Raw genomic sequence first — 57,310 nt, 5'->3', positions numbered from 1 at the left:
CCGAACTTGCGGGACAGGGCCTCACGGTCGGGGTCGTCAAGGTCGAAGTCGTCAGCGAACTCGTCGAACTCGGCCTGCAAAGCCTGGTCGTCCATCTCGAAGGAGACCGGGTGCGGATGCAAGATGACCGGGACGGTTGCCTCGTCTAGCAGAGAGCGGGATACCGAATATCGGTGCAGCACCCTGCCTGGGTCGGCCTCCTCTCCGAAGAGATCAAAGGTGTCGGTGGCGAGGTTCCTGATAGGGGTGCCGGTCATGCCGAAGAACCTCGCGTTGGGCAACGCTGCGCGCATCTGCCCGGCCAGGGATTCTTCATCGGAGGACTGGGTGCGGTGTGCCTCGTCGACGAGCACGATGATGTTGTTCCGGACCGACAGGTCCTTGCCAGCCTCGGCGAACTTGTGGACGGTCGTGGAGATGACGCCACGCACGTCGTCGACCAGCAGGTCGCGCAGCTTTTGGCTGTTCGAAGGTTTATGGAAGTACGCGTCTCCCATGGCGGAGGTGAACACCCCTGAGGTCTGCCGGACGAGGTGAGTCCGGTCCGAGAGCAGGATGATCGTGGGCGACTCGGTGCGAGTATCGGCTAGTAGCAGCGCGGCGGCGAACACCATCAGCAGGGTCTTCCCGGACCCTTGGTGGTGCCAGACCAGCCCCTTCGAGCCGCCTTGCAGAACGCGCTCGTGGATTAGGTGCGCAGCTTCCATCTGCGGGTAGCGGGGGAGGTACTTCTTGTCGGTCCCTCCCCCGGCGGTGTCGAAGAGGACGAAGTTGGCGAGCATGTCCAGGACCGTGGCTGGGTTCATCAACAACTCGACGGAGCGCTTCACGTCAGCGTGACCGGACAGGTTCTCGTCATCGTCGGTGGACCGGAACGGCTGCCACAGGTTGGTGGGCGCGCCAGCGGCACCGAACCGCAGCTTCAGCCCGTCCGTGGCGACGGCGAAGACGTTGGGCGTGAAGAACCACGGGTACTCCGTGGCGTACACGTTGTTGATCTCGCGGGCGGCATCCGCCCACGCGGACTTCGCGGTCGGGGACTTCACCTCGACCACGACAAGGGGCAGGCCGTTGATCCAGTAAACGAGGTCGAACCGCCGGGAGGTCTTGCCCGGCACGCTGATGGTCACCTCGTCCGAGACGACCATCGTGTTGGCGGTCAACGTCTCGAAGTCGACCAACTTCAGCGTGTGCCACACGCCGTCGTTGTCCCGGAACTCCTTCCGCCCTCGCAACAGACGCAGCACCTGCTCGTTGGCTCGGACCAGTCCGCCTTCGACGGCGGTGACCGTGGCCACGACTTCATCGACCACCACGTCCAGGTCGAACCCGTCGATCACCCCGGGGTTCAACCTGACGATGGCCTCCCGCAAGTGGGAGACGACCACCGTCTGTATGGTTTCCCGCGGCAGAGCTCGCCCTGCGGTGTACTCCCAACCCATTGGCAAGGACCACTGGATCATCTGATTCTGGAACTCGCGCTCCCGAATACCCTTCGCCACGCCTCAGACCCCCCTAGTCGGGCTAAACGTCGATTGTGATGCTCTGGTCCAATAGGCCCGACACAAGGCTTGCGCGGGTTGCTCGGAGACTTTCTTCCTGGTCTCGGAGCGAGTCCATCGTCTTTACGACAACCCCGAGACGCCCTGCCCAGTCCCGCTGGACCGACAAGGGGACATCCGGGACAGGGAATCGGCTAAGGGTCGCACGGTTGATGGAGGCGATCCCTGTCGTCTGAGTGCCAAATGTCTCAAACCAGATTCGGCCGAAGGTGTTGCCCCAAGCTGACACGAAATACGAATCGAAGCTCTGATCGGTGACCCGAACCCTGAAGACGTGGTTCTGGTGGATACAATCTGGAATCTGACCCTCCCAAACATGTCCCCTACCAAGCTTGTCCCTGTCTCCGCCCTCGTTCATCAAAACGTCGCCCCGGCGCAGTCGCAGTTTTGCTGCTTTAGCCTGGGTGGTCTGGATCGTCGCTACCTCAGACAAATTCAGGTGGTGCCGATGAACATTCGCCACGCGCAGATACGGCACCTCCACAAGGTCAGGCTGCTCAAGGTCTTTCTTGTTTTTCGTGAGGCCACCCGAGATGTCACAGAACGATGCCAGTGCGACCGTTCTCTCACCCTTGACCGCTACGACCATCTCTCGCCCCAGCGCCCACCAAAGCTCATCGAGCGCGTCCGCCTCGGCGTCGAGGGCGCTGATCTGCTCGTCGACCGCACCGATGACCTCGACAATCTGCCTCTGCACTGGCAGTGGCGGAATTGCCATACTGATGTTGAGGAAGTCGACAGGCTTCACCCGCTCACGCCTGCCCCCCATTCCCTTCGACGCCCCCTGCAGGGCGTTCCACATGAGCTGCGTCGTGGTGAGAATTCGAAAGAATTCCGGGTCCGCGGTTGGCGTGAAGGAGAAGGTCGGGAACTCCTGCGAGGCGAACGATTCCGGCAGGTCGTCAGGCGTAATGGTAATCGCGCCCTCGAACGCCTTGAGTCGGCTGTAGACGAGCACGCCCGGGCCGATCCGGTTGAACTTCTTGTAGGACGTCGAGCTTCCCGCGACGGGTTCTCGATAGAGCAGCCCTCGGCCCCTGTTCAGCACCCCCACGGTGGGGTACTTCTGCTCTGGGTCCACGTCCACGGTTTCTACATTGGGCGTGAGGAAGCGCGCCAGTGGCCCCCGGACCCAGCCCTCTTGCACCCGGGCGACAGAGTCATTGCCGGTCGGATTACTCATCGTCGAAGCCCTCGATCCCGGCGGCGGCGAGCACCTCGAGCATGCGAGCCTCGGTCTTCTGTCGCTCGGCACGGGCCATGTTGTAGATGTCGATGAGGGTCCCGAGGTCTTCGCTCTCGGCGGTGGCCTGTTTGATGTACCGGCCGATGTTCAGGTCGTACTCGTTCGCCGCGATCTCCGTGAGGGGCACGAAGCGTGTTGCCAGATTGCCACCGCCGTGGATTACAGGGTTGCCGTCTGTATCGGAGTCCGAGTGGTAGGCAGCCACCGTGTCGGCGATGTCGGCGATGGTGAGGACATTGCGCTTCTTGACCTTGGCAAACTTCTTGGAGGCATCAATGAACAGCACCTTGCCCTGACGGTCCGGGGCCTTGGTGCCGAGCGCTCGGAACACCAGGATCGCCGTGGGGATGGCCGTCGAATAGAAGAGGTTCGCCGGCAACCCGATCACAGCTTCGAGGAGGTCGTCCTTGAGGACCCGCTGCCGGATAGCTGCTTCCTGGCCGCCGCGGAAGAGGACGCCGTGGGGCAGGACGACGCCGGCACGGCCCTTCTGGGGGTCCATGCTGGCGATCATGTGCTGTACGAACGCCCAGTCAGCCGAAGGCTGCGGAGCGACCCCACCGATGGCACGGGGGTCGTTGGTCCAGGGCTTCCACTTCAGGCCGTAAGGAGGGTTGGCGAGGATCACGTCGAACTGCGCGACGGAGCCGTCCGGCTTCTTGAACCGGGGGTCCTTCAGCGTGTCGCCCACCTCAACCTGGAACTGGTCCAGGTTGTGCATGAAGAGGTTCATGCGAGCCACACCCGCGGTGTCCGGGACGGCCTCCTGCCCGTACAACTTGAGCGTGTAGCCACGCTTGCTGTGGGCCTTGAGAAGGTTCGCGGAGGCAATGAGCATGCCGCCCGACCCGCAGGTCGGGTCGTACACCGACTCGTAGCCCTTGGGGTCGAGGATCTCGACGATCAGCTCGACGACCTCGCGCGGGGTGAAGAACTGGCCAGCGCGGGTCCCGGAGCCGTCGGAGAACCGCTTCAGGAGGTACTCGTACGCTCCGCCGAGCACGTCGTGGGACATGTTGCCCTCGTGCATCTTCGGAGTGCGGTCCATCGCCTGCATGACCGCCGCCAACACCTCCCCCGACAAGACCTCTTCGGCTGTCCAGGTCATGGACCCGAACAAGCGGGAGAACTTGGCAGGGTTAGCCGTCTCGATTGCCTGAAGGGCGGTGCGGACCCGCTGACCGAGACCAGGGTGGGCGATAGTGGTGAGGATGGACGACCAAGAGGCGCGGCGCTGCTGGACGGTGCCGGGATAGATGAACGGGATCTCGAACGACTGGTAGTCGCGGTACTCGATCTCGTGGGCTTCCTCAACGGAGAGGTTGTCCAGGCTCTCGTTCTCGGCCAGGAACTCCTGGTGGTGGTGCTCCCAGGTGTCTGACAGGTACTTCCAGAACATCAGCGGGAAGACGACCGAGGAGTACTGCGCTTCGGGCATCGCCACACGCAACTCGTCAGCGGCATCCCACAGCCGACTCTCGATCTCCAGCTGGGTCACTGCCATCAGTCGGGGGTGTCCTTGCTCGTCAAAGGGCGGCGGCCCGAAGGCCGTGTGTTGCTGCAGGTAACCTGACGGGGGGGGGTGCTCGACATAGCTGAGCATGTCCTGTCAGGCGCGCCCGCCCCGGCGTCGTATTACCCCGTGCGAGCGACTCATCAACGATATCGCTCGCCTATGACAAGCAAGGACTGCGGCCAGCAGCGGGACGGCCCGCTTGGTGATCTTCTTGCCTCTCCAGTGCACTGCCGGTCCGGGCCGCGATGCGTGCGCATGGTCGGGCGTGCGTCCAGGCGGCTGTTCCATCCAGGAGCCGCTCAACCTTGACTCGTCCGCCCGGCATCCTGAGCTGGCTGGCCTGCCGCGAGATGCCGAAGCCAGCTGGATTGCTAGAGCTCCCGTAGTGAAGTGGGGACCTGCCCAGAAGGAGCGGGGTGGTCTGGCTTCGGCCATCGGGTACTTCGCTGATGGCGACCGAGGGCCGGGCCGGCACCTCGGCCCAGACGAATTTGCCAAGGTGTGGACGATGGAAGTGGTAGCCCCAGCGCGTGGCCATGGTGGCGGTGAGCAGGCCGGCCGCAGCCGCCCAGGGCGCGGACCTCTGCCGCTGCATGCCCGCTCAGGTAAAGGGCATGAGAAAGCCCCAGGTCACGGCGAGTGAGTCCTGGGGCTGATCCGAGCCGCCTTCGGGATTCGAACCCGAGACCTACGCATTACGAGACCGTGAGCGTTCGTGTTGCGTGGTGACCGCTCATGCCGCTGAATGACGTTCTGCCTGATCAGAGCACGTGCTGCTGCTTGGCCTGTGACGCCTCGCATTACGTAGTCTAAAGGCGTCCGGCCACCGGCTGGCCACCGAGACCGGCACCACAGGTGACAAGGAACCGGATCACCGGGATTGTCGGCCTCCCACAGACCTCCGGGCGGGCGCTTTCTCCCAGCGAATCTCTCCGGAGGAAGCTGTTCCGGCGTAGCTGGTGCCGACCACCCCGGCTGGCTGTTCACTCGACCGATCAGTCAGCCGGCGGGAACCCATCACTGCTTCCGCCCCTGCCCACTCGTCCATCGTCGACCTCTGGTCACTCGTCTGCCGCCCGGTACCGGCCGCCGTACCGACCGCGTACCCCCGGCAAGGTCCTGCTGAGAATGGAAACCCACCACCGACGGGCGCATGGACGTCACCGCGCACCCTCGGCCTGCCTGGCGCCGAGGTGCTGCTGGCCGTCTGGCCCGACCTTGACCGACGGCTGGACCGACTTCGTGCACCCCACGGTGTACGAGGTATCAGGCCTCCACTCCGCGCTCACCCGCCGATTGGCACGGGCCTTGTCATCCAGCCCCCAGACGACACGGCACTTCCGCGCTGCACGCCCATGGCCACAGGGGGATAGCCAACGCAGGGAGCCCGGAGAAGGTCTGCGCACGGTCACCGGGGCCGGCAGCACTCCTGCGCCACCGAGACGAAGGCCAGCTTCGCGCGCGTGAGTTCATCGGGTGTCTCATGGCGTCGCAGGCAGTCGACGAGGTGTTGCGCTGCGGCGACGGCATCCGGCGGGCCTTCCAGGAGTACTCCGCCCAGGGTGCGTTGCAGCAGGACGTCGTCTTCGGCTTGGCCCCGCCCGTTCCGTTCGGTGAGGATCTTGGCGTCCGCGGCTCCGAGGAAGTCCGCGTAGGTCTGGCGGCGGAGGGCGAACTCGCGGTGGCCGGACTCGGCGCGGAGCGTCATACGAACCGATTCGAGCAGCGCGTCCGCCTGGCGGTCGCCCGCGTGCCGTGCCGCAGTGGCCTGCCGGATACCGGCGCTGCGGGCGTACCAGCCGGTGACGACGCTGCCCGCGATCGCCGATCCCGCGGCAATCAATGCGATTCCCCAGTCACTCATGCCGCCATCCTCGCGATCAGCCAGGGCCTGCCACACCACCCTTGCCGAAGTGCGACGTGGATCACTCCCGACAACCTTCGAACTCCGAGCGATACGATCAGGCCATGTCGCCCGACGACGCGGAAAAAACCGCCCCGACCTGCGGATACAGCTGTTGCCACACGCCAGTTTCCGATAGAATGGATACTTTCGGGCGACGGGCGACGGGCGACGGGCGACGGGCGACGGGCGACGGGCGACGGGCGACGGGCGACGGGCGACGGGCGACGGGCGACGGGCGACGGGCGACGGTTCTGTTCGCGGCGCGGTCGGCTGTGGCCCTCTATCGTCTGCTTGACGTTCTCCCCGTCTTCTCCGGTGACGACCGAATCACCCGCCTGTTCACCCTCGTTCCCGGATCCGACTTCGGAGCGGACGCTCTCTCCGCGATCGACGCCCTCGGAGGCCGCACGGTGCCTTGGAGCGAAGCGCTCGCTCGCACGTACGACCTGGTCGTCGCCGCGAGCCCGAAGGGCGACCTCGGGCTGCTGCGCGGCCCGCACGTCCTCCTGCCGCACGGCGCGGGCTTCAACAAGTCGATCCCCGGCGAAGGTTCGGCCGACTCGGCATCCGGACTGGACCCGACGTATCTGCGACGAACCGATCACGACGCTCCAATAGCACTGCACGCCCTGGCCCATCCCAATCAGGTCGCCAGGGTGACCGCCACGGACCCGCAGGACTCCCAGCACGCGAAGGTCATCGGCGATCTCACTCTGGAACGCGTCCTCGCCTCAACGCCGCTACGCGACCGCTACCGGGCCACGTTGGGCACCGGGGCCCGCAAGCTACTGGTCCTGGTCTCCACCTGGGGGCCCGAGTCCCTCATCCAGCGACACCCTGGACTACCGGCCTTGCTCGCGGCCCAACTACCGCATGACGAAAACCAGTTGGCACTCGTAGTCCACCCCAACGAGCGCAGCCTGCTCGGCACGTACGAGCTGACCGAACGCCTCACACCGGCCCTCGACGCGGGGATGATCCTGCCCGATTCGCACGAAGAGTGGGCCTCCGTCCTGATAGCCGCCGACGCCCTGATAACCGACCACGGATCGGCCGCCCTGTACTACTGCGCCGCTCAGGACCGCCCCGTCGTGAGCGTCTACCGAGGAGGCGGCGAACTGATCCCCGACAGCCCGATGGGCGTACTCCTCGACCGGATACCGCAGTTGGAGCGCGCCGAGGACATCATCGACGCGCTGCGGGCGTACCGGCCGGGCCCCGGGCAAACCGCCGCCCAGGCCGCGTTCGCGCCCCCCGGAGATGCCGTGAACCGCCTGCGCACCGAAATCTACGCCCTGCTCGGCCTCGCGCCCCCCGCCCACGACATCACCCCCCGGCTACTGCCCTCGCCCGCACCCGCACCCCGTGTCCCCGCAGCGTTCGACGTCCACGTGGAGACCACCGCGGCGGGCGTGCGGATCACCCGCCACCCGGCTGGCTCCGGGCTGCCCGGCCACCACCTGGCCGTGGAGCACGGCGCGGCTGGCGAGCAACTCGCCCGTTCTGCAGGCCTGTTGTACCGGCGCCCGCTCCCGGTGTCCGCCGCCCCCGTGGACCTGGCCTGGACCGCCGACGGATGGACCCGGCACGCCCTGTCCGCCTACCCGGGCTGCCGCTCAGCCGCGGCTCTACTACCGTCCGGCGAGTGCCTCCTCAGATTCCGCGATCATGAACAGACGTACGCCGTCCAGGCCGAACCGCGCTCCGAGGGAGGCCGGGTCGTGCGGATCGACCCGGCCGTCGCGCTGTCGGCCGTTCACGCCTGGCTGGTCTCCCTCCGGCCCGCCCCGGACAGCGCTGCCGTGCTGGACTGCCTCATCGGAGAGCGGACTTTCCGCATCGTCCTTCGCCCGGCCACGGACATCGAGGCAGCCCAGGTGGTCCAGATGATCTAGACGAGGCCGTTGCGCCGGCGGAGGGTCCGGGCCGTCGTGCGGTGTGCCTCGGCCTCCATCAGGCGCCCCTCGGCTGTGTCCAGGTCCGCGAGCGCATCGTGGACGCGGGCCAGGTCGAAGCCGGAGCGCCGCCTGTCGGCCCGCCCGAGCGACTCCTCGTACAGCGCACGGGCCTCGTCCGCCCGGCCGAGCTGGTGGAGGACACCGGCGAGGGCGAACGCCGAGCGTCCGATCAGCCTCTCGCGCTTCTTCGCCACGAACCCGGCGTGCGCCTCGGACAGCAGACCACGCGCCAGCTCAAGGTCACCCAGCTTCGCGCTCGCCTCGCCCATCCGATAGGTCTGGAGCAGGATGCCGTACGGGTTGGGGATCGCCCGGTGCAGTTCGCGGGCGCCGGCGAAGTCGTCCAGGGCGGAACTCCACTCACCCCGCGCGCCCTTGAGCATGCCGCGGTGCTCCACGGCCGACGCGGCGAGCTTACGGTCCTGTTTCGAGTCGCCCAGCAGCTCGGCGGCGGACATCGCAGCGACGATCTGCACCCCGGCCTCGCTCAGCGCCCCCGACTCCCACAGCGGTCTGGCCAGCTGACAGCGCGTGCGCACCAGCCATCCCGCGTTCCCTCCGTGCCGGACCGCCGAGTCGACGGTGCGCCGAAGGACCTCGACGACCTCGGACTGGTGGGGGTGGTCCAGGGCATGCGTCCACACGGGCTCGGACAGGGCCACGACCTCGGTGTCCATCCTGCGGGCGTGGGCCAGGCGCGAGCACGCGAACACCACGTGACGTTCCTCGTACAGCCAGTGGGCCGCACGTACGGCGCGTACAGCCCCGACCCGCTCGTCCTCGGTCGCTTCCGGATCCTCCAACGGAACGTCCGGCACACCGGGAACAGGATCGAAAAGTCCCACGACGGTCAGCCGGGGGCCGGCGGTAAACAGGTCGGCCAGCTGAGCCTGCCGTACGAACCAGCGCAATAGCCTGACCTGAGCCTCGGCCACCTCACCGTCCGTCGTCTCCCGGCGCGACCTGCGCAGGGCGTGTGCACGCAGCGGACCCAGCAGTCTCATCTGACCGGCCTCCGTCAGCGACAGCAGACGCAGGTCGAGTAATCCGGCGCGGCGCAACTCGTCCAGCGCGTCCTGGCAGACCTCCGGTCCCAGTCCCGAGAGGGCGGTGGCCGAGTGGAGCGTGAACGTCCCGCCGGGATGGTGCGGAAGCAACCGGTAGAGCAGGGCCGCCGACCCGGACAGATCAGCGTAGGCGGTGTCCCAGACATGCTCCACACCATCCACTCCCTGCTCGTCCAACTCCGCCCGGAGATCGGCAAGAAGACGGGAAAGTGGACGCAGCTGGTGCGCACGCACCAGCTGACCCGCCACATGCAGCGCCGCGGGCAGACCCTCGCACAACTCGACCACCGCCCGCGCCGCCTCGGGGTCGGCGGCCAGCCGGTTGTCAGGAACGATCAGCTCCAGCAGTTCTGTCGCCGCCCGCTCGTCCAGCGGCGGCAGCGGCAGATCCTCCACGGCACCGGCTTCGAACTCGTGGAGCGGACCATGGCTCGTGACGATCACCACGCTGTCGCCCGACGCCGGCAGCAGGGTGACGACATCCGGGGCGTGGCGCACGTTGTCCAGCAGGAGGACCAGTTTCGCGCCGGATGTTTTGTTCCAGTACTGCGCACACCGGGCCGCGTACTGCGCCTCTACCTTGTCCTGCTCCACACCGAGGGATTTCAACAACCGGAGGAGCACATCACCGGGGTCCAGCTTCCCGTCCACCCGGAAGTCGTCAAGGTCGACGGACAACACATCGGTGAAAGGGAAACGGTCGCACAGAGTACGGGCGATCCGGTTGGCCAGCTCCGTCTTCCCCAAGCCCGTCGGCGCGCGCAGCCCGATGACCAGCGGGCGGGACCGGCTCCGCCATTCCGTCACGGCACGCACGGCACGTTCCTGCTCCTCGTCACGGTTGACGAAGTTCAGCAGCTCCGGCGGAAGTTCGACTCTCACACAGCCCCCTCGGTCATCCGCAGTGCCCTGCACACACTGCCCGACGATCACGCACTCTAGAGACTTTCACCGCCCGGTGTCCGGTATCCCCAAAGACCCGGGAGCCCCGAACCTTCACACAGGCGGCGGGTCCAGGGCTGGTAGAGAGGGGAGACTCAGGACTGGCCAGCACGCGACACGCCTCGTCGTCCCTGCTATCGCCCGACGTGATCATCTTCCGGCTTCGCTTCCCGTTCGTTTCAGTCTCCGTCGGGTAGATCTCCGCAAAAGCAGCATTGGCGTACGGTTCAATGCTGCTGTACGTCGATCCGCCCCTCGACACACGGGAAGCGCCGATGACACTGCAGTCCTGGAGCAGCCAGCGGCAATCGGACTGCCACCGGAAGGGTGGCACTCTCCGCCCCCGCCCGCCAGGGTTGTACCCGCTCCCGCCGCCGGCTTTGGGCCGTTCCCGGTGGGCGTGCTACCCGTACCTCCGCCGCCGAGCCGTCGTCCTCCAAGCGGCCGGATGCGGGCCCGGCCGACGAGCACACCGCCTAGCAACCGTTGTCACCGTACGAGTCCCGGTCAGCGGGTATCTGACCAGGTACTCCAGGCCCTCCCGCGCTGGCAGGAGGGCCCTTCGGCTTCATCCATGAGTGATTAAGCCTAGTACCTGCGGCATGAACTCCTCCTGCTCCACTTCGTACCCACGGGCATCGACCTGTTCGGCGAAGCGTCTCACCTGTGGCGCCGTGGCGGGGTTGTCGATGATCGTCCGAAGCGTTCGGGTTCCTTCGTAGCTACGCTCCCGGCGGGGCTTCGCGCCACTCATCGAGCCCACGTCCACGACGATCGCGTGGGGGACGCAGCGCACCACCAGGTTGGCGATGTGCACGCCGTCGGTGTCTGCGTCGCACACCACCCAGGCTCTCGGGCACACGGGGGCGAGTTCGCTCAGAACCTGCTGGAACTCGGCTCCGTTGAAGCCGCTGGACCAGACGACGGCGTGTCCTGGCAAAGTCCGGGCCAGGTATCCGGCGGCCTCCTTGTTCTCCACGACCACCAGTTCGTTGGCGGTGGTGCTCACCGTCATGGGTGTCGCGGTGAAAGGTACGGTGACCAGTGAGCCCAGCCCCTGCGTGGTCAGCCGTCCGCTGCCCTGGCTGATGGCCACGGGACCGGAGATCGACAGCTCCGGATACTTCAGTACGCCCAGCCGTTGCCGAAGCTGCTTGCTCATCCCGATGTCGGTCAGTGCCTTGTCAGCGTCTACGGCCTTGGTGTCATCGCGCAGGCGGCTGGAGAAGTCACGCACCCCGAGGTAGGTCTCCCCGGCCAGCAGGGCCTGCGCTGCCGCCACGTAGACGTCGAGCCTTCCCGTGTCCCGTGGAAGTTCCAGGGCTGCCGCCAGCGCCTTGGCCTCTGGCACGTCCGAGTGGATCCGCTGCGCGAGCGACAGCGCTTCGCCTTGGAGCTGGCTGCCCCGGTCGAGGGCATCGCCCTTCACCCGGGCGGCATAGGCGAGAGTGGCCGTGGTCAACTCCCATCCGAGGACAGCTCCGGGCTGGCCATCGACGCCCGGTGGTTGGGTGGTAACCGTCACCACCCCGGCGAGGATGAGTGGGGCGAGCTGCTCCAGCACGGGGTATCTCCTGGTGACCGTGCCGCCCCTCCTGGTGGACGATGCGAGGATGAAGCGCTGGTTGCTGTCGTCCAAGGCTTGGAGCGCCTGCTCTGCGGAACCGAGAGCTGGTGGCTGGGCGGGTTCGATGCGGAGCGCCAGGAGGCGGGAGCTGCCCTTCTGGACGCCCTCCTCGTACCGCTCGCGGTAGACCGGATAGGCACACAGCCCCACCGGCAGCCCTTCGACCGGCGCAGGTTTGCTGCTGGTGACGGTGTGGGTGCCGTCGACGGGCACTGCTGCGTTGCTCACCGGGCGTCCTCCATCGGGATGCTGTCCCATACGTCGAGGAGATCGGGATCCGAATCGTTCATGACCTGTGGCTCGGCGTTGAGGACGTCATCCTTGTAGCGAGACAGGTTGATCAGCGTCGCACAGTGGGGGCGTAGCGAGTTGATGTCCTGGCTCTGCACTGCGAGGACCACAGTGATGCCGTACTCGCGGGCAATGCGCCGGAGGGCCTTGGCCACCTCGCCGACGTTTCGGGAGTCGAGGTTATTGCCGGCCTCATCGATGATCAGCATGCGCCCTGCTGGGGTGCCGCCGGAGGCCAGGGTGGAGGCGGCGAGGAAAGCGTGGAAGATGACGTACTCGGCGGTGTTCCGTTCCCCTCCGTGGTACGGGATGGGGTCTGCGCCGGGCTTGACCCAGTGAGGGCGGACTTCCCACCGCAACGGGTCTTCCGGGTCGGTGGCCGCCCGGTGTCGCACGTTCAGCCGTACCCGGCTCTGGCCGGCCGATTCCAGCAGCGTGTTCATCCGCTCTTCAGCTTCGGTGAACACTGCCTCGATGTTCTTGATCAGCGTCTCCCTGTTGCCTTCACTCCATTTGATCGAGTCGGCCACGTTGGCCTCGGAGGCTTCCAGGGCCTTCTGGCTTCGTTCGCGTCGGGCGAGGATCGCCTGCTGCTCCTCCGCACCGCCTCCGCTGTAGAAGTCGATCCAGCGGGTGGCGGGTTCGGAGACCTTTTGGAAGGAGCGGGGCTGCTCGTTCGGATCGGGTTCTTCCTCCAGCCAGGCGAGGGTGGATGCGACCGCGCCACGGATCTGCGCGACCGTGTCGGAGATAACCTCGTCCTGGTGGTCGGGGAAGCCGATGTGCCGCCACTGGGTCGATGAGCACCCGGCCAGTTCCAGCCCACGGCTGATCTGTTTCCGCGCCTGCCACAGCGTGGTCTGCGGCGTCGGCTGTTGCGGCTGGGAGATCACCAGGGCTTCGGCAGCGGCGATACCTGCGGGGAAGACTCGCGCGAGAAGGGCCAGGGACTCTGTGCACGCTTGCACGAGAGCGAGCTGTGTTTTCCGCTCTTCGTCCTTGCCCGCGGCTTCTCTGCCAGCAGCGGAGAGCTCACTCTTGATGCGCTGTGCGTTCTGCTCCGCCGACCCGTATGCGGTCTCGGCTTCGGCGCTGCGGGTCCTGGCCTGTGCCTCAGCCCCTTCCGCGGCCTTGACTTCCCCCTCCGCCCGGTCGATCCGACCGTTCAGTTCCGTCAGCTGAAGGCGCAGCTCACCGGCATCGAGCGCCGCCTGGCAGCATGCCAGCCACGCATCGGCGTCGTCCCGGTCCCGGTTCGCCCGCCGAGCTCGCCCTTCTACGTCCTCACGCTGTTCCGTCGCCCCCTCCATGCGTTCCCGGGCCGCCGCGATCCTCGCCAAGCGATCAGTGATGGGCACCTCGAAACCGCCGTACATCCGCAGGCCGAGCGCTTCATCTTCCACGATGTCCGCATCGTCCGTGGCCTGGGTCCGCGTCTCCAGCGCGCTCAGGAAGGCTTCCACCGGCGGGAAGCCCGCTCCCTCGGTGGGGAGTTCCTTCACCGGGAACAACACGCAGCCCGGGAGCAGCCGCGTGGCCCTGAGCGCCTGCTCTGCTTCTGGAAGATCCTCCTGACGGACGAGGACCGTCTGGGCGTGGCCGGCGAGCCGGGCCTCCCAGCGGCGGCGATCCGGTTCCGTGAGGTCTCCGATCCTGACGGCATCCACCAGCGGGGCAGCCCGAAGGCCAGCACTGTCGAGAGCTACGATGATCTCCCCGGCCTTGCCGCCCTGCCCCCTGGCTTCCCGCTCGTAGGCAATCCGGCACCGCTTCGCTTCAGCGCTGGCATCGCGAACGGCGTCACGGGCGACTTCGACTGCGGTGTGTGCCTCTGCGAGATCCGCTTGGGCCTGTTCCAGGGCGTTGGCATCGCCTCGGGCTGACTTGTCCGCGAGGGCTGCGATCTTCCCTTCGAGCGCCTGGTGTTCGGACTGAAGCCGACCGACGCTGAGCGTCACGTTTCGCTTGGCGGTCTCTGCCTCCTGAAGACGCTGCGCCGCCTCGACCGCGACGAGCCGGAGACCTTCGGTGTCCTGGCAAGCACGGAGCCGTTCCTGGAGAACATCGATGTTCTGCCTGCACTCTTCCAGCTGCGTCTTGGCCTCCTCCGCAGTTCCGGCGGCGGACTCGCTGACCCTCCGCTGCTCGACGATCCGGGCGGCCAGGTACAGGTTCCAGTCGGTCTCGGCACCGGCGAGGGCGGCTCGCGCCTGGAGCATCCTGGAGATCGCCTTCAAGGTGATCTCGTCCCGCTCATATTGTTCCTGCGCGGCCTGCCGGTCTGCCTCCAGGCCGAGCTTGTGTTCGTAGATGCCCTTCCGTGCCTTCTGCTCGTCAGCGAGGAGCCGATTCTTGCCAGCCAGGTTGATGAGCATGTCCGCCAGGGCGTCCGGCCTGTGCGGCTTGCCGGCGGAGGACAGAATGCCGTCGTCGATGTTCTTCTCGCCCCGCTTGCGCAGGTAGGCGAGACAGCGGGTGCCGTTGCCGAATAGCTTCTCGGCGTATTTTCCGGAGGTCAGGGCGGGACCAGGGAGGTCGTTCCACACTTCCGCTGCGTGGGTGGCGCACTCCAACTCCGTGGCTCCGAGCGCCAAACGGATACCGGGGGCGAACTTGACCTGGACGAAGGGCTCGGTTCGCTGGATGCGCATCCACACGGTGACCGCGCTGGTGCGGGGCTCGCTCTCCTTCCAGTACACGCTGGCGATGTAGCCACTGGGGGCATCGACGAGTTGCTTGGTCTCGGCGGCGTTCTGATTGAACAGAAGGTTCCTGGCGTGGTGTCCGATGCCGCCACGCAGCCAATCCGCGTCGGCGTTCGCCAGGGCAATGGCACTGGCCATCATGGACTTCCCTGCGCCATTGGAGCCGCCCTCAGGACCGGTGCCGGTGAGGAGAGTGACATCAGCGTGGCTGACGGGGATGATGCTGCTGGTGTGGCGCCCGATGCGGACGAGCTGGAACAGGCGTAAGGGCTTAGCCCCTACGACCCCCAACGCCTGCAGAGGCATAGCGAGTTGCGGTTTTTCGTTCACGCGGCAGCTCCTGCTTCATTGGTGCGTCGGCGACGCAGCTCGTCGGCAACGAGACTGCCCGGGTCGGTGAGCATGAGGACGTTCTCCCGCAGTCTCTGATCTTGCTCGGGGGTAAGGCGTTGCAGGAGTGATTCCTGGATGCGGTTGCGGGAATCGATCAGTCCGAGGGCCTTGAGCCGGGACAGCGCCTCGGCGATGTCTTTCCCCTTGAGGCAGTCTCGCCCGTCGGGCCCCTTGTGATCCCGCAGGCGGCTCTCGATCGTTCGGCGCTCAGGGGCTCCGCCGGACTCGGGAATCAGTCGGTCGTAGAGGTAGACCAGGGCCAGCGCCGCGAGGTTGGTGGCCGTCAGCCCGCCCAAAGGCGCCTTGAGGACTGGCGTGACGGTGGGGTGCCAGCCGCTGATGTATCCGGTCACTTCCCTGCGCCCGCTGTCGCTGACCGAGGTTGCCTCGATGAGTGTGCGGCCGATGCCGGCCAGGAGACGTTCGACTTCTCTCCTCGTGGCGGGCTCCTCGAACTGCTGCCAGTCGCGGGCGGGCAGTGGGGCATCTGCCGCTTCCAGGGCGCGGACACAGTCCACCGCGTCGTTCTCGTACCAGGACCCCTTGGCGGTGGTGATTTCCGCTGTAGGCGCTGGCGGTGCGCTGTGGCTCTCGTCCCCGTGATGGGGGTAGGCGCGGTGGCGCCGCAACCGCACTACGGCGCTGTTCAGCACGGCGTGGGTGGACGGGTCGAGGGTGCTGGCTCCAGGACCGAGACGCACCGTGCGATCGGGATGGAGACGCAGCAGGCCGGCTTGAGGGAGGGCACGTTCCAGCGCGGGCACGGCCCAGGTATGGGCGTTCTTGTCCGTACAGGCGCGCAGCAGGGCGACGACATCGGCGAAAGGGATCACCGATAGTTGTTGCCGCTGGGTGAGAAGGGCGTAGGCGGCGACGAAGGTGACCACTTCCTTGGGGTTGAGCCGGTTCCTGGGAAGGCGGGGGCTCTCGGCGGAGGCCGCCGGTTCCCCTCCGGACCAGCCGAGTACCGCAAGCGATCCGCTGACTGGGTCGTCGACGAGGTGGACACGCAACCCAGCGGCTGCGGCGGCCTGTTCCATATCGGTGAGAGGCAGTCCGAGGGTGGGCAGTGCCCCGCCGGAGTGGCGCAGTAGTGCCATGGCTCGCGTGGCCTCGTCCTCGGTCACGGGGCATCCTTCCGGTCGTTTTCGCGGCGCAGGCTCATCGGTGTCACCCATGACGGGCGTCTCTTCCGTGGATCGGGGTCGCCGTGCTGTGGTGGCCCCTTCCGGCTGTGGAGGCGGTAGCGGGTGTCCAGGGCTGAGAGTTCGAGCAGGTTGCAGAACAGTTCGGAACCACTGCGCCACGAACGGGACAGGAGGATGGGGGTCAAATCCACCTCGTTCAGTTTGCCGAGCAGTTCATCGGCGATGGCGCGCAGAGCCTCGTCCTTCGGTTCCGGGAGGGGCGCGGCCTGGCGATTGGGCCGATCCGGAAGAATGTCCTGGACTGGTTCGAGGAGAAGTTCCTCGGCTGCGGCTTCGATCGCGGCGGGATCCAGCCAGGCGCGAGTCGCGTCGAAGTGGATTCCGTCCCACAGGCCGACGAGATCTTTGACGGTGGAGGTCCGCGCGGCGCGCACCAGACTCGCGGTGTGCAGCTCGGCCTTGCGGTCCAGACGTGCTTCTCTGCGCAGGAGTTGCACCAGGTCAGTGCGGACGCTTACGTACTTGTTAACGGCTGTGATCAGGCGATCCAGGTCCGTCGCCAGCTCCTGGATCTGACGAAGACTGGAGAAGGCCTTGTCGCACACCAGCCGGATCCGCTCGGCCAGGTCACGCGTGTCCAGCTTGCCGATCTCGATGGCGGCCGCGATGTCGTTCTGGGTGATGATCTCGCGGATCGCCCGAGATCGCCCTTGGACCAGGCCCCTGAATGCGTGCAGTTTCTGCCGGAGCTCCCCTGCTTCGGCCTCGGGATTATCCAGACCGTTCATGAAGTAGGTGAGGACTTCCATCAGCACCTGATGGTTGAGGGTGTCGGTCACCATGGGGAAGAGCAGCAAGCCCACATGACCGGCCTCCGTGAGCTCCACGTGCGTGTCGTTCAGCTTGCCCCGGACCAAGCGCGCCGAGCCGGCGGCGATGAGCTGCCCGAGCCGCGATCTGACTGTGCCGTGACCAAACCTCGCGGCCAGCACGGCATACAGCTCACGGATGGGGAAGCCCTGATCATCTTCGCTGGCTGCGAGCATGTCGCAGATGGCCTTGGCGCACTCGATTTCTTCGTCGCCAACGTTGAGGCTCGCCGCGCTGCCGATTACCGGACCGAAGATGCTGGCGGCATTCCTTGATCGAACCGAACTGAATGCCAGAGCCTGTCGCGGGATTCCGGCTGACCGGGACGCGCCCCCCTCCGACAGGCGCTGACCTTCCCCAACTTCTCCCGCGGGTAACCCGTTTGGACGCATGGTCCGAAAGGTAACCGACGCCTCTGACAATCCACTCCGAGCGAAAGCACCGGACGACGAGCACCGGGAATAATTCGACCTTATGTTCGAATCAAGATTGCGACAACTAAACTATTCGAGCACTTGTCTGATCTGCGACTCGACACGCGCCCCAGCACGCCGACGCCCTACTTTGCTCAGTTCTGGTGTCCAACGTCGAGGTCGACGACACGCGCGATTACGTTGCGCGACTGAGATCGAACTGTGCGAACCCGCACAGGCCATATCGTTGCGCTGATGCGTAGGGCATGCGTTTGGCGGTCGCACAGAGCACGGTTACGGAAGACCCCACCGACTCCAGGAACCTGCGGGCGAGCGGTGATCAGGTTCGGCAGCTGATGCGCGACGCGAGTACTGCCGGTGCCAGGCTGGTGCAGTTCCCGGAGGGCGCGATCACCTACCCAGCAATCACGTGATGTCGTCCGGCCCGCAGGGGAGGACGGTCAGAGCCCGGCCCGGGGCTATCTCGCACGATAGGTGGCCGACTCGAGTATCGGTCATGGCGCTACCAGCGCAATGACTCCGCGGCGGTTTGCAGCCCTACGGAGTCGAGAGCATCCGCAAGGACGTCCCGCTCTTGTCCGCCCTCACTGCGAGCCGACGCCAGCAGCCGGGCAACCTCTTCGTCTCGCCCCCGCCACCGGAGTAGCAGAACCAGTTCAACAACGTGCTCCGCAGGCGCGCGAGTCACTGCATCCAGCACTTGATCAGCCGCACCATTTCGCCCGGCCTGTCGCAGTGTTTCGACAAGATCGAACACGTCGCGTGCCGACCGCCACGCCGCTGCTTTCACAACGTGTTCGGCCTCTTGGTCACGGCCTTCATCACGCAGTACTGCCAACAGGGTTGGAATGCCGTCCACGGGTCCCCATGCCGCATGCCACAGGATGCTGTCCGCAGCGGCCCCGCTGTTTGCGTTTCGTAACTCGCGCACCACTTCTAGGACGTTCTGCAAAGGGCGTCGAGTCAATGCCATGCATACTTCGCGGATACCTCCGTTCCCGCCACTTCGCTGCAGCGCCTTCACGAGGTCAACGACTTCGGCGATCGATCGGCAAGCTCCGGCGTGGAGCACCACACGAGACTCCACATCGTGTCCGTTCACCCGAAGCCCGTATAGCAACCGAACGACATCACGTACCGGTCGCCATAAGGCAACAAACACCACTAGCAAATGAATTGCCCGGTGATTCACATCTTGCCTGGACTGGCCGACGAATTGCACAATTTCATCCACTGGCCGCCATGCCGAGCTGATCAGCTGGAGTAATTCCGGGTTCTCCGTACGGAACGAGTCCTCAACAGCCTCCATGACTTCCCCCAGAGGCCACGTCGAAGCCTCAATCAGCAGATCGGCTTCAGGGGAATCTCCATCCGCGACCAAGGAGGATGCCAACATCTCCACTCCGCCGTCGCGCAGCAATGCCACGATCGTGCCAGTCTTCTCGTTGATCTCGGAGAACAGGCCAGCCATGGCCCTCATGCTGGCATCCAGCGAATTGCGACTCGTCACGTTCGCCTCAACCGCGTGTCCACTCTTCGACGGTATGGCGTGGACAGCATCTGCAGAGGATGGCTCCCGGGCTCCAAGAGCCTGCTCTGCATCTGCCTCAAGCCACAACGTATGGATGTGGCTTATTGCGGCGTCAGAATCGCCACGGGTGATAGTTCGATCAGCCAATACCCGGACCAGTGACTCTAGATTGGGCCAGCGCGGCAAACCCCCAGCTCCCCGGAGGGTCGCGCCCACGCCCTCGTGGCTGAGCGTGCCGGGAAGATCGTCACGGTTGCGGATAGCGGTAGCGATCTCCCGCGTGGAGGGCTTGCCGGCCATGCCGTACACCTTGTGCAGCGCAGATACGAGCGACCGTTTCGGACCAGCAGGGAGTTCGTTCTCCGCTGGCATACGAACACCCGGCACGTGCCCTCCCCCACCCATCACTCCACGCAGTCATCCTGCCACGCCACCTGACTCCACGTCGGCGTCAGCGCTTGCCCGGTCCTGGCAGGTATCGCTCGGCGGGTCAGGCAAGCAACCAGGGTGGATGGACGTCAGCACGTCGACTTCCCGGAGGCTCACATGTCTGATCCGCACCAGCAGCAGACCCCAAATCGGAACGATCTGCTGCTCATCGCAGCTATTCGCGGCGCCTGTGCAGGTGCCACACGATCGTTGGCGGACTGGCTCATCCGGGTACTTACCAGGTGCTCCTGAACGGGTCGGCCAGCTGGCGCTGCGGAATACAACCTCCCTGGAATCAATTGTTTCGAGCGAGGCCATCGAGGCGAACGGGGAAGCCGGTGAACGATCTCAAGATGTTCCGCGTCGCCGACGGCCAGGTGGCCGAGATCCCGGGAGCAGCGGTGGCACTGGACCGTCAGCAGACGTTGATCGAGCGCAACATGGACGCGATGCTCGAGATCCGGCCTCGGAGTACAACACCGGTTCGCGTGTGAGGGGCGGATCGACTCGCTCGGGCTGGACGAGTGCGGCAATCCGGTGATCACCGAGACCGTGAGCGATCATGCCGCCGCCTTCCGCGTGATGCCGCCGGGTGATGTCGTGCCTGGTCAGATCACATACAACGGGTTGGCCGCTGCTACCTCGTGATGCACCGTCCAAAGGCATCCGGCCAGCGGCTGGCCACCCGGACGGGCACCACCGGTGACAAGACACCGCATCAACAGGGTTGTCAGACGTCTACAGACCGCACCGGGCACCCCTCCTCCGGCCAGGCCCGTACCTGCTTGTGCTGCTGCCGGTAGGGAGCGGCGGGCGGGACACTGCGACGTGAGGCCGTGTCGGCACGGCCAGTACCTCACCCAGCGCTCTGTCCTCTAGGCAGCGCCTTCCCGTCGTCCCGCGCCGAGCACGCGGGGGGCACGATGGGCGAGGCGGCGCATCACGCTCGCAGGCCGCAGGCCTTTCTCTACCTGGAGGAGGAAGGACGCCGGGGAGTTGCTGAGGGCTTCGTGGCGCTGCTTGCTGATCTGCCGCCGGTACCCCACCAGGCCGAAAGCGAGGCCGAGAGCGGAGGCGTAGGGCAGCCCTCCGGCCGCATAGCCGCCCACGGCTCCCAAGACTGCAGGGGCTTCCGTCTGGACGTTGAGCACTCCAGTGGCCGCGTCGATCTTGAGGCTTTTCATCGCCGCCTTGAGGTCGTTCAGTGGTCGCTCGAAGCGGGTCCGGTGCAGCTGCCGCAGGCGGGCGGCAAGAACTTCGCGATCCTCGATCTCCGCGAGGTGCTCCTGCATCTCGCGTGCGACGCTGTCGACCTCATCCATGAAAGTCTCGAATTCGGCCCCGTATTTCTGCCGGAGTTCGATCACCTTGCCGACTGACACATTTGCCAGGTCGGCTGGCAGGACCATCCGGACAGCCAGCTCTCCCAGAACCGCAGACACGGACTGGTCGGCACGCGGTTGCCGGCCCCGCAGCAGAACGGCCCTGACACGTTCGGTGTCCCATACCTGGCTCGCTCGATGTGCCGCCATCTGGTCCGTCGTCGGCACGAGCTGGTTGCGCCGCGCCAGCTCATCGGTCAGCGCGCACTTGTAGACCCACGCCAGCATCGGGTCCATAGAGATCCACGTGCCGTACGGCTCCCGCCCCTCGAACGTGGGGCGGTCCGCGTTGATTGCCAGCCCTTCAGCGATCAACGCCTCGCGCAAGACCGGCGAGACCTCCTGCCAGTACAAATGCGCGATGTACCCACTGGGGCGGCCGTCGGAGTGGTCATCTCTATGGGCATCCGGGACGTAGAGGTTGGTACGCCGCAACGACGGCGGTACGACCGTGCTCTCGCGGATCTGCCATTCGCGGATCTCGTAGTATCGGCGCAACGTTCCGGCGTGCTCCCGGATGGTCTCCAGAAAAGGGGCTTCCACGGCTGCGGGAGCAGCACCGGGCTCTATCGGAACGAAAAAGTCGAGTCCATCGGCCAGGGCCTTGCCCGTCTCAGAATCCCGGACGGGGTAGTCCCGGGGAACCACGCGGGCCAACTGCGGCCAGTACAAGGCCGCCACCTTCATCCAGTCATCGTTCTGGACGTGCACGTACGGGTAGTACAACCCGGTCTGCCGCATGCTTCCCACTACCCCTAGCCAATCCCAGCCCGACCTCTGTACTGATCATCATCTAGCAGCGCGGATTGACGGCGCCATCGGATGGCTCCGCTGGCCCCCATCGCGATGTCTTTCGCCATGCGCGCTTGCTCTGCACGATTATCCACAGGGCGTCCACCGGAGGCGGGCATGGAGCCTTTGCAAAACGCCAGTGCTTGCCCCCTCCGTGACGGCTGGACACTGACTCTCCCGAAGCCGTGCTCGGCAGAGGGCGGGAGGGGATAGTCGCAGGTGCGACGCCGCGCTCTCGTCACCCTGTGTGGTGCTGCGCGAGTACGGTACGCCGTTCCAAGGCAGGCGGCTCCCCTCCGTCTGGAATATCCATCCGCCCGTTTCGATTGCTTCTCTTGTACCGATCGCGGGAGAGGGACGGTGATGGCCGAGCTGATGTTGTTCCGGCGAGACGCGGGCGGGCGGGACGTCGAGCTGCCCGGTTCGACGGTGGCGTTGGAGGTGGAACTGCAGCGGCGGGTCGAGGCCGGCCTGGAGGCGATGCTCGGCATCCGCTTCCTGGCGTCGGAGTACCCGACCGGCCCCTGGCACCGGGGTCGGATCGACACGCTCGGGCTGGACGAGAACGGCAGCCCGGTTGTGATCGAGTTCAAAAAGGGCTCCGACAGCGGGGTGCTGTCGCAGGCCGTCTCGTACCTGTCCTGGCTGGAGTCGGCGCACCACGAGTTCGAGGCGCTCGTGCGGAAGGTGCTGGGCGCGGAGGCTGCCGAGTCGATTGACTGGCGTCGACCGCGGATGGTCTGCATCGCGGCTAGCTTCTCCCACCACGACCGTGTGGCCGTGCAGCGGCTGCCCGAGCGGATCGACCTGGTGCGCTACCGGATCTTCGAGGGCGGCCTGCTGAGCTTGCTGCTCGTCGACTCCTCGCCCGGCTTCCCGACCGCCGCTTCCTCCCGGCGAACTCGGGTGCGGGAGACCACGGTCGACGTCGCGGCGGCGGTCCCGGTGGCTCCTTCGCCGACGGATGCCAGCCTGGTACCGGAGTGCCTGCGGGACCTGTACGCGGAGGTGGACGACGCGCTCACGGCATGGGGCGAGGTCGAGGTGGCACCGCTGCGCCACTACATCGCCTACCGGCGGCTGGTGAACGTAGCATCGGTGATCTTCCGCCCAAAGCACGAGGCGATCCTGGTCTATCTCAGACTCGACCCGGACACGGTCGAGCTGGAGGAGGGCTTCACCCGGGACATGCGCGGCATCGGGCACCTCGGGACCGGGGACCTGGAGGTACGCCTCGCTTCGGCAGCCGACCTGGAGAAGGCGGCCCCGTTGATCCGGCGGGCATTCGAGGCGGCTTGACGCAAACAGAAGGGCGGCTGGAGCATCGGTTACTCGATACTCCAGCCGCCCTTTGGCGTCTGCGGGGCGCGGACCCCGGGCTCCCCGCTCTCATGCTCATGCCTCCGGACCGGCCAGCTCGAAGTCGCCCTTTGTCAGTTCGGCGCGCAGCCGCTCCTCGGCGACATCGGCGTAGTGCGCGGACAGCTCGACGCCCACGAAGCGGCGTCCCTCGCGCAGGGCCGCGACCCCCGTGGAGCCGCTGCCGGTGAACGGGTCGAGCACGGTGCCGCCCTCGGGGCAGACCTGGACGAGCTGCTGCATGACCTCGACCGGCTTCTGGGTGATGTGGACACGGCCCTTGCGGGGCTGGGAGGCGATGTAATGACCCGGCAGGTAGAGGTCGCGGGTGTTGTCGAGGGATCCCTTGACGCCCCAGACGATGAACTCCGAGTCCTGCTTCGGCCCGCCCTTGCGGGGCCGGCTGGAGGGCTTGATCCACGGGATGGTGCCACTCCAGGTCCACCCGGCCATCTGCAGGGCGTCCGAGGTGGTCGGTTCCTGGCGCCAGTCGGTGAAGACCATGGCGACCGCGTGCTCGGTCGAGGCCCGGTACGCCTCGGTGAGCAGGTCGGTCAGCCAGGATCGGTAGGAACGCTGGTCGCGGTTCTCTCCGGGGAAGTTCTGCAGGTCGTGCGCACTGTTGCTGGTGACGTACTTGGCTCGCGCGGTGCGACCAGTGCGGTCCGAGCTGGTACGTCCGCCGGAGTTGTACGGCGGGTCTGTGATGACGGCGTTGACGCTCTCGTCCGGGAGGGTCTTCAGCACGGTGAGGGCATCGCCTCGGTGCAGCGTGTAGCTCATGTGCGGGGCCTCTTTCAGGGCACGGTGGGACTGAACCCGCTCCGGACGTCGCTCAACAGCGGTCGTTTCGAGCGGGGTTGCGCCGGAGGTTAGTCGCGAATTCCGGCCGCACCTAACGAGCCGTGTCTCTGTCCGAGGCCGAGCCCGAGAGCCGTTTGGCGCGGCCGGAATCCAGGTCTACTGTCTCGCCATGTCACCGGGGCAGAGCAGCGCTCAACCCTCGCTGACCTGTGCTTATCCGTGTTGTCTCGTCCGAATGGGCAGCACGGCAGGCCCGTTAGCCCTTCGTCCGAGAAGCCGTGAGGAGAACCGGTGTTCTGCCTGAGATTACGAGCGCGGCTGGCTGCCGCGCTTGACCCGAGACCGGCGTCCGGGAGCTACCAACTCCCCTGACCCGGGTGTGCCTTGAGAGGCGGATTCACATCGGCGCGGTGCCGACGGCTTTGCACGAGAAGTCGGCACCGCGCCTCCTACGAACCACGAGGAGCCGCTGCGATGCAGCATGCCCTGACACCCCCGCGCCCCGACCCAACACCGCTGTCCGTCGGCCACCGCCGAACCGGTGAACGGCAGCGGCGATGAAGAAGACCACCGGAGCCGTCGTCGGTCTCTTCGCATCCGGCCCGCTGCTGCTGGCCGTTCCCATCCTCGCCATCGGTGCCAGTACGGCTTCGGCCTCCTGCTCGACCGGCGGTGCACAGTCTGTGGATACCGCTGCCGTTGCTTCACAGGTGAAGGCCATCCTGGACGGTGGCGACAAGGGCGCGGTCTCCGTCGCGGGGCTTGATGATCCTGCCGACCAGGTCCCCAACGCTAAGACGATCCAGGCCACCGGCGTCGCGATGAACATTCCGGCCCGGGGGCAAGTCGTGGCCCTGGCTACCGCGCTGCAGGAAAGTGGCCTCCGGAACCTGACCTACGGCGACCGGGATTCGCTGGGCCTGTTCCAGCAGCGGCCGTCGCAGGGATGGGGCACGGCGAACGAGATCCTCGATCCGGTGCACTCCTCGACCAAGTTCTACGAGGGGCTGCAGAAGGTCTCGCGCTGGGAGTCCCTGTCCGTCACCCAGGCTGCTCAGGCCGTACAGCGGTCGGGGTTCCCGGAGGCGTATGCCAAGTGGGAGCCGCTGGCCACCGCCTTGCAGAAGGCCATCGCGCCCCTGCTGTCGAAGTCCGGCGGCGGGTCGCCGAGCCCTTCTCCGTCTGGCTCTGCTGACACCGAGACCGCTCCATCCGATATCGCGGGCGGTTGTACGGCCGGCGGGGACGGAACCGACTTCGGAACCATCCCTCCGGGCGCGGTGCCGGCGGAGTACAAGATCCCAGCGGATGCTCCGGCGAAGGTCCAGACGGCGATTCGCTGGGCCCTCGGCCAGCTCAAGACGCCGTACCAGTGGGGCGGGAGCTGCACCGACTCCCATGGGCCCGACCCCATGGGTCGGTGCGACTGCTCCTCTCTCATGCAGCAGGCGTACAAGGCCGCCGGAGTCACCCTGACGCGCACGACGTACACGCAGGTCAAGGAGGGCAAGGCTACGTCGGCCGATGCCCTCAAGCCTGGTGACCTCGTCTTCACCGAGGGAACGGCCGAAGTCCCCGAGCACGTCGGGATGTTCATCGGCCAGGGCCTGATCGTCAACGCCCCGCACACCGGTGACGTGGTGCGTATCGCGACCCTCGCGTCGTGGAAGTCGCAGATTCTCGCGGCCCGCCGAGTCGTCTGACCGGCGCTTCTCCCTCCCCCTTCTTCTCGCGCCGCCGCTCCGCCCTCTCGGGCTTCAGCGTGCAATGAATCGAACCGGAGTTCGTAATGTATCTCGCCGACAAGGTCATCCAGCTCGCCTACGACCCCGGGATCAAGCCGAACGAGGGCGGGCTTCCTGGCCTCGCCGTCCTCAAGCAGGTGATGGGCTCGATCAACCTCTTCGGGATCATCGCCGTGGTCGGCGCGCTCGCCGTCAGCGCGGGTGTTTGGGCGTGGGGCCACCACTCTGGTGGCCACCAGGCCGAGGCCAACGGCAAGAAGGGTGTGCTGGTCAGCGCTGGCGCGGCCCTTCTGCTGGGCGCCGCAAACGGTGTGGTCGCGTTCTTCAGCACGCTGGGGACGCAGGTCCACTGATGCCCTCCCACTCCTCGAACCCCGGCGGCGCATCTCGCGTGCGCCGCCGGGCGCTGCTCGGCACCGCCGTTCTGGTGGTGCTCGTCGCCCTCGCCGGCCTTGCCGCCTACCTCACCCGCGACGGCAGGGGCCCTTCCAAAGCTGCCGTCCCAACCGCGAGTTCGCCCTCTTCTTCTTCGTCGGCCACTTCGCCGTCCGGATCGCCCTCGCCGAGGTCGCACCCTCACTCCCTCCCGACTCCGCCGGGCACCCACGATCCGATCGCGTTCGGGAAGGCAGCCGCCGAAGCGTTGTGGTCGTACGACACCCGTGCGTACTCCCAGGCAGAGCTGCTGACCACCCTGCATGGGTGGCTGACCACCGAGACCAAGTACGCCGATCCCGACTCGGTCGACGCGATCGTTCCCTCGCCCGTGCTGTGGAAGGAAATGGCCGCCAACGGCCAGTTCGCCACCGCCAAGGTCAACGAGGGTCACTTCCCGAACTCGTTCACCCAGGCCCTTCAGGCGAATCCCGGAACGATCACGCAGACATACGTCTACGCCGTGACCGTCTCCGGCAAGCAGTCGATCGCCTGGAAGGGCTCGCCTGCCGGTGGTGCGGAGAGTCGCGTCACCACCCTCGCGGTCCAGTGCCGCCCCTCCCACCCGTGTGCCCTGGTCGGCGTCATGCCGTCCGTCGCGCCCTGACCACCAACCCAGAAAGGAGGTATCGCCATGGGAGTCTGCGACATTCCGCTGATGGACAAGGTGTGCGGTGCTGTCGACTTCGCCACCAACCCCGCCGGAGCCGTCACCGACGGCATCGGAGCATGGATCGCGAAGTCGGCGGGCGAACTGGCAGCCAGCGCTGCGGATCTCGCCGCGAAGGCCGTGAACCAGACCACCGCCATCGATCTCAACGCCGGATGGTTCCGGGACAACTACGAACTCCTGCTCCCCATCGGGCTCGCCCTGACCGTCGGCACGTTCTGCATCCAGTTGATGTTCGCGGCCTGGCGGCGAGACGAACGCGCCCTGGCTCAAGCAGCCATCGGCACCATGACCGGCATCCTCTTCAGCTTCTGCGCCATCGCCTTCACGACCGTCGCCATCACCGTGGTCGACGCCCTGTCCGACGGCCTGTTCCAAGCGGCCAACAGCTCAGTCGACGATGCGATCCGCCGTGTGGTGAAGGTCAACGAACTGGGGGCGATGTACGGCCTCGGCTGGGGAGTCCCAGCCCTGGTCGCCCTAGGATGCGCGATCGGCGCGTTCATGTACTGGGGCGTCATGGTCGCCCGCAAGGTCGGCGTCCTGGTGCTGGTCGCTCTCGCCGTCTTCGCCGGAGCCGGCGGAGGCTGGGAGGTCGCCAAGCGGTGGCGACGCGGCTGGATCGAGGCCACCGCCACCCTGGTCGTCTCGAAACTCCTGATGACCGTGGTCTTCCTCATCGGCGTCTCAGCGATGGGCAAGTCGGACGCCCACGACGGCATGGCCGCGCTGTCCGACGCGATGGCCGGCATCGTCGTGATGGTGCTGGTCCTGCTGTGCCCGTACGCCACGTACAAGTTCGTCCACTGGGCCAGCGACGGTGGGGGCCACGACGACCTGCACCGCACCGGCGTCGCGGGCATGGCGGTCGCCGCTGGAGCTGCCAAGACTGCGGGCAGTCTGGCGATGCAGGCCAGCACCGGTGCACCGGCACCGCAGGGGCCGAGCCAGGTCCCCGGCGCGGGCAGCGACGGCGTTGCCTCCGGCATCAGCCCCTCCGGCGGCACCCTAAGCAAGGAGGGCATCGATTCCGGACCGCCCAAGCCGCAGACCAGCTTCCGGTACGGCGAAGACCCGAACGCCTCCGGCGACAAGGGGCGGGCCCTGATCCAGCGCCCCGGTATCCCGCCGCTCATCACCCGAGGCGGCGAGGACGAATCGGATGATCCCGAAGGGGGCTCCGCTGGCGGGCAGTTCGCTGCCGCGTCGGCTGCGGGCAGCAGCATGACCCGAGCTGGTGCCGCACCGTCCACCGGCCCTGCACCGTCTCCGCCGGCCTCCACGGGACCGTCGGCTACCGGTTGTCCGACCCCGACGAACTGGGTGTATCCCAGCCAGCCGCCGTCGGATTCCTGACACATCACATCCGGGGGCGGGCTGTTACGGCAGCCCGCCCCCGCGCCCCGCGCAACCGATCCCCAGAAACGAGCCCCGCCATGACCTGCAGAAGAGCGCCGCGCGCCCCGCCCTCGCCCGCTCCCAACGTCTGGAACCCACCATGTCCAACAAGCACCAGGCCGAAGCCACCACGGCCAGCGTCAAATTTCCACACCGCTCGCGACGCGGCATCCTGCTCGGCCTGACCGCCTCGCAGTTGATCGTCGTCAGCCTCACCGGCCTTCTCCTGCTCGCCGTGATCCTCACCCGCGGCGTGGTCGGCGCTCTCGAACTCATCCCTGTCTGGGCAGCTATCGCCCTCCTCGTATTCGTCCGTTACCGAGGCCGAGCCCTGGCCGACTGGGCTCCGATCGTCACCCGGTACGCCCTTCGCCGAATGCGGGGCCAGTTGGTCTGGCTCACCCGGCCCTCCCGCCGTCCGGTCCGGGAAGGGCTGCTCCACCTGCCCGGCACGGCGGCGAGCCTGCGCGTGGTCACTGCGCCCGACCGCCGATACGGTGCGGTCCACAACCCCCACACCGGCGCCCTGACCGCCGTCGTCAAGGTTTCCTCCCGCGCCTACGCGCTGCTCGACCCGGGTACCCAGAACGCCAACGTCAGCGGATGGGGACGCGCGCTGGCCGCGCTCGCCCGCACGGGCCAGGTCGCCAGGATCCAGGTGATCGAGCGCACCGTCCCGGACTCGGGTGACGCGCTGCGCCGGTACTGGGAGGAGCACGGCCAGCCGCATGCCCCCACGGCGGGTGCGATCTACAGCGAGCTGATCCAGAGCGCCGGCCCGGCGGCGGCACCGCACGAGGCGTACGTCGCGGTGTCCCTGGACGCCAAGGCCGCACGGCGACTGATCAACCAGGCCGGTGGCGGCCTCACCGGGTCCTTCAGCGTCCTGGCACAGCTGACCTCGACCTTCGATCAGGCCGCGCGAACCGCCGGGCTCAATCCCACCGGCTGGCTCACCGCCCGCGAGATCGCGGCCGTCGTGCGAACCGCGTACGACCCTAAGTCCCTTGCAACGCTGGACCGTTGGTCCACGGCAGGGCATCCCGAGGCTGATCCCGCTGCTGCCGGTCCAGTCGTGGTCGTCGAGAAGGCCGACCACATCGCGACCGACTCGGCCGTCCACACCACGTACTGGGTGGAGAACTGGCCCCGCACCGAAACGTCGGCGGGCTTCCTCCACCAGCTCCTGTTCACCGCCGGGGTCCGGCGCACCCTGTCGCTCTCCTACGAGCCGAAGGGGCTGGACGCAGCCCTGCGCGATGTCCAGCGCAAGAAGTCCAGCGTGATCGCCGATGCCGCCGAGCGAGCCCGACGGGGCCAGGTCGACTCCGAGGCGGACTCGATCGAGTACCAGGACATCAAGTCCCGGGAGCGCCAGCTCATCGCGGGCCACGCGGATGTCGCCCTGACCGGCCTGCTGACCGTCTCGGCCGACTCGGAGGACGAACTCCGCTCCGCCTGCGCGGTCGTGGAGACCGCGGCCGTCGGCGCCCAACTCGACCTCCGACCGCTCACCTGGCAGCAGGCCGAAGCGTTCACCGTCGCCGCGATGCCGCTCGCCCTCGCGGCCTGATGCCGGCCCTCCCTCCCCCCGAAAGAGCACCCCCATGTCCCGCACCGCCAGCCCGCCCGCGCAGGACTTCGTGCCCTTCGCCACCGCCGCGCTCGACTTCCACTGCTCGCTCAACATTCCGGGCGGCCCCCTTGTCACCACCCGAGCTGAACTGGACACCCTGCACGCCCACCTCGTCTCGCTGCACGGCCTGCTCGACGCCCACGCCGCCCGCACCGGCCAGCTCGTGCCGGTCGAAGGCGACCAGCTCCGCGCTACCCGCACCCGGATCTGGCAGGCCGCCGATCACATCCACGCCGCGTACCACGCCGCACCACGGCCGGAATCCGGCGAGGTGCCCGAACGCGAGGCATGCCATGCGGGCCTGCCCGAGGGCGCGCCGGAGCTGACCATCTGCCAGCGCCACCAGCGCGCCGCGCATCTAGTGCGCCGTCGCACCACCCCGGCCGACCTGCACTCGCCGTTCACGGGTCTCGTCCGCCGCTGACCCGCCTTCCGTCTGGAGAAACGTTCATGCCTCGCACCCGCGCCAGCGCCTCCCACCTGTTTGTCCCCCGCAAGGCATCACGCTCTGAGCAGCGTGCCGCCCGCGAAAGCTTCGCCGAGGCCCGCCGCCAGGCCCGCCGCGCCGGAGCACCGCCGAAGCACCGCGCCGAGGAGCGCCTCGACCCGGAACTGCGTCCGACCTACCCGCCGTCCGGCCGCCCGGGATCTTCCTCGGCTCGGGGCGGCAAGCTCAGCCTCCCCTCCCATCGCATGACCACAGCCACCGTCAGCGGCGCCTATCCGTTTCTCGCCGAGGGCGGCCTGGGCGCCGAAGGGATCTTCATCGGCCGTGACGTACACGCGGAGGCGGCGTTCTGCTACGACCCGTTCTCGCTGTACAGCAGCGGGCGGATCGAGGGCTTCACGAATCCGAACGCCGTCTTGGCCGGGATCATCGGTATGGGCAAGTCCGCGCTGGCGAAGTCGATAGCCACCCGGGCGATTGCCCATGGCTACCGGGTCTACGTTCCCTGCGATCCCAAGGGAGAGTGGACGACGGTCGCGCGGGCCCTCGGCGGCTACAGCATCGCGCTCGGCCCAGGGCTTCCGGGCCGGCTGAACCCACTGGACGCTCCGGCCCGGCCCGCATCAGTGAGTGAGGGCGACTGGTCGACCGAGGTCCGCAAGCGCCGCCTCCCTCTCCTTGCGGGCCTGGCGCGTACGGTGCTGAAGCGCGATCTCCTGCCGATGGAGCACACCGCCCTGGACCTAGCTCTCGACCTGGTCGTCGCCGAGGCAGATGCCAGCGGCACGGTGCCGCTGCTCGGCGAGATCGCGCACGCCCTCGGCTCGCCCGAGCGCCTCGACCGGGCCCTCGGCGAACAGGCCGGACGTATGGGGCCCGCCGCACAGGACCTCGCGCACGCACTGCGTCGTCTGGTGCACGGCGACCTGAGCGGCATGTTCGACGCTCCCTCGACGGTGGCCTTCGACCCGGCCACGCCGATGCTGTCCATCGACCTTTCCCGCCTCGGCGGCTCCGGCGACGACACCGCCTTGGTGCTGGCAATGACCTGCGCGTCGGCGTGGATGGAGTCCGCGCTCGCCGACCCGGACGGAGGCAGGCGCTGGGTGATCTACGACGAGGCGTGGCGGGTGATGCGGCACGTCGGCCTGCTGGAGCGCATGCAGTCGCAGTGGAAGCTCTCTCGCGGGCTTGGCATCGCGAACCTGATGGTCATCCACCGCCTCAGCGACTTGCTCAGCGCAGGCGATGCCGGCTCGCGCGGCCGGGTGCTGGCCGAGGGCCTGCTGGCCGACTGCTCCACTCGCATCATCTACCGGCAGGAACCCGACCAGCTCGCTGCTGCCGCTTCGCTGCTCGGCCTGACCGGCGTCGAGACCCAGGCGGTGTCCGCCCTGACCAAGGGCCGGGGCCTGTGGAAGGTCGCGGGCCGGAGCTTCATCACCCAGCACATCCTGCACCCCGCCGAGCGAGAGCTGTTCGACACCGACGCCCGAATGTCGGCCTAGCTCAACTGACCTATAGATAAAGAGAGTTGAGCAACGTCGTCAACCGTACCGCGACCAGACCTCCGAGGTTACGGGGGAGGTGCCGCCTCGGGCCTGAGCCCGCGCACCGCGGCATCGGCCAGCAACTGGATCGACCGCCTTGCCGCCGCCCATCCCGAGGAGTTCGCCGGGCTGTTCCACGAGGCACTCACGGACGACCTTGGCGCGGTGGCCCGGCTGCACCAGCTCCTCGAAACCGCTTCGGAGTGGTGCCGCACACACGAAGCCCGTGGCAGCGCCTCCGAGTTGGACGCCCTGGCGGAACGCCTGACCGATCTTGGCGAGGAGCTGCACCTCGTGGGGGAGGGCCTAGACGACGAGATCCACTCCCGCTCCCGACGCCCGGCAGCGGCGGCTCGCGTCTCCCCGGCCGTGGCACTCAGCGGGCTTCCCGGCGATCGGCAAATCCCGGCCCCTGCCCCCATCCCGTCCTCCGCCGTCCGCGCACTGCCGCGCTCGCGATGAGCAAAGGCGCAAGCACACGAAGGAAGAAGGATCTACCGTGCCCGAAATATCCGCACCCCATGAAGACCAGCCATCCTCGACCTCCGATCACCTGGCGTGGCGGCAGCACATCCCGGCCCTGGCTGCTGCCGCCGCCGGCATCCGCCAGGCGTCCGACGACTGGGATGCGGTCTCGGATTCCCTCTGCGACCGCGACGGCTGGCCCATCGATGGCAGCTACGACGACGGCAAGGTGAAACGGGACGCCGAAGCGTGGAAACACGTCGAGGTCTTCCTCACCCACGGCCCCGAGGTACTGGCTGGTGTCCGCGCCGCCGCCAGCGGTACCGACTACGTCGATGGGCCGATCAGTGAGGACCTCCGGCGGCTGCGCGGGATCGACACCAACCTGGAACGAGCAGGCCAGATCCGGCACGAGTGGGATGACGTGTTGGCGCTCATGGACGCCTCGCAACCCGGTTCGCGAGAGCTGTACGTGAGCCGCGCGGAGGAGATCCGCAACGCCGACGGCTGGCACTACGCGGACGAATTGTCTTACCAAGGTCCGGCGCTCGCGCGGGCTGGCGACTACTTGGTCCGCCGGGCGGACACCGACCAGTCTCCGCAGACCGAACGCACTCAGGTAGCCCTCGCGCGGTCCGCACCGGGCAACCGCAGCACTCCTGCTGCTTCGCCTCCTGCACCGCCCGCTCCGAATCCGCCTCCCGCGCATCGTTCTCGCTGACGCCGCTAACACAGAGTTCCGGCGACGCCAAACCGGCCAATCTCCGGATCCTCGTGGAACACCAATACTTCTGCCGTCCCACGGTCTGCGGCTCGCGCCGTCGGCTGCTGGGGCGCCGGGCCAAGGAGAGGTCCATGCAATCCGACCAGCCTTTGGTCTCCCTCGAAAGCGAGAGCACTCGCATCACCGCGCGCGCCAGCGATCCTCCTCTGCGTTTCACAGCGGCATCCGTGGAACGGGAGCACGGGTACGGGCACGTCACCGTTCCCCTTCGGCAGCGCGGCCTGGAGTGCACCGTCGAGTACGGCCTCAGCGACTACATCGTCCACGTCGGGCTGCCTGACGGTAGTTCGCTGATCATCTCGCCACCCCAGGAGCCGTCCACCGAGCATCCACCCGGGCATCCGGAGAGCTGGTTGGTGACCCGTGGGCATCCTGACGACTCCGCAACCCACGAAGTGATCTACGACTCGGAGCCGGACGGCCCCCACGCGCGACACGGCGGCAACGTTCCAAGTCTGCTCGCCGCGATCGACTCGCGCCTTGATCAGCTCGGCGTGACTCCGCGGGCGGGCGCTGCCTCACCACGAGCGAGTGCCGCTCGCGCACTCTCGCCAACAGCCCAGCGCACGACGCCGACACCACAGCCAGCCGCGTCGGCCATACGCCCGGCGCTGCCACCCGTTCGTCGCTCCTCGTCTGTACCCGGTCGCTGACCGCTTCCCGCCTCGGAGTCCGCCATGGCCCACCCCACCAGAACCATCCCGACCCTCGACCGCGCCGGCCCCCGAGCTTCCACCGGATGGATCTGCTATGCCCACCCACTACGACTCGCTCCCCGACATCGCAGTCGGCCGCCACCCCGACTACGGCATCGTCGCCGCGAACCCGAAGCAACTCGCCGCAAGCACATGGATGTTGAAGGGCTTCGACTTTCACCCCGTCCCGGACCAGCCGACGCTGTACGCACTGGCCGACCAGCAGCGTGACGGACAGGGTCGCGCCACCCGGGCCGTCGCACTGCTACGTAAGTCCGGCTACCAAGTTGACGTGGACGCCGCGTTCGACCCCTCGCTGGCCTCCGGTGCGGCTCCGGCCCGTGAGCGCCCTCTACGCATAGATCCCGACGTCGCCTTCGCCGAGCATCCGCGTCTAGGCATCGTCGCGGCCACCAGCGACCACTCCTCTGCGCTCGGCGGCCGACTCATCCTGGAGGAACACGGCTGGCGGCTGAACCCGGACCTGGACATCTACACGCTGCCGATCATCTCCGACCGCAGCGAAGCCCTGGAAAAGGTCGCCAGCGCCACGGTGTCGATGCACCGATCCGACCTCCAGGTCGCGGTGCAGCCCCGTCTCGCCCAGGACGTAGCAGCCCGCCGCCCTCCTGCACCCGCGCCACCCGCACGCCACGAGCGCAGCCAGGGCTTGGCCACCCACAAGTTCCCCATCAGCGCTGCCGCGCTCGCCGCCAGCCCAGCCCGCGCCGGCCTCCCGGGCAAGGCGCCGGTTCCCGCTCCCGCCGCGTCCGCTCCGGCGGCCCGGCCGGTAGACCCGCGCATCGCCTTCTCCCGCAATCGCTGACCCAACTTCCGTAAGGAGCAGTTCTCATGGCCGTTGTTGGTACTCCCGGCTATCAGAACGTGCGAAAAGGCGAGTCAGGTAGCTGCGGGGCGGTGAGGCCCGCCCCGGAGCACGTCGGCAGTCATTGCCCATCGCTCGTGGTCCAGCCACGCACCGTTGATGCGCTAAAAGCTCCGGGCCCTCCTCGCCTTCGCCCAGCATTCCCACCACTTCCCGCCACCACCGATAGGAGTTCCGCCGTGCCCGACGCACCAGCAGAGCCGTTCATGCCGATCCGGCACACCATCACCGGGGAGATCACCACCACCGGCTACAACGCCGCCGCCCGGCGAATCCTGCTCCAGGACGGCTTCGAAGAGACGCCCGGCTGCGCCTGCCGAGCGACGGAACCCGGTACGGAGCGGACGCACGGGCCTGCTCGCCAGCCGACGAGCTGCTCGTCGCCGGCCATCCCCTGCCCCTGGACCGCGCCCTCGGTCGGCCGGTGAGCGCCGACGGTACGCCCCGGTTGGCCCGGTCGCCGATGTCGGCACAGTCCGTGATCCGCTCCGAGACCGACCAGCCCCTCCAGCCCACGCCAAGCCCGCCCGCCCCCCTACCTGTTGAAGGAGCCTCGTTGTGACCACACCCGGAACGCCTACCAGTCCAGCGCGCACCAAGGGCGGCGAACTACGGGCCAAGGTGGCCCGACTGCTGGCCGACCGGCCGGCAGATGCGCTCACCATCGGGGGCATGGCCAGGCATCTGGGCCACTCCCACGGCGCCGTCCGCAACGCCGCCCTCACCCTGGTGCGACGCGGCGAGGCCGACCAAAGCGGAAGCGGGCAACCGGAGTTCCGCGCGAACGCGAAGACTGCCGCAGCAGCGCAGACCGCTGTGATCAGCCCACCGGGCACCCACGCTCCCCGCGCCCAGGCGGCCATGGCCCGCACGACCATCACCGCAGCGGCCACGCCGAAGCAGACCGGCCCGATCCGCCGCGCGGGGGGCCAGCTCTACCACCCCCGGGAGCTGGCCGATCTGCCCGACGTCGAGGCACTGAACCGCCTGCGCGACGCCGACGTGCCGGTACTGCTCTACGGCCCTCCGGGCACCGGCAAGACGAGTCTGGTCGAGGCAGCGTTCCCCGACCTGCTCACCGTCGCCGGTGACGGCGACACCACGGTCGGCGACCTGATCGGCGAGTACACGCAAGCCGACGCGGGGGGCTACGTCTTCCAGTACGGTCCGCTGGTCACCGCGATGACCGAGGGCCGCGCCCTGCTGATCGACGATGCCACCTTGATCTCGCCGAAGGTCCTGGCGGCGCTGTATCCCGCGATGGACGGGCGCAGGCAGATCCAGGTCAAGGCCCACAAGGGCGAGACCATCAAGGCCGAGCCGGGCTTCTACGTGGTGGCGGGCCACAATCCCGGCGTCCACGGGGCGGTGTTGACGGAGGCGCTGTCGTCCCGGTTCAGCGTGCAGATTCAGATCGGCACGGACTATGACCTCGCCCTGGCGCTGAGGATCGATGCCCGGGTGGTCCGGGTCGCCCGACATCTCGCCCGCCAGGTCGAACTCGGCGAGCTGGGCTGGGCTCCCCAACTGCGGGAGCTGCTCAGCTACCAGAAGACCGAGGCCGTCCTGGGCACCAAGGCCGCGCTCGCGAACCTGGTCGGCATCGCTCCTGTGGAGGATCGCGACGCCGTCGCCGCCGCTGTCGTCAAGACTGTCGGCGTCAAGGAGGTCGCGCCCCTCACCCTCGGCAAGCAGCTTCCCGCCTCGGCCGTCCGGCAGCCCCCGGGCAGCACCGGCTCCGCACAGCGGGGCCGCTCGCGATGAGCGCCCACCACCACGTCCAGTCCCCCGCCGTCACGCCGGACGTCGACGCCGACCTCGCGCGCTGGGACGACGACGGCGCCCCGCCCGCGCAGCCCCGTTCCTCCTCGGCCGCGTGGCTGCGCGTGGGTGCCGAACTCGGCGACCGGCTGGTCGCCCTCTCCGGCCGCCAGGATCTCCTCGTCACCTGCCGTCCCGGCACGCGCAGCGGCGCACCGGCCGCGTTCTTCCCCACTCTGGGCGAGGTCGAGTTCGACGCCGCCCTGTTCTCCCCGCTGAAGGCCCACGAGGTCAATCCGCGGATCGTTGGCGACGAGGAGCGGTATCCCGCCGCCTGGGGAGTGTTCGTCCACGAGGCCGCGCACGCGGCCCACTCCGTCTGGACGCAGCCGGACGGAGCGGACCCCCGTGTCGTCGAGGCCGCGCTCCTGCTGGAGGAGAGCCGTGTCGAAGGCGCACACCTGATCACGCGGCCCACGGACCGCACGTACCTGCGTACCAGTGCCCGAACCCTGGTCATGCCCGACATCGCCCACCCCACCCTTCAGGGCATCGAGCACGCCGCCGGCGTGGCGGCCCTGATCCTCGGCCGCCGTGACGTCGGCATCCTGGACGCCGGCGAGACCCGGGCCGTCGCCGATCTGTGCGAAAAGGTGCTGGGCGCAGACCTGCTGGCCACCCTGACCCGCATCTGGACCGCAGCCCACCAGTGCGCCGACCACGACGCCACGACCATGCTCGCGCACGCTCAAGAATGGTGCGACGCTCTGGACGCCGCGGCCCCCGCCCTGCCCGTGCCGGAGAACCTCACCGATCTGCTGTCCGGCGCCGTGGGGGTCGTCATGGACAGCATGGCAGCCACCGACGCCGCCGACCTCGCGGCACAGGCCGCAGCGACCAACGCCATGGCCGCGCAGTCCAAGGCGCAGGCTCAGGACCGAGCCCAGCGGGCCGGTCAGCGACGCCAAGCCGCCGCCACCGCCAAGTCGGTCTTCAATACCCGTGGCACCACCGTCAACCCCGACGGCACACCGGCGCCCTACGGCAACCCGGTCACCGGCACCCGCAGGCCCACCGCCGCCGAGCAGAGTGCCGCCGCGCGCCTGAGCCGCGCTCTGCGTGCCGCCGCCTACCGCGAGCGGACCGAGGAGCGGACCACCAGCCCCACCCCGCCCGGCCGCCTCAACATGCGCGCGGCCCTCGCCCGCGACGCCCAGCGCGCGGCCGGGTCGGTCCCCACCGCGGAACCGTTCACCCACACCCGCCGCCGGAACTCCCCCACCCCGCCGCTGCGTGTGGGGATCGCCGTCGATGTCTCCGGCTCCATGCGCGCCGCCTGCGCACCCGTCGCGTCCGCCGCCTGGATCGTGGCACGCGCAGCAGCCCTGACCGACCCCGACTCCCTCACCGCCACCATCGCCTACGACACGCACCTCACCGCCTTGACCCGACCCACCCACCGGGCACCGGAGCGCGTGACAACGTTCGGCGCTAACGGCAACAGTCACAACCTCGCCAATGCCCTGGACGCGCTCGACCACGGCCTCGAACTCAGCCGCCCCGGCGCCGGCCGCCTCCTCGTGATCGTCACCGACGCCCATTACGGCAGCGACGAAACCGCTCAAGCCGTCACCCGCGTCAAGCAGCTCACGACCGCCGGCTGCGCCGTACTCCAGCTCACCGTCACCGCGGAGTCCCGCCACTTGCCGGGGACCACCTTGCTGCACCTGACCCAGCCCTCCAGCGCTCCCGCCGCCATCGCCACGGCGGCCACAAACGCCATTCGCAGGACACGCTGAGACGACGCAGAAGGCGGAAGCGTCCCCGAGACCACCGCCAAGCAGTCCAGACCACCTCCGTCCGCCGCATGAATCGTGCATCTGATGCACGATCCTCCGCAGCGACGCAGGCCACCACCCCAACCGCCAACGAAAGGCACTCGATATGAAGCCCCAGACCAGCAGCCCGACCTCGAACGTAACGCCCATCAAACGGAATTCCCCGGGGGTGGCGACCATCTGGCAGATCACCCACTCCTGCGGCCACTCGGCCGAGCGCGACCTGTCCGACCGCGCAGCCGACCGTCGCGCGGGCTTCGCTGAATGGCTCGCCAAGCAGGAGTGCACCGACTGCTGGCGGGCCGCCAAGGAGGGCGACGAGCAGGACAAGGCCGCCTGGCTGGAGGCCAAGCGGGCCGAAGAGCAGGCCGAATCCGAAGCCTGGTCTCAGCAGTACCGGATGCCTCCTCTGGAGGGGACCGAGCGAGCGGTCGCCTGGGGTGTGCGCTGTCGGCACCAGGTCTTGGCGGCTGCCTACACCGCCCTGGTCCTCGAAGGCGAGACCAGCGAGACGGAGTGGGAGGAGATCGAGGCAGCCGCTCGCGCCATCACCCGTGCCGGGTGGTGGATCGACCAGCGCTCCTCCGAGCCCGACGACCTCACGGAACTGCTCCAGGCAGCCACCGAAGCCGACCGGCCGACCGAGAACCCCCACTTCTGACCGCACGGTGCCCCGCCTCGGCGGGGCACCGGCTCCTCTTTCAAGGACCTTGATACCCCATGCCCGAGTACCCCCTGCGCTGCGATGTCCGGCGCACCGAGAGCACCACGGACCTCCTCGGCCAACTCCACCGCAGCGAGCCAGGTTTTGCCCCCTACCTCCTCACCGCCTGGTCCTCGGAACTGACCGCCCAGGAGACCGTCGTCCTCCCGCACCTGACACTGCTGCTCGACGAACCCGTCGCGCTGCGGAAACCGCGGACCGGGCACACCGCGTCCCAGCGACTCACCTGGCACTGCGCCATTCGCAACACCACCGACGTGGAACTCGACGACGGCGACTGGTTCGAGCTGACGCGCGAGGTTCTCGACGCCACCGGCATAGAGCCGGACGCCGATCCGGCGGCCTGCCGGTGGGTGGCCATGCGTAACCAGGCCAGCGGGCTCGACATCGTCGCGACCGTCATCCGCCAGGACGGCCGCTGGGCCCGGTTGCACAACGACGCCTACTTCGCCCGCGCCGCCTGCGCGAATTTCACCTACGACCACGGCCTCGACACCCCGGGATGAGCGGTGGCTTCTACCGGCAATCTCCGGCCGCGCCAAATCGCGAATCCTGCGGATCCTCTCCCTGACAGCCCGGAGACCGGGCTCCTGTTCGCCACTCCCCTTCGAGGTAGCCGCCGTGATCGCCCACCTGCAGCGCGCCAGCAACACCGCTGGCCTGCTCTCGTACCTTTACGGGCCGGGCGAGCGCGGTAGTCACACCAGTCCCCGGCTGATCGCGGGCGACGGCCACGGAGCCCCGATCGACCTGCTCGCCGAAACCGGCTCGCCGCCCTACTTGGCCAGCGCCCTCGACGCTCCCGTGGAACGTCTCGGGGTCCGCGCACCCGAACAGCCGGTATGGATCTGCTCGGTCCGCTCCGACCCTGGCCGACCGGACCTCACCGACTCCCAATGGGCCACGGTCGCCCGCCGCCTCGTGGCCGTTACCGGTGTCGCTCCAGAAGGCGATCCGGATGCCTGCCGGTGGATCGCTATGCGCAACCAGCCTCGGCAGGTGCACGTCGTGGCCACCCTCGCTCGTGAGGACGGCAGCCTCCACAACGGCTACCGAGATGCCTTCCGCCTCCAAACGGAGTGCCGCCGAATCGCCGCCGAGCTGGGTCACCTGCCCACCACGCCAGAACCGATATCTCGAGCCCCGGAGACCAATGTGCCCGCCCCCTCCATCACCATCACCGCCGAGCCCAGCGGCAGCGTCTCGGCGAAGGGCGCCAGCGACGACCTCTCCGCCACGCTCCTCAAGCACGCCGGCTTCCAGCAGATCGAGGACTGGTACGGCCGACGCCATCGCCTGCCCACCACGACCCCGGCCGTCGACCGCGCGGCCATCGCCACCCACGCGGCCGAGATGCTTCGTGCCGCCCGCTACGGAGTCGACCTTGACCCCTCCCTCGACTCCGGCCGCACGGCCACCCCGGCAAACCCGCTCGGGCCCTTCATCGCCGGAGCGGAACTCCTCCGGCTCACCGACCAGATCAGGTCTGCCGAAAACAGTGACGACCTTCGACGGGCAGTCGACCACCTCCTCCACCCCGAACACGGCGCGCTGGAGCGTGTGCGGGAGGCGCTGGAGGCGGCAAGCGAGCAGATCACGGACCTCGACGACCAGGCGTATCAACTCGCCGACCGGTTTGGGTTCGCTGCTGAGTTCGTCAGCTCGGCGCAGTCGGAACTCCACGACTCGGAGGTCGAGTTGCTCGGCGTCGGCCGCACACAGGAGCCGCAGGCCGAGGCACGGAAGCAGTTTCCGAGGCTCCCCGACCCCCGAGCCGCCGCTCTCGCCACTTCGCCCGCAGCGGCTAAGGCCAAGGTCTCCTCGGCCTTCGGTGGTGGGGCATCAGATACCAGCGCGGCTGTGCGCCCGTCACAGGCCCCCGGCCCTCGGGCGCGGTGACCCAGATGATCTCAACCGCTCCCGTCGCCGGGCTGCCGCGCACCTATCTCATGCGGGCCACCGACGCTCTGGCCAGCGCAACGGCCACCTACGCCGTCCCGCTCTTGGTCCTGGTCACCACCGGCTCCACCGCCTTGACCGGCCTTGCGTTCCTCCTCGAATGGGCACCTCGGCTGGCAGCCTTCTCCTTCGCCGGATCGATGGTCGACCGGTGGGGTGCCGGCCGTGTCTTCCGGATGTCCAACCTGGTGCGTACTGCTGTGGTCGCCCTGGCCGGTGCCGTGCTGTTTGTCCTGCCCGGCACCGGGACGATGACAACGAGTGTTGTCCTGACTTTCGGTGCTGTCTCCGGGCTGCTCGCGGAAGTCTCCTTCGTCGCGATGGAGACGCTCGGTGCTGAAGCCAGCCGTCGGTTGGGCAACGAGGCCCACCGGGTACAGGCCGCGCAGACCGGGATCGACCAGTGCGCGATGCTCGTCGGTCCGCTCTTGGGCGGCCTACTGCTTCTCGCCGGCCCGACGTTGCTCCTGACCGCGGTCGCCCTGTTGGCTCTGACCGCTGCCGCGACTGCATCCAGCGTTGGAGGCGTCCCGGGGCACAGCTCAGCGCCCAGCAGTCTCTTGACCGGGTGGGCAACCCTGCGCTGCACCCCAGCCCTCGCGTGGTTGGTCGGCGGCCTGGCCGCCTCCAACTTGGCCACGGGCGTACTGCAGGCCGCCGCCCCGATCACCGTCATCCACCACTTCCACTACTCCACCGTCGCCGTCGGCTCGGTCTGGAGCGCGGCAGCAGTTGCCTCGTTGATTGCCGTGTGGACCAGTCGCCGTGCGATCGACCGCTTCGGTATCTGGCCGGTCGGCGCGGTGACGGCTGCCATTTCAACGGCGGCGTGTCTGGCGACCGCCCTTGCGCCGAGCTTCGCCACGTACACCGTGGCGGTGGCGGCGGTCATGGCTGGCGAAGGCGCGATGACCGTCGTCCTGCGAACCCTGCGGTCCCGCCTCATCCCGGCGCAGGCGTTCGGCTCCACCCTGGCGGTGACGATCATCCTGGTGCTGCTTCCGCTTCCGCTGGCCGGAGTCCTGATCGCGCTCGTGCCCCCTGCTGACATTCCGCACCTGCTCCTGGCGTGCGCCGCTCTCCAGGGCCTGGCGCTGACCGCGTGCTTCGCCGGTCTGCGACGGCACCGCTCCACCTGCGACCTCTCCGAGCCGCAGGTTCCTGCACTCCACAAAGGGCCCGCCCGAGCGCCGGATGCCGTGTGAACGGTCGCTGAGCGCCCCAGTGCACCTTGCCCTTCTTCCTCTTCCCACCACCACCTCACGGAGGCTCCCCATGTCCCGAACCACTCGCCCGCTGCTGATCGTCGTCGGCGGCACGGATCCCGTCTATCGCGGCTACTGCGTCGAGCAGGTCGCCGCCGCATACCCGATCGCGCTGATCGACACCAAGCCGCCGTCCTGGCAGCAGCACCTGGTGGTCGACCACGAGGTCGCCGACACCCACGACCCGGAGGCCGTGGTCGCTGCCGGCCTGGCCCTGGCAGCTCGTCACTCCATCGCCGGAGTCGTCACCTGGGACGAGTACACGCTCGTGCCCACCGCTGAACTCGCCGCCCGTCTCAACGTGCCCGGGAACAGCACTGCGGCGATGACTGCCTGCCGGGACAAGGCGACCAGCCGCCGCCTGTTCGACGAGCACAACGTGCCTTCGGCCACATCCACCCGCGTCGACAACCTGACCGCGGCGGAAACAGCCGCGCTCCGCACCGGCTTCCCGGTCGTCCTCAAGCCTTCCTCCCATGCCGCCAGCATCGGCGTGGTCCGCGTCGATACGCCCGAGGAACTGCCCTCCGCCTGGGAGTTCGCTGCCGCCGGAGCCGGTGAGCAAGGCCCGGAAGGCAGCGGTGTGCTGGTCGAGGAGTACCTGTCCGGCCCGGAGATATCGGTGGAGTGCGTCACTCAGCATGGTGTCACCACCGCGCTAGCCGTGACCCGCAAGGAGGTCGCCTTCCCTCCGTACTTCGAGGAGGTCGGCCACACCGTGAGTGCCGGCGACCCGCTCCTGCCCGAGGTCGCCCCCGTCGCCGTCCAGGCAGTGCGGGCGCTGGGCGTGACGGCTGGCGTCCAACACGTTGAGATGCGCCTCACCGCGTCCGGTCCACGGATCATCGAGGTCAACTCCCGTATCGGCGGCGACCTAATCGGGCAGCTCGTCCGCCTCGCCACCGGCCTCGACCTGCCCCGGATCGCGGCCGATATCGCCTGCGGACAGATTCCCGATCTGACGCCCACGGCGCACAGCACTGCTGCGATAAAGATCGTCTATCCCCCGGCCACCGGCACCCTCTCCGCACGCGACCTGGCGATCCGCCCTGGTCCGGAGTCCCCGTGGCTGCATCAGGTGACATGGCTCCGCGACGTCGGAGAGCGGGTCGTACTGCCGCCGGCGGGCAACCTCGACACCAGCCGGGTCGGCTTCCTCATCGTCACCGCAGACAGCGCCGAAGCGGCCCAGGGCTCTCTCTCGTCTCTCGCCGACGCCCTGACTCTGTCGGTGGCCCCGTGAACCTTCCCACTGCCCTCGGACGCCACAGATCCGAAACGCAGACCTGTGACCGTCCATCCGGGTGGGGAGCACGTCGGTCTCGTGCCCCCACCCAGCCCGGTAGTCCAGCACATGATCGAGGAGCAACCGTGCCCGAGCTCTACCCGAGCATCGGCGAGGCCGTCGGTGCCGCGATGCAGCACAACATCCGGCTCGCCCATGGCAGCGAGACGTCGGGTTCCGACAAGCCGCTGCAGGTCCGCCACCTGCCCCATCCTTCCTCCGACCCGTACTCCGTTCCCGGGATGATCGCCCGGCTCACCGAGACAGCAGAGCCCAACGAGGTCGCCGGAATCGTCGAGGAGATCAACGGTGCGCTGGTCGGCGCTCTCCCGCAGCTGACCGAACTCGTCGCCGCCGCCGACTGGACCCGCGTCCGCCTGACGTTCGACGACCCGAACCACAACCCCGCCTTCGAGACCTGGACGCGGCTGGCCGCCGCCCACGGCTTGCTCCTGGACGTCCAAGAGCAATTGGAGGTCGCCGAGGACGGGATCGCCGCGTGCCCTGCCGAACTCACCGACCCCAGGCACCACGAGATGGTCAATGTCCTGCGAACCAGGGAGCTGCTCAGCGATGTCCTTGGTGCTGGTCCGGTCGCTCCGGTCCCGCCGACCGCCGATGGCACTGCGGAAACGAATCGGCAGCGCGCTGCCCGTACCTCCTCACCGAAGGCTGCCACCCAGCGCACGACGTCACCGGTCGGCTCCGCAGACGCTGCGCCAAGCACTCCGCCGCCCCGAGCCCCTCGCACTCGATAGCCCCGGCCGTCGACTCCCTTCCTGAACAGGAGCCTCCTCGATGATCAGCAGAAGAGCGCCGCGTGCCCCGCCCTCATCAGTCGCCTGCGCTCACTTCCAGGACTCACCATGCCCGCACCGCGTACCAGCGCGCCCTCGACCACCACCGGGTCGGACGCGCTCCTCTACCTCCTCTTCGGCATACTCGGCATCGCGCTAGCCTTCGGTTCGCTGGCCTGGCTGAGCGGTTCTCTCACCAACTCCTTTTTGGGAGCGGGGACTTGGCCTCCGTTCAGGGCCACTGACGCACTGCTTCATCCCGAGGTGCTGTGGCCGCACCTGAGCCCCACCGCCCTGCTGGTCGGCGCGCGGATCATCCCCGGCCTGCTGTCGGTCTGCCTCACCGTCCTCGGCCTGGTGCTGTGGATGCGCCTGCGCGGTGGCACGAAGAACGGCCTTGCCCGGAAGGCCGACCTTGCCCCGCTGCTGGACAAGGAGATCACCGCCAAGGCCAGGAGCCTGCGGCCGTCCTTGAGCGGCCGGGAGTGTAAAAGAGGTCGCCCCTGCCGACCGCGGAATCCTTCTCGGCGCCCTTTCCCCGGGCCGGGCCCCTGTCCGCGCGTCCTGGGAGGACGTGATCGTCGCAATCATGGCTCCGCGCTCTGGAAAGACATCCGGGCTCGCGATCCCCGCGATTCTCGCGGCACCCGGCCCAGTCCTGCTCACCAGTAACAAAGCCGCGAACGACGCCTTCACCGCGACGGTGGACGCTCGGGCCGAGGTCGGTGCGATCTGGACGCTCGACCCGCAGCAGATCGCCCACCACCCGCGCGAGATGTGGTGGGACATCCTGGCCGACGCTCGCGACCTGGCCGGGGCGAAGCGTTTGGCCGGGCACTTCGTCGCCGCCAGCGTGGACGATTCGAACGGCTCCGACTTCTGGTCCACCGCCGCGAGCAACACGCTCGGCGCGCTGTTCCTCGCTGCCGCCAGCCACCGCCGCCCGATCACCGACGTCCTTGCCTGGCTCGCCTCCCCCGCCGACCGGACCCCGGTCGACCTGCTCACCGATGCCGGCCACGACGCGGTCGCGGCCCAGCTCCAGGGGACCGTCTCCGGTGCGACGGAAACGCGCGACGGAATCTTCGAGACGGCGCGGCAGTACGCGAGCTGCCTGCTCGACCCGGACGTCGCAGCGTGGGTAACCCCCGCCAAGGATCTCCCTGAGTTCAAGCCCTTCGCGTTCGCCACGTCCCGCGACACCTTGTACCTGTTGAGCAAGGACGGCGGCGGCAGCGCGAGCGCGATCATCGCAGCAGCGGCTGACGCCGTGATGCGCGCGGCCGTGGTCGTCGCCGAGCGCTCAGGCGGACGGCTGGACCCGCCCGCGCTGTGCGTCCTCGACGAGGCCGCGAACGTGTGCAAGATCTCGGATCTCCCGGACTTGTACAGCCACTTGGGCAGCCGGGGTGTCATCCCGATGACGATCTTGCAGTCCTACCGGCAGGGTCAGCGGTGCTGGGGCGAGGCCGGCATGGACGCGCTCTGGTCTGCGGCCACCGTCAAGATCATCGGAAGTGGCATCGACGACGCGGACTTCGCCGACCGGCTCAGCAGGCAGGTCGGCGACCACGACGTCCAGACCACCTCGGTGTCGACCAGCGACGGCGGCAAATCCACCTCGATCAGTATGCGCACCGAGCGGATCCTGCCGCCCGACGCGATCCGCGCTCTGCCCAAGGGCAAGGCTCTGCTCCTGGCCACAGGTATCCGGGTTGCCATGCTTGACCTCCGGCCCTGGTACAAGGAGCCGTCCGCCAAGGTGGTCGGCCCTGCTTCGGCCCGTGCGACGAAGGCGATCACCGAACGGGCCCTCGCGAAGGCCAACGCCCGTGACGACTTCGGGTTGTCGGCATGAGCGCGCCCACGCCGCGTCCGGGGCGGCTCGTACGTTCGCCGGTCGTTCTGCGCGACGGGCAGTGGTGGTTGGTCAGCGGCGCCGGTTCGATACTCGCCTCCGATCCCACGTTCACCCGCACTCTGGACTGCCTCGCGCAGGCGATGGCCGCTGCGGACCAAGCGGTCGCCGATCTCCGTGCCCGGGAGGGCGAGCCTCCTGCTTCTGACGCAGGGGGCCAGCGATGAACCCGCTGCTGGGCGCGGAGCAGGCGGTGCTCGGTTCCGTGCTCCTCGACCCGGGCCAGCTCTCGCACCTTGACTGGCTCGCGCCGGATCACTTCTACCGGCCGGTCCACCAGGCGCTGTTCGCCGCGTTGCGCAAGCTCCGGGACGACGGTCACCCCGCGTTGGCCGAAGAGTCCGTACCGCTGTCATGGGTGACCGATGCGGTCGCCGAGGCCAGCACCCACGTACGGGGGCTGACCGCGGTGTACGCCCACACCCTGATCTCGGCCTGCCCGCGTCCCGCGCACGCTCCGGTGTACGGCCGCATGGTGCTGGAGGGCGCGATCCATCGCAGCATCACGGAACACGCGATCCGTCTGCACCAGGCGGCCCGCGCCGACGCCCTGCAGGGCGAAGTCGAGGGAGCCCTGCACTACGCGGACGTCCTTACCGGCGTGCTCAGCGATCTCGCTCAGCGCTGGGGTACCGAACCACGCCCGGTCGCACCGATTGCTCCGCCGGCCACCGTCCCGGCCGTGCCACCGCCGGTTCGGGCCGACCAGGTCGCCGAGAACGAGCGGTTCCTTCTGGCCGTCCTCGCTGAGCAGCCGAAGGCCATGGACGAGGTTGTCGGCTGGCTGCGGCCTAGCGACTTTGCCGACCCCGCCCACGGGCAGCTTTACCGCTGCCTGGGCGCGCTGCACCACCGGGGTGAGCCCATCGATCGGGTCACCTTGCTCTGGGAGGCCCAGCGGCGTGGGCTTCTGGCCGACGGGACGCTGTCCGGCGATCAGCTCGCCGCCATCTGCGATGGCGTGGGTCCAGGCAGCGCCGAATGGCTCGGCGAGTTGGTGATGCGCTCGTCGGTCACCCGCACGGCGGCGGCCTCTGCGCGGACCATCCGGGCCTTGGCGGAGAACGAGGCTCTGACCCCCGGGCGGCTCATCAATCACGCGTTGCACGCGCTCGGTCCCCTCGATGAAGTGCGCTCCCGCTGGCAGGCGGTGAACGGCCGCCCCGCACCGACGCCGACGGCCCCGACTCGCTCGGCGACCGGGCCGCCCCCTGCACAGGTGCACGCGGCACTCGCCCGCAGCGCACCGCGCCCAGCCTCGCCATCCTCGGCACGGCCGGGGTCTGCCCCCAGCCTGGCCGCCCTGCGACCGCCATCTCGCGGGCACGGCTGACCCTCCCTCCCCTTACGTCGCTTGTCCCTCCCTTTGGAATTCACCATGAAGAACACCCCGGTCTCCGACGCCCTGGCCCTGCGCGCCACGGCGTCAGCATTCGATGCCCAGCGCGGCAAGCTCCCGGCCCCCGGAGACCCTCACCGCTCGCCGAACAGCGTCGCCGTCGCCCGGCAGATCTCCAAACTCGGCGCGTTGATCAACGGTTTGGGCGACGAGGTCCTCTTCCGCGCCGTCGACCAAGACCAGGAGTTCCGCAGTGCGCGGGTCATCACCGGCTTCGCCGCCGCCGTTGGCCCCGCTGGCGAAGCGGCATCCGCGCTCGGGGCAGTAGCCCATCAGCTTGCGTTCCTGAACCAGACCGAGCACCTTCGCGACCAGCCCGATGCCCGGGACGCGCGGGAGGCTGCGGTGCGGGTTACGGAGGACGCGCTCGGTGTGGCGGACACAGCCCTACGCGAAGCCGCCGATTCCCTTCACGCCGCGTCAGCGACGGTCTCGCCCCCGTCGGTTCGGCTGCAGGCAGCCCGTAGCCGGTCCGCGACCGCGGGACTCGCATCCGCTTCGCCTTCGCCTGCCGGCCCGGGAGCACCAGCTCCTGCGGACCAGATCACTCGGGGCCGGTGACATGCAGACCGCTATCGCGCTCCCTCCGCTGATCGGCTCGCTCTGCTCGGGGTACGGCGGGCTGGACCTCGATGTCCAGTCCGCGCTCGGCGGCACGCTGGCCTGGCACGCGGAGGTCGATCCGAACGCCTCGCGCATCCTGGCCCGCCACTGGCCCGGTGTCCCGAACCTGGGCGATATCACGACCGTCGGCTGGTCCGCCGTGCCCCGGGTGTGCGTCCTGACGGCGGGCTTCCCCTGTCAAAGACGTCTCGGTCGCCGGCCGTCGGGCCGGACTCAACGCCCAGACCCGCTCCGGGCTGTGGCTGCACGTCGCCCGTGCGGTCGAAGCCCTCCGACCTTGCCTGGTTGTGATCGAGAATGTGCGCGGCCTCCTCACCTCACCCGCCGGTTCCCCTGGCGACGTGGAATTCTGCCCGTGGTGTCTGGGAGACACCCCAGGTCAGCCTCCTCTGCGGGCACTCGGTGCCGTACTCGGATCCCTGGCCGACCTCCGGTACGACGCGAAGTGGCTCGTGCTTCGCGCCTCCGACATCGGAGCCCCGCACCGTCGCGAGCGCACGTTCCTCGTCGCCTGGCCCGCCGAACACCCTGTTCAAGACGCCGACCAGCAACATCGCGAAGAACGGCGGCTCGCAACACCCTTCCAAGAGGAAGAGCGGCGGACACGGCCCGAACCTGGCCGACGAGGTGGAGTGGCTCCTGCCTACTCCGAAGGCGTCGGACGGAATCAAGGGCTCGCCCAACCAGCGCCACGGCAACGGGGACATGACCCTGCCGAGCGCGGCGGCGTCCCTGCTGCCCACACCGCGGGCCAGCGACACGGGCACGCCGGGACGCCGACCGGGCAAGGGATGGCGTCCTCCCCTGTCAGCAGTGGTTCTGCCGCTCTGGACGGAATCGGCTCCGGAAACCGGGGGGCCGACCAGCGATGGGGGGCGTACGCAGCCGCCATCGCCCGATGGGAGATGCTCACCCGCCCCGCGCCACCGCCCACCGATGCGGCCGGACGTCTTCGTGCCGACTTCGTGGAGTGGATGCAGGGCCTGGAGCCCGGCTGGGTCACCGCCACCCCGGGGCTCGGACGACCGGCTCAACTCACCGCGCTCGGCAACGGCGTCGTGCCGCAACAGGCCACCCGAGCAGTGCAGTTGCTGGCCCCGCCCTTCCCGCGCTGCCCTCGCTGCGCGACGGCGTAACACCCCACTACCGGGTTTTCCCGGCCGGACCAAATCGCGGTTCCTCCGGATCCTCTTCCTCATGTCGCCGTCTCACAGATGGAGCACGCCCCCATGTCCGACACCAGCACGACCGCCCCCGACCCGGAGCCGTTCCGCGTCCCCGACGGGGACCTCGACGACCTCGCCAGCACCCTCGCCAAGACGATGGCCGAGGTCAGGCAGCACGGCGTCATCCTCGACCGCCTGGGCTCCGAGCCTGCTCCCGCTTCCGCCGAGCTTCCGCCGCCTGACGGCGTTCCGGCCGCCCCGGCCGCCTCCACGCAGGTGGATGGCCCCACTTCGGTCTTCATCCTCGCCCTGGGCGGTGAGGCGTACGCGATCGAGATCGCCGCGCTCAGCGACTGGGTGAACTACCTATTGCTACCGGTGTACGGCCGGGAGATCAGCACCAGCCGCCCGTGGTGCGAGCAGTGGCACGAACACCCCGAGGCCGTCGCCCGTCTCCACGCCCTCTGGCTCGCGTGGCAGCAGCTCACCGATGCCGAGGCCGGCCTGTCCGGTCCTTCGACGTGGCACCGCGACCACCTGGACCAGGCGCTGGCCCATCTGCGCGCTCCCGATGGCCCCTTCGCCGCGTGCACGACGAGCGCGACCCGGCCCAACCATCGCGTGCTGGCCACCCCCGCACCGCAGTTGGGGCTGGCAGCATGAGCAACGAACTCGACTTCCGCCTGGAGGACTTCGAGCCCGCTGACGCGGATTCGGAGTACGCGGAGCATCGGTTCTGGGGCAGCGACTTCACCGTCATGGCCGAGCATCACACCACGCCCCACGGCTCCCACAGCTTTGTCGTCGCCCACGACAGCTCGGTCACCTGGGGTGTACCGGGGGAACCCCAGATCGCTGCCATCAAGGTCGCACGGGATCTCAGCCTGAACACCTTCACCTTCGAGTCGACGTATCACTCCTCGGTGTCCTTCGCTCAGAACTGGCTGATCGGGCAGGGCTGCCCGCCCGAGCAGATCTCCCAGATCAGCGACGGCTTCACGCAACCAGCCGATGACCTGTCGACCCGTATCGAGCAGCAGATCCGCTCCTCGGGAAGCCGGTACGAGGTGTTGGACAGCGACACCACTGACTACGGCCCGGCCGAGAACTGGACGATGGTCCAGGACTCTGCCGCAACCCAGGCCCCGATCCGGGTCTTCCTGGAAGAGGCGGACCTCGAAGCAGGCACCTACACGGTGCGCGAAGGCGCCTTCGCCGACGAGGAAGCCGCCCAACACTGGCTAGAAACCCGCGACAGCCCACTGCCGCAGCCAGCGGAATACCGCAGCGACGCCGCCCTCCGGACCCGTGCTGCCCTCACCCGGTCGGCCGGTGCCTCCGCGCTACCGAAGGCCGGCCCCGATGCCCAGAGTGCGCCGTCGGTAGCAACGGCACAGCGACCGAGCCCCGGGCGGTCGATGTGAGCCGCGCCCGCTTCGCCTTCGCCGCGCACCCCGACGCCATCGCAGACCTCCGGGAACTTCCCAACGAAATGCGCGACTTGGCTCTGCTGGAGCTGCAGAACCTGGTTCACGGCAGCGACGACTGCCTACCGCTGAAAGGTCGCCTCGCGGGCTTCCACAAGGTCTACGTCGACCCGTCCGTCTCCTACCGGATGGTCATCCAGTTCCGCCCGGCCCCTCCGACCTCACACCACAAGCGCGAGATCTATCTCGTCGCCGCCGGGAGCAGGAAGGACTACGCGGTCTACCGCGCTGCGCACCTGCGCACCGGCCCCCACCAGGACACCGAGACAGCCTCTGCCTCCGAGGCGCGCGTGCAGGCCGCTCGCTCTCGCTCTCCCCACGCGGTCGACCAGCCGACCGCGGTCCCGGCAACTCCTCCCGCAGCAGTACAACCCGCTGCTGCCGCTTCTCGAAAGGTTCCCCAGCGATGACCGCCGACCGCACCCCCCTGGCCCGCACCGAGCTGGCTGGCCTACTCACCGAGGTTGCGCACAGCGTCTCCGGCATCCTCACTGCTGAGTACCCGACGGCCGCTAGCCGCTCCTACCTGCACCCCGTGCTCGGTGCACTGTCCGCCGGGCCCCAGGTCGTCTGCGAGCTGAGCGACCGGCTCGAAGGCTTCGTGGCCGACGATCCGCTCCCCACCACGCCAGCAGGTCTGTTCACCCTCGCCTCCTACGCCTCGGCGCTGGGATGGCTCACCGAGTCGCTCGCCGAGCTGACCTCCTCGGTCGACCGCATCTGCACGCGCGTCGGCATCCCCACGGAGCCACCGGACCTGACCTTCGCCGCAGCGGCCAGCGTGGAGCAGAACAGCGAGTTCGACTTCGCCTTCAGCGCACTGGAGTTGGCCGCGATCCGTACTGCGGCCGAGGCCGCCGGCCTCGCGCCGGTCGACTACGTCGAGGTGCTCTCCGAGTCCCTGCTCGCAGCTTCCCGGATCACCGACGCCTGCATGGAGATCTCCAGCGGCCTTCTCGAAGACGCCGCGTACGTCCTCGGCGAGGCGACCGACCACGTCTGGATCGGCGACGGACCCGAGAGCCTGCCCACCCTGGTCCGCTCCCTGCTCGCGCGGATGGAGGCGACGGAGTGAACGCGCAGAACGCCACTGCGCGGCCCGGCGCGGACCTCGTTGCCGAGCTGCTCGGCGTCGAGGACTTCTGGATGCTGAACATCACGTATCGACCAGGAGAGCCGCTGTACGGTGCCGCGACACGCGTTATCGGGGCTGCACACGAACTCAACGAACTACACGGTCGAGTTGCCCGTGCGGCTCAGGCTGCCATTGAGGTTCTCGGACCCGTCAGTCGAGGCGAGTCCAACGGTTCGGCTCGCTCGTACGTACCACTGCGGTCTGCGGTCCAGCAGATCGGACAGCTCGTCCTGCGGCAGAACGAGGCTTACGAGCAGCTCAACGAGTCCATCTTCGCGTACCGCCAACTTCTGTCCGAGTCGAACGGCTCCCAGGTCACGCAGGTGAAGACCCGTGAACCGGACAATGATCACAGTGCCGGCCGGGACGATGACTGGACCGTCTCGGGCGACCTCCGCCTCCGGGCCCTCGAAGCCGTCGAGGCCAGCGAACTGCGAGTCCGCCAGAGCGCGATCTACGGCTACATCTACCTCTCTGACGGAACGGGCCAGCGCCCCAACCCGGAGGTCTGGCCCGAAACCGCCCAGCGGCTGGTCGCCGACGGGCTACTGGCCCAGGACACCAGCGAGGGGCTGTACCGGCCTGGACAGCTCCTCTCACTCACACCGCAGGGCGAGACGGCGCTTCGCGACCTCCGTACGGCCGCACCACGCGTGTCCGCCGCTCTCAGCCGCAGCGACGCTGCAGCGATCTCCGGCTCCGACGTCGGCCCGTCGCCCGCACCTGCGACAAGCCCGACCGCCAAGCCGCTCCGTTCCCGCTGATATCCATTGAAAGGACTCCCCTCATGTCCGCCGCGATCTACACCCGCCGCCTGGTCGAGCACCGGTACGGCCGCCCGCTGGAGAAGCTGCAGCGCGGCAACGCCTCCGCCCGTTCCGACGACCCCGTCCTGCCCATTCTGCTGCGACGGCTCGACGGACTCACTCAGACCGGCGCCGCTGCCCAGTCAGCTCGCCGTCACCTCGAAGCAGCCTGGAGGGGGCACCGCGCCGGTGGACCCGACCGCGACGATCTGGTGCTGCTGTACGCGACCGAAGTCGTCGACCTCGAACGCCAGGAACAGAGCGAGGCGGAAGCGGTCTGGGATCTGCTGGATGTTCGCCTCCTCCTGGACCGCGCTTCCGCTCGGCGGCCGTCAGCTCATCGAGTCGCCCCTGCTCCGGACGATCAGGATCTGCTGGACATCGCCCGCGAGGTCGCTGCCGGCCTGCACCGCCTCAACCGCGAGGCACTGCGGCGGGGCCTGCGTGAGCGCGGCGTCCCCGTCAGCAACCGCCGCCTCGGCGTTGTGCTCCAGAGGCTCCGAACCGAGAGCACCTCCCGCTGAGCGCTCGGTCGCGTCGAGAATCCTCAACCCCCCTTTGTTGCAATGGAGTTCGCCCCATGCCCGCCACCTCTCCGTCCTCCGCTACCTCGATCGGCTCGGTCGATGCACGGCGTGTCGAGGACGCGTTTTCCCTGATAGCACCGAAGTGGACCACCTGGTCGGCGCAGACCCTGGCGCAGCAGAGCAGCCCCATGCGTGTGCGTGATGTCGCCGCCAGGCTTCCCTTCGTCAGCGAGCAGCTCGTCGGCAAGCGGCTGGCCCAGATGCACGCCGACGGACTGGTCACCCGAGTCGGCGACCGCCACGGGGCTCCGTATCAGCTCAGCGCCTTCGGCGAATCCCTGTCTCGGGTGCACGACACGCTTGCCGACTGGTTCCAGGCCAACCTCTCGCTAGGCGGCCGGGTAGCCGGTGCCGAACGCATCGAGGACGCCGTGCGGCGTCTGCACCTGCGGGATTCGACCGCCGTGATCCAGGCCCTCGACACGGGCGGCCCCATGCGGTTCGTCCACATCGCCGAGGAGGCCGACCTGGACAACGGCTGGACTCGGCAACGACTCAACCGGCTTCAGGTAGACGGCTTGGTCGCCCGTACCGGGCCCCGCCACGGCGACCCGTACGTCCTGACCGACGCCGGGCGGGCGCTCGGCCCCGTATACGCAGCCGTCGAGCACTGGAGTGACCCCGTCGCCACGCGGCATCGCTCGGCACCGCCGCCCCCTGTTGCGGCGGCCACCCGCACCCACACCGGCGTGCCGCTAGCGTCGGACAACATCCGCACTGCAGCGGCCCTGCGCCGGAGCGCCGCCGCGCCGAGCGCCCTGTTCAGCCACGCGCCGCAGCCGCAACCGCGGGTGCCCGCAGTCGTCACCGCCCAGTCGACGCCCTCTCGGGGCCGGTGATCCGGGTGGCGCTGAGAGCCAGTTACGTCTCCGCATCGCCACGGCGCCCGCGTGCAGTCAAGCAGCACTTTCCGCTGCGCACGCGGGCGCGTTCCCCTTAGCCCCGGAGCCTCGACCATGAACACCCACCAGCCTTATGACCAGTACCGCTACCAAGAGGTACTCGTCAGCCCCATGTACCTCGCCGGTTCCAACGGGACCGGAGAGGCTGGCTTCGCCCCCGTCGGTGGCCGCGCTGGGGCCGCACCGCTGATCGTCAGCTGAGGTCCTCGTCGCGGTGGGCGTCCCAGATTCGGGAGCCCACCGCGCGGGCCAGTTCGTCCAACGTCAACGCGACGCGGCGTCCATCCGCGATCCGACCCTCCGCCGTGGCGTCCTCGTCTCGCCGTCCGTCGGGCTGGACACCGACAGCCCACTGGCCGTCAGCGACCATCGCGATGTCGCCCACCGTCCACGGCCGCCCGGCAGCGCGGATCTTGCGTTCCAGCCCGGCCCCGTCCCAGTGTCTGCTCGGCTCCGCCATCCCTTCTCCCCCTTCGATCCTGTGCGGCCCGACGCCGCAACCCAGTTACGACAACCGCGTTCACCGATCCATTCCCGGCGCCAGCGTCGCCCGGCCCACGGCCGCCAGTTCGCCCACGGCAGACGCCGCTCTCCGGGAAAGGACTACGTACTTCGGGACACTGCATGTCAACGTACGGGTGTTAGGAAAAACCGCAGGTCAACGAAGGGATCGTCCAACCATGAACACCTCCCCCGCTCTCCTTCCCGCCGTCGGCCGCCCGGCCGTGGAAGACCGTCCGTGGCTCTCCTCCGACCACTGCGCAGGCCCGGTGCTCGACCTCCTCGACGCCCTCGGCTGGGCGATCGTGGACACCCCGGAAGCCAACGTCCACGCGACGAGCCCGGACGGCCGGGTCTACGTCGGCTGGCTCCCCGAGGACCCCGCCGCCTGGCAGCGCGACATCGTCTGGCAGGTCCGAGTGCAGCCCATCGAAGGCCGCCCGTGGATTCAGGAGTTCGGCCTCTACACCCCCTCCGAGGCCGTTGCCGGATTCCTCGCCGCGCTCATCGCCAGCCCCACCCGCTGACCGCTACCGACTCCCGACTCGGAGAAGCCCCGTGGCACACCGCGCCCCGCTCACCAACCACCACGCCGACGGCACTCTCTGCCCGGCGGACCACAAGCACACCGGCTCCGGCAAGCCGCTCCACCCCGACTGTCCTGGCCGCGCGTACACGCAAGCCATCTGCTCCTGCGGCGGCTGGGACATGAAGCAGTCCGGCAAGGGCTACGTCAACGAGAGCCGGAAGCGGCACCTCGCCAGCCACTCCCAGGGGCCGAAGGTCCTTCGCGACCTGCTGCGTCTCGACGTGCCCTGACCCTCACGCGCCAACCCCGCACTACCAGTCCGCACCGCTCTCGGAGGATCCCGTGCCCCATTACCTGACCGTCGGCCACCTGCTCCGCCAGCTCCAGGACCTTGACCCCAGCCTGCCGATTCGTCTTGCCATCAACCCGGACTTCCCCTTCACCCACTATCTCGGGGCAGAGGTCATCGTTCGGGACGGCAAGGCGTTCATCGCCGACGACGGCCAAGAGGACTACCTCCCGACGGCGGTCACCGACGCCCTTGCCTGGGCCTGACCCGTTCCACCGAAAAGACCCGGAGGCTCTTATCTCGTCGCGACCTCGCCCTTCGCACGTCCTTCCCTTGCACGGCCTGGCCGTACGTCCGATGCCGAGAACCATGCGCGGCGCGCTGGTCCGGAGCGTCTCCGCACTGCCCGACGGTCCGCTCGACGTCACCTGGCTCACCCTCGATACCCCACGCCTTCCCCTGGGCCGCATCCGCCTTCACTGGGAGCCCGCCCCCCTCGCAGGCTGGGACGTCACCGCCCACCTGGGCCTGGCCACCACCGAGGTGCATCTCGCCTCGTGGCCCGCTGCCCCGGACGACTGGCCACGCCTGGTCCGCCCGACCCTGCACGAGGTGCTTGGCCTCTGCGCCGCCCTCGCGGTCGCGACCGCCGCCCTCGACCTCTCGAACCGCCTCGCCCAGGTCTGACCGAACCGCAGAAGGCCGCCCCGTGCCAATCAGGCAGGGGCGGCCTTGCCGTACGCCCAGCCGCGTGTTGCGTACGCTCATCACCGACGAACGAGGAGGACACGATGGCCGACGACCAGGAACTCTGGGGGTACCCCGAGGTCGCCGCTCACCTGGGCATCAGCGTCGGGGCTACCCGTAATCGCAAGAGCCGAGGAAGCCTGCCCGCTCCCGACGACACCACCGTGCCGGACCGGCCCCGCTGGCGGCCCGCCACGTTGCAGAGCTGGACGCCGGTCGGCCGGGGGTTTCGCAGCGATCTCCATGGCGACTCGGCCTCTGATGCTCCTCCGGCGTCCGCCGGAGGAGCATCGTGAACAGACTCGTTGTCGCGTCCGCCTTGGTCGCTTCCGCTGGAGCGGTCGCCGCAATCGCCGCCGCTGTTCAGCACAACTACGGCGTCTGCAGCATCGCCTTGTTCGCCGTGGCGGCCGGTGCCTTCGGCGTCTACCTGCTCCGCCGGTCTCAGGACGCCGCGAACGACCGCACCGTCCTCCACCGGCTACGAGTTCGGCCCCAGCTCCCCGTCGACGCCCTGGCGAACGAACTTGGGCTTAACCGCGCCGCAGTCCAGCTCAGCATTCACCGTCTGGCCCGTTCCGGCGAGCTGCCCCCGCCCGCCGATTCCGCTGAATGACGGATAGGTTCGCCCCTAGTCTCAAGGCATGACCGACTCACCTATGCCCGCCCCACCGTTCCCTTCGCCTGACAATGCTGCGCTCCGGGTGGTCGTCGGCAACGCTCTCGCATCAGTCCGCAACGGCGAAGCCTCCGTGGAGGACGCGATCCTCCACGCCGCCGTCCACGGCTGGTAGGAGGGTCACATCCAGGGCGAGGACGAGTGCCCCGGCTGCGACTTCCGAGGAGGACTGTCGAAGAACGGGAACCGCGGCTGACCATCGCGCAACGCCGAGGAGCGCCACCGACGTATCGGTGGC

At 68.4% G+C, this 57,310-nt stretch carries 54 protein-coding genes and 3 pseudogenes (1 of these 57 cut by a window edge); 42 read left to right on the top strand and 15 right to left on the bottom strand.

What is annotated here, in order from left to right:
- The 4 genes from ABTZ94_RS01735 to ABTZ94_RS01720 all read right to left on the bottom strand — a co-directional run.
- Positions 1–1,502, bottom strand: the 5' end (the start) of a protein-coding gene (locus ABTZ94_RS01735) for a type I restriction endonuclease subunit R (RefSeq protein WP_351196430.1). The gene continues 1,576 nt to the left of window position 1, outside the view; 1,502 of the gene's 3,078 nt are visible here — the first part of the coding sequence; it begins with the start codon at positions 1,500–1,502; the stop codon falls past the left edge of the window.
- Positions 1,503–1,524: 22 nt separating this feature from the next.
- The gene (locus ABTZ94_RS01730) at positions 1,525–2,745 is read right to left on the bottom strand and encodes a restriction endonuclease subunit S (protein WP_351196428.1); all 1,221 of its coding nucleotides are present in this window, start codon (positions 2,743–2,745) and stop codon (positions 1,525–1,527) included.
- Positions 2,738–4,312, bottom strand: coding sequence for a type I restriction-modification system subunit M (locus tag ABTZ94_RS01725; RefSeq protein ID WP_351196426.1), 1,575 nt, complete (start codon positions 4,310–4,312; stop codon positions 2,738–2,740). Before ABTZ94_RS01725 ends, ABTZ94_RS01730 begins: the two co-directional genes overlap by 8 nt.
- A 1,420-nt stretch (positions 4,313–5,732) precedes the next feature.
- A complete protein-coding gene (locus tag ABTZ94_RS01720) occupies positions 5,733–6,188 on the bottom strand; it encodes a hypothetical protein (RefSeq protein WP_351196424.1) in 456 nt (151 codons plus the stop codon).
- 314 nt (positions 6,189–6,502) lie between these two features.
- Here ABTZ94_RS01720 and ABTZ94_RS01715 point away from each other — a divergent pair, with 314 nt between their 5' ends.
- Entirely contained in the window at positions 6,503–8,125 is a 1,623-nt protein-coding gene (locus ABTZ94_RS01715; protein ID WP_351196422.1) for a translation initiation factor 2, read from the top strand.
- On the opposite strand, the gene ABTZ94_RS01710 is transcribed toward ABTZ94_RS01715, so the two are convergent.
- The 6 genes from ABTZ94_RS01710 to ABTZ94_RS01685 all read right to left on the bottom strand — a co-directional run bounded on the left by ABTZ94_RS01710 (position 8,122) and on the right by ABTZ94_RS01685 (position 19,496).
- Positions 8,122–10,137 (bottom strand): NB-ARC domain-containing protein, encoded by a 2,016-nt coding sequence (locus ABTZ94_RS01710; protein ID WP_351196420.1) that lies wholly within the window; start codon positions 10,135–10,137, stop codon positions 8,122–8,124. The genes ABTZ94_RS01715 and ABTZ94_RS01710 overlap by 4 nt on opposite strands.
- Positions 10,138–10,765: 628 nt before the next feature.
- Entirely contained in the window at positions 10,766–12,052 is a 1,287-nt protein-coding gene (locus ABTZ94_RS01705; RefSeq protein WP_351196418.1) for a hypothetical protein, read from the bottom strand.
- Positions 12,049–15,150: a hypothetical protein gene (locus tag ABTZ94_RS01700; protein WP_351196416.1), complete on the bottom strand. Its 3,102-nt coding sequence runs from the start codon at positions 15,148–15,150 to the stop codon at positions 12,049–12,051. The genes ABTZ94_RS01705 and ABTZ94_RS01700 overlap by 4 nt, the downstream gene beginning before the upstream one ends.
- The gene (locus ABTZ94_RS01695) at positions 15,147–16,340 is read right to left on the bottom strand and encodes a hypothetical protein (protein ID WP_351196414.1); all 1,194 of its coding nucleotides are present in this window, start codon (positions 16,338–16,340) and stop codon (positions 15,147–15,149) included. The genes ABTZ94_RS01700 and ABTZ94_RS01695 overlap by 4 nt, the downstream gene beginning before the upstream one ends.
- A complete protein-coding gene (locus ABTZ94_RS01690; RefSeq protein ID WP_351196412.1) occupies positions 16,337–17,623 on the bottom strand; it encodes a hypothetical protein in 1,287 nt (428 codons plus the stop codon). Before ABTZ94_RS01690 ends, ABTZ94_RS01695 begins: the two co-directional genes overlap by 4 nt.
- 544 nt (positions 17,624–18,167) lie before the next feature.
- Entirely contained in the window at positions 18,168–19,496 is a 1,329-nt protein-coding gene (locus ABTZ94_RS01685) for a hypothetical protein (protein WP_351196410.1), read from the bottom strand.
- Between the two features lie 467 nt (positions 19,497–19,963).
- On the opposite strand from ABTZ94_RS01685, the gene ABTZ94_RS01680 reads away from it, so the two are divergent.
- The gene (locus ABTZ94_RS01680) at positions 19,964–20,119 is read left to right on the top strand and encodes a hypothetical protein (protein ID WP_351196408.1); all 156 of its coding nucleotides are present in this window, start codon (positions 19,964–19,966) and stop codon (positions 20,117–20,119) included.
- A 381-nt stretch (positions 20,120–20,500) separates the two neighbouring features.
- Here ABTZ94_RS01680 and ABTZ94_RS01675 read toward each other — a convergent pair whose 3' ends face one another.
- Complete coding sequence (locus tag ABTZ94_RS01675; protein ID WP_351196407.1) at positions 20,501–21,748, bottom strand: DUF6236 family protein; 1,248 nt, start codon at positions 21,746–21,748, stop codon at positions 20,501–20,503.
- A gap of 414 nt (positions 21,749–22,162) precedes the next feature.
- Here ABTZ94_RS01675 and ABTZ94_RS01670 point away from each other — a divergent pair, with 414 nt between their 5' ends.
- Positions 22,163–23,098 carry a DUF5655 domain-containing protein gene (locus ABTZ94_RS01670; protein ID WP_351196405.1) on the top strand — a complete coding sequence of 312 codons (936 nt, stop codon included), beginning with the start codon at positions 22,163–22,165 and terminating at the stop codon, positions 23,096–23,098.
- Positions 23,099–23,194: 96 nt separating this feature from the next.
- On the opposite strand, the gene ABTZ94_RS01665 is transcribed toward ABTZ94_RS01670, so the two are convergent.
- Complete coding sequence (locus ABTZ94_RS01665) at positions 23,195–23,941, bottom strand: DNA-methyltransferase (protein WP_351196403.1); 747 nt, start codon at positions 23,939–23,941, stop codon at positions 23,195–23,197.
- Positions 23,942–24,519: 578 nt separating this feature from the next.
- Here ABTZ94_RS01665 and ABTZ94_RS01660 point away from each other — a divergent pair.
- From ABTZ94_RS01660 to ABTZ94_RS01630, 7 genes are all read left to right on the top strand, one after another.
- Positions 24,520–25,665 carry a C40 family peptidase gene (locus ABTZ94_RS01660; RefSeq protein ID WP_351196401.1) on the top strand — a complete coding sequence of 382 codons (1,146 nt, stop codon included), beginning with the start codon at positions 24,520–24,522 and terminating at the stop codon, positions 25,663–25,665.
- Between the two features lie 86 nt (positions 25,666–25,751).
- Positions 25,752–26,060 carry a DUF6112 family protein gene (locus ABTZ94_RS01655; RefSeq protein ID WP_266805323.1) on the top strand — a complete coding sequence of 103 codons (309 nt, stop codon included), beginning with the start codon at positions 25,752–25,754 and terminating at the stop codon, positions 26,058–26,060.
- A complete protein-coding gene (locus tag ABTZ94_RS01650; RefSeq protein WP_351196399.1) occupies positions 26,060–26,749 on the top strand; it encodes a hypothetical protein in 690 nt (229 codons plus the stop codon). Before ABTZ94_RS01655 ends, ABTZ94_RS01650 begins: the two co-directional genes overlap by 1 nt.
- A gap of 27 nt (positions 26,750–26,776) precedes the next feature.
- Positions 26,777–28,168 (top strand): SCO6881 family protein, encoded by a 1,392-nt coding sequence (locus tag ABTZ94_RS01645; RefSeq protein WP_351196397.1) that lies wholly within the window; start codon positions 26,777–26,779, stop codon positions 28,166–28,168.
- A gap of 142 nt (positions 28,169–28,310) precedes the next feature.
- The gene (locus ABTZ94_RS01640; RefSeq protein WP_351196395.1) at positions 28,311–29,783 is read left to right on the top strand and encodes an SCO6880 family protein; all 1,473 of its coding nucleotides are present in this window, start codon (positions 28,311–28,313) and stop codon (positions 29,781–29,783) included.
- Between the two features lie 34 nt (positions 29,784–29,817).
- Positions 29,818–30,270 (top strand): DUF6238 family protein, encoded by a 453-nt coding sequence (locus ABTZ94_RS01635; protein ID WP_351196393.1) that lies wholly within the window; start codon positions 29,818–29,820, stop codon positions 30,268–30,270.
- A gap of 26 nt (positions 30,271–30,296) precedes the next feature.
- Positions 30,297–31,802: a putative type IV secretion/conjugal transfer ATPase gene (locus tag ABTZ94_RS01630; protein WP_351196391.1), complete on the top strand. Its 1,506-nt coding sequence runs from the start codon at positions 30,297–30,299 to the stop codon at positions 31,800–31,802.
- 39 nt (positions 31,803–31,841) lie between these two features.
- On the opposite strand, the gene ABTZ94_RS01625 is transcribed toward ABTZ94_RS01630, so the two are convergent.
- Complete coding sequence (locus ABTZ94_RS01625; protein WP_351196389.1) at positions 31,842–32,135, bottom strand: hypothetical protein; 294 nt, start codon at positions 32,133–32,135, stop codon at positions 31,842–31,844.
- Between the two features lie 262 nt (positions 32,136–32,397).
- Between ABTZ94_RS01625 and ABTZ94_RS01620 the strand changes: the two genes are divergently transcribed.
- The 26 genes and pseudogenes from ABTZ94_RS01620 to ABTZ94_RS01495 all read left to right on the top strand — a co-directional run bounded on the left by ABTZ94_RS01620 (position 32,398) and on the right by ABTZ94_RS01495 (position 54,528).
- Complete coding sequence (locus tag ABTZ94_RS01620; protein WP_351196511.1) at positions 32,398–33,030, top strand: hypothetical protein; 633 nt, start codon at positions 32,398–32,400, stop codon at positions 33,028–33,030.
- 813 nt (positions 33,031–33,843) lie between these two features.
- Positions 33,844–34,614: a hypothetical protein gene (locus tag ABTZ94_RS01615; protein WP_351196387.1), complete on the top strand. Its 771-nt coding sequence runs from the start codon at positions 33,844–33,846 to the stop codon at positions 34,612–34,614.
- Between the two features lie 266 nt (positions 34,615–34,880).
- Positions 34,881–35,102 carry a hypothetical protein gene (locus ABTZ94_RS01610; protein WP_351196509.1) on the top strand — a complete coding sequence of 74 codons (222 nt, stop codon included), beginning with the start codon at positions 34,881–34,883 and terminating at the stop codon, positions 35,100–35,102.
- A 193-nt stretch (positions 35,103–35,295) separates the two neighbouring features.
- Positions 35,296–36,438, top strand: coding sequence for an AAA family ATPase (locus ABTZ94_RS01605; RefSeq protein WP_351196507.1), 1,143 nt, complete (start codon positions 35,296–35,298; stop codon positions 36,436–36,438).
- Positions 36,435–38,234: a hypothetical protein gene (locus tag ABTZ94_RS01600; RefSeq protein WP_351196385.1), complete on the top strand. Its 1,800-nt coding sequence runs from the start codon at positions 36,435–36,437 to the stop codon at positions 38,232–38,234. The genes ABTZ94_RS01605 and ABTZ94_RS01600 overlap by 4 nt, the downstream gene beginning before the upstream one ends.
- Before the next feature lie 208 nt (positions 38,235–38,442).
- The gene (locus ABTZ94_RS01595; protein WP_266805307.1) at positions 38,443–38,934 is read left to right on the top strand and encodes a hypothetical protein; all 492 of its coding nucleotides are present in this window, start codon (positions 38,443–38,445) and stop codon (positions 38,932–38,934) included.
- Between the two features lie 59 nt (positions 38,935–38,993).
- Complete coding sequence (locus ABTZ94_RS01590; protein WP_351196383.1) at positions 38,994–39,503, top strand: hypothetical protein; 510 nt, start codon at positions 38,994–38,996, stop codon at positions 39,501–39,503.
- Positions 39,504–39,618: 115 nt separating this feature from the next.
- On the top strand, positions 39,619–40,896 hold the full coding sequence (locus ABTZ94_RS01585) for a hypothetical protein (RefSeq protein ID WP_351196381.1): 1,278 nt from the start codon (positions 39,619–39,621) through the stop codon (positions 40,894–40,896).
- A gap of 5 nt (positions 40,897–40,901) precedes the next feature.
- Positions 40,902–42,161 carry an MFS transporter gene (locus ABTZ94_RS01580; protein WP_351196379.1) on the top strand — a complete coding sequence of 420 codons (1,260 nt, stop codon included), beginning with the start codon at positions 40,902–40,904 and terminating at the stop codon, positions 42,159–42,161.
- Between the two features lie 70 nt (positions 42,162–42,231).
- Positions 42,232–43,464, top strand: a complete 1,233-nt coding sequence (locus ABTZ94_RS01575; protein WP_351196377.1) for an ATP-grasp domain-containing protein — start codon at positions 42,232–42,234, stop codon at positions 43,462–43,464.
- A 128-nt stretch (positions 43,465–43,592) separates the two neighbouring features.
- A complete protein-coding gene (locus tag ABTZ94_RS01570; RefSeq protein ID WP_351196375.1) occupies positions 43,593–44,264 on the top strand; it encodes a hypothetical protein in 672 nt (223 codons plus the stop codon).
- A gap of 108 nt (positions 44,265–44,372) precedes the next feature.
- Positions 44,373–46,161: pseudogene (locus tag ABTZ94_RS01565) on the top strand (type IV secretory system conjugative DNA transfer family protein).
- Positions 46,158–46,388: a hypothetical protein gene (locus tag ABTZ94_RS01560; protein WP_351196373.1), complete on the top strand. Its 231-nt coding sequence runs from the start codon at positions 46,158–46,160 to the stop codon at positions 46,386–46,388. Before ABTZ94_RS01565 ends, ABTZ94_RS01560 begins: the two are co-directional and overlap by 4 nt.
- Complete coding sequence (locus ABTZ94_RS01555) at positions 46,385–47,554, top strand: DnaB-like helicase N-terminal domain-containing protein (RefSeq protein ID WP_351196371.1); 1,170 nt, start codon at positions 46,385–46,387, stop codon at positions 47,552–47,554. The genes ABTZ94_RS01560 and ABTZ94_RS01555 overlap by 4 nt, the downstream gene beginning before the upstream one ends.
- 45 nt (positions 47,555–47,599) lie before the next feature.
- Entirely contained in the window at positions 47,600–48,181 is a 582-nt protein-coding gene (locus ABTZ94_RS01550) for a hypothetical protein (RefSeq protein WP_351196369.1), read from the top strand.
- Between the two features lies 1 nt (position 48,182).
- Positions 48,183–48,365, top strand: a pseudogene (locus ABTZ94_RS01545) (DNA cytosine methyltransferase); the annotation flags it as partial.
- A gap of 115 nt (positions 48,366–48,480) precedes the next feature.
- Positions 48,481–48,744, top strand: a pseudogene (locus tag ABTZ94_RS01540) (DNA cytosine methyltransferase); the annotation flags it as partial.
- 291 nt (positions 48,745–49,035) lie between these two features.
- A complete protein-coding gene (locus tag ABTZ94_RS01535) occupies positions 49,036–49,380 on the top strand; it encodes a hypothetical protein (protein WP_351196368.1) in 345 nt (114 codons plus the stop codon).
- Between the two features lie 93 nt (positions 49,381–49,473).
- A complete protein-coding gene (locus ABTZ94_RS01530; protein ID WP_351196366.1) occupies positions 49,474–50,073 on the top strand; it encodes a DUF4913 domain-containing protein in 600 nt (199 codons plus the stop codon).
- Positions 50,070–50,834, top strand: a complete 765-nt coding sequence (locus ABTZ94_RS01525; protein WP_351196364.1) for a glycosyl hydrolase — start codon at positions 50,070–50,072, stop codon at positions 50,832–50,834. Before ABTZ94_RS01530 ends, ABTZ94_RS01525 begins: the two co-directional genes overlap by 4 nt.
- On the top strand, positions 50,831–51,307 hold the full coding sequence (locus tag ABTZ94_RS01520; RefSeq protein ID WP_351196362.1) for a hypothetical protein: 477 nt from the start codon (positions 50,831–50,833) through the stop codon (positions 51,305–51,307). The genes ABTZ94_RS01525 and ABTZ94_RS01520 overlap by 4 nt, the downstream gene beginning before the upstream one ends.
- A complete protein-coding gene (locus ABTZ94_RS01515; RefSeq protein WP_351196360.1) occupies positions 51,304–51,972 on the top strand; it encodes a hypothetical protein in 669 nt (222 codons plus the stop codon). Before ABTZ94_RS01520 ends, ABTZ94_RS01515 begins: the two co-directional genes overlap by 4 nt.
- A complete protein-coding gene (locus tag ABTZ94_RS01510; protein WP_351196358.1) occupies positions 51,969–52,796 on the top strand; it encodes a large ATP-binding protein in 828 nt (275 codons plus the stop codon). The genes ABTZ94_RS01515 and ABTZ94_RS01510 overlap by 4 nt, the downstream gene beginning before the upstream one ends.
- 23 nt (positions 52,797–52,819) lie before the next feature.
- Positions 52,820–53,362 carry a hypothetical protein gene (locus tag ABTZ94_RS01505; RefSeq protein ID WP_277438820.1) on the top strand — a complete coding sequence of 181 codons (543 nt, stop codon included), beginning with the start codon at positions 52,820–52,822 and terminating at the stop codon, positions 53,360–53,362.
- A gap of 56 nt (positions 53,363–53,418) precedes the next feature.
- Positions 53,419–54,264: a winged helix-turn-helix transcriptional regulator gene (locus ABTZ94_RS01500; protein ID WP_351196355.1), complete on the top strand. Its 846-nt coding sequence runs from the start codon at positions 53,419–53,421 to the stop codon at positions 54,262–54,264.
- A 117-nt stretch (positions 54,265–54,381) separates the two neighbouring features.
- On the top strand, positions 54,382–54,528 hold the full coding sequence (locus ABTZ94_RS01495; RefSeq protein WP_351196353.1) for a hypothetical protein: 147 nt from the start codon (positions 54,382–54,384) through the stop codon (positions 54,526–54,528).
- On the opposite strand, the gene ABTZ94_RS01490 is transcribed toward ABTZ94_RS01495, so the two are convergent.
- Positions 54,521–54,787, bottom strand: a complete 267-nt coding sequence (locus tag ABTZ94_RS01490) for a hypothetical protein (RefSeq protein ID WP_351196351.1) — start codon at positions 54,785–54,787, stop codon at positions 54,521–54,523. The genes ABTZ94_RS01495 and ABTZ94_RS01490 overlap by 8 nt on opposite strands.
- Before the next feature lie 220 nt (positions 54,788–55,007).
- Between ABTZ94_RS01490 and ABTZ94_RS01485 the strand changes: the two genes are divergently transcribed.
- From ABTZ94_RS01485 to ABTZ94_RS01460, 6 genes are all read left to right on the top strand, one after another.
- Entirely contained in the window at positions 55,008–55,355 is a 348-nt protein-coding gene (locus tag ABTZ94_RS01485; protein ID WP_351196349.1) for an SPDY domain-containing protein, read from the top strand.
- Between the two features lie 31 nt (positions 55,356–55,386).
- Entirely contained in the window at positions 55,387–55,647 is a 261-nt protein-coding gene (locus ABTZ94_RS01480) for a hypothetical protein (RefSeq protein ID WP_351196347.1), read from the top strand.
- Positions 55,648–55,699: 52 nt separating this feature from the next.
- On the top strand, positions 55,700–55,912 hold the full coding sequence (locus ABTZ94_RS01475; protein ID WP_351196345.1) for a hypothetical protein: 213 nt from the start codon (positions 55,700–55,702) through the stop codon (positions 55,910–55,912).
- 91 nt (positions 55,913–56,003) lie between these two features.
- Complete coding sequence (locus ABTZ94_RS01470) at positions 56,004–56,333, top strand: esterase (RefSeq protein ID WP_351196343.1); 330 nt, start codon at positions 56,004–56,006, stop codon at positions 56,331–56,333.
- Positions 56,334–56,437: 104 nt separating this feature from the next.
- Entirely contained in the window at positions 56,438–56,689 is a 252-nt protein-coding gene (locus ABTZ94_RS01465) for a MarR family transcriptional regulator (RefSeq protein ID WP_266805273.1), read from the top strand.
- A complete protein-coding gene (locus ABTZ94_RS01460; RefSeq protein ID WP_351196341.1) occupies positions 56,686–57,009 on the top strand; it encodes a hypothetical protein in 324 nt (107 codons plus the stop codon). The genes ABTZ94_RS01465 and ABTZ94_RS01460 overlap by 4 nt, the downstream gene beginning before the upstream one ends.
- 112 nt (positions 57,010–57,121) lie before the next feature.
- On the opposite strand, the gene ABTZ94_RS01455 is transcribed toward ABTZ94_RS01460, so the two are convergent.
- Positions 57,122–57,310, bottom strand: a 189-nt coding sequence (locus ABTZ94_RS01455; protein ID WP_351196339.1) for a hypothetical protein, incomplete at its 5' end; no start/stop codon positions are given.

This window comes from Streptomyces sp. NPDC002785, from assembly GCF_040295565.1.
Taxonomy (GTDB): Bacteria; Actinomycetota; Actinomycetes; order Streptomycetales; family Streptomycetaceae; genus Streptomyces.
This window is presented reverse-complemented; position numbering and strand designations above follow the sequence as displayed.

Bases quoted from the DNA above. Each gene is read 5' to 3' on its own strand.
- ABTZ94_RS01730 (WP_351196428.1), bottom strand. From the start codon at position 2,745: ATGAGTAATCCGACCGGCAATGACTCTGTCGCCCGGGTGCAAGAGGGC.
- ABTZ94_RS01725 (WP_351196426.1), bottom strand. From the start codon at position 4,312: ATGGCAGTGACCCAGCTGGAGATCGAGAGTCGGCTGTGGGATGCCGCT.
- ABTZ94_RS01720 (WP_351196424.1), bottom strand. From the start codon at position 6,188: ATGAGTGACTGGGGAATCGCATTGATTGCCGCGGGATCGGCGATCGCG.
- ABTZ94_RS01690 (WP_351196412.1), bottom strand. From the start codon at position 17,623: ATGCGTCCAAACGGGTTACCCGCGGGAGAAGTTGGGGAAGGTCAGCGC.
- ABTZ94_RS01685 (WP_351196410.1), bottom strand. From the start codon at position 19,496: ATGGCCGGCAAGCCCTCCACGCGGGAGATCGCTACCGCTATCCGCAAC.
- ABTZ94_RS01675 (WP_351196407.1), bottom strand. From the start codon at position 21,748: ATGCGGCAGACCGGGTTGTACTACCCGTACGTGCACGTCCAGAACGAT.
- ABTZ94_RS01670 (WP_351196405.1), top strand. From the start codon at position 22,163: ATGGCCGAGCTGATGTTGTTCCGGCGAGACGCGGGCGGGCGGGACGTC.
- ABTZ94_RS01665 (WP_351196403.1), bottom strand. From the start codon at position 23,941: ATGAGCTACACGCTGCACCGAGGCGATGCCCTCACCGTGCTGAAGACC.
- ABTZ94_RS01660 (WP_351196401.1), top strand. From the start codon at position 24,520: ATGAAGAAGACCACCGGAGCCGTCGTCGGTCTCTTCGCATCCGGCCCG.
- ABTZ94_RS01655 (WP_266805323.1), top strand. From the start codon at position 25,752: ATGTATCTCGCCGACAAGGTCATCCAGCTCGCCTACGACCCCGGGATC.
- ABTZ94_RS01650 (WP_351196399.1), top strand. From the start codon at position 26,060: ATGCCCTCCCACTCCTCGAACCCCGGCGGCGCATCTCGCGTGCGCCGC.
- ABTZ94_RS01645 (WP_351196397.1), top strand. From the start codon at position 26,777: ATGGGAGTCTGCGACATTCCGCTGATGGACAAGGTGTGCGGTGCTGTC.
- ABTZ94_RS01640 (WP_351196395.1), top strand. From the start codon at position 28,311: ATGTCCAACAAGCACCAGGCCGAAGCCACCACGGCCAGCGTCAAATTT.
- ABTZ94_RS01635 (WP_351196393.1), top strand. From the start codon at position 29,818: ATGTCCCGCACCGCCAGCCCGCCCGCGCAGGACTTCGTGCCCTTCGCC.
- ABTZ94_RS01630 (WP_351196391.1), top strand. From the start codon at position 30,297: ATGCCTCGCACCCGCGCCAGCGCCTCCCACCTGTTTGTCCCCCGCAAG.
- ABTZ94_RS01615 (WP_351196387.1), top strand. From the start codon at position 33,844: ATGCCCACCCACTACGACTCGCTCCCCGACATCGCAGTCGGCCGCCAC.
- ABTZ94_RS01610 (WP_351196509.1), top strand. From the start codon at position 34,881: ATGCCGATCCGGCACACCATCACCGGGGAGATCACCACCACCGGCTAC.
- ABTZ94_RS01600 (WP_351196385.1), top strand. From the start codon at position 36,435: ATGAGCGCCCACCACCACGTCCAGTCCCCCGCCGTCACGCCGGACGTC.
- ABTZ94_RS01590 (WP_351196383.1), top strand. From the start codon at position 38,994: ATGCCCGAGTACCCCCTGCGCTGCGATGTCCGGCGCACCGAGAGCACC.
- ABTZ94_RS01580 (WP_351196379.1), top strand. From the start codon at position 40,902: ATGATCTCAACCGCTCCCGTCGCCGGGCTGCCGCGCACCTATCTCATG.
- ABTZ94_RS01575 (WP_351196377.1), top strand. From the start codon at position 42,232: ATGTCCCGAACCACTCGCCCGCTGCTGATCGTCGTCGGCGGCACGGAT.
- ABTZ94_RS01560 (WP_351196373.1), top strand. From the start codon at position 46,158: ATGAGCGCGCCCACGCCGCGTCCGGGGCGGCTCGTACGTTCGCCGGTC.
- ABTZ94_RS01555 (WP_351196371.1), top strand. From the start codon at position 46,385: ATGAACCCGCTGCTGGGCGCGGAGCAGGCGGTGCTCGGTTCCGTGCTC.
- ABTZ94_RS01550 (WP_351196369.1), top strand. From the start codon at position 47,600: ATGAAGAACACCCCGGTCTCCGACGCCCTGGCCCTGCGCGCCACGGCG.
- ABTZ94_RS01535 (WP_351196368.1), top strand. From the start codon at position 49,036: ATGGCGTCCTCCCCTGTCAGCAGTGGTTCTGCCGCTCTGGACGGAATC.
- ABTZ94_RS01530 (WP_351196366.1), top strand. From the start codon at position 49,474: ATGTCCGACACCAGCACGACCGCCCCCGACCCGGAGCCGTTCCGCGTC.
- ABTZ94_RS01525 (WP_351196364.1), top strand. From the start codon at position 50,070: ATGAGCAACGAACTCGACTTCCGCCTGGAGGACTTCGAGCCCGCTGAC.
- ABTZ94_RS01515 (WP_351196360.1), top strand. From the start codon at position 51,304: ATGACCGCCGACCGCACCCCCCTGGCCCGCACCGAGCTGGCTGGCCTA.
- ABTZ94_RS01505 (WP_277438820.1), top strand. From the start codon at position 52,820: ATGTCCGCCGCGATCTACACCCGCCGCCTGGTCGAGCACCGGTACGGC.
- ABTZ94_RS01500 (WP_351196355.1), top strand. From the start codon at position 53,419: ATGCCCGCCACCTCTCCGTCCTCCGCTACCTCGATCGGCTCGGTCGAT.
- ABTZ94_RS01495 (WP_351196353.1), top strand. From the start codon at position 54,382: ATGAACACCCACCAGCCTTATGACCAGTACCGCTACCAAGAGGTACTC.
- ABTZ94_RS01490 (WP_351196351.1), bottom strand. From the start codon at position 54,787: ATGGCGGAGCCGAGCAGACACTGGGACGGGGCCGGGCTGGAACGCAAG.
- ABTZ94_RS01485 (WP_351196349.1), top strand. From the start codon at position 55,008: ATGAACACCTCCCCCGCTCTCCTTCCCGCCGTCGGCCGCCCGGCCGTG.
- ABTZ94_RS01470 (WP_351196343.1), top strand. From the start codon at position 56,004: ATGCCGAGAACCATGCGCGGCGCGCTGGTCCGGAGCGTCTCCGCACTG.
- ABTZ94_RS01465 (WP_266805273.1), top strand. From the start codon at position 56,438: ATGGCCGACGACCAGGAACTCTGGGGGTACCCCGAGGTCGCCGCTCAC.